Source organism: Nonomuraea sp. NPDC050786, from assembly GCF_040654115.1.
Classification (GTDB): Bacteria; Actinomycetota; Actinomycetes; order Streptosporangiales; family Streptosporangiaceae; genus Nonomuraea.
The window spans coordinates 115,344-171,210 of the sequence record NZ_JBFAHJ010000027.1 but is presented as its reverse complement, the minus strand read 5'-3'; the positions used below and the strand labels follow the sequence as shown (position 1 = coordinate 171,210).

The window sequence follows — 55,867 nt, the reverse complement described above, 5'->3', positions numbered from 1 at the left end:
GTTCTGGGCGTTGGCGGAGTTGCCCGCGTCCCCGGTGGCCACGTACAGGAGGCCGTCGGGGCCGAACGCGATGCGCCCGCCGTTGTGGATGGAGGAGCGCGGCACGCCGGAGAGCAGGACGGTCTGGGTCTGCGGGGCGCTCAGCCGCAGGCGCACGAGCCGGTTGTCGGTGCTGGTGCTGAAGTACGCGTACACCCACTGGTCCTGGGCGTACGTCGGCGACACGGCGATGCCGAGCAGCCCGCCCTCCCCCGAGGCGGAGACCCCGTTGACGGTGGCCACCTGCGTGGGCGCCTGTCCGGGGCGTACCTGCAGGATCCTGGCGGTGGTGCGCTCCGAGACCAGCGCGCTGCCGTCAGGCAGGAACGCCAGCCCCCACGGCACCTGCAGGCCGGTGGCGGCCACCTGCGCCCGGGAGTAGTCGAAGCCGCCGATGGCGGAGGCGGGGGGCGGGGCGACCAGGACGAACCCGGCGGCGGCTAAGAGGAGCATGATCACGGTACGTACGCGCATGGCTAGCTCCTTGACAAGGATTGTCGAGATCTATCAACGTACCCGTCATCCGCAGGTGTAGCCCGCCGCCCATCGCGTCACTTCGAAAAAGGGTGAAACTTTCAGGAGCGCTCGCGGGCGAACGGCGGCGGCGCCGACGGGTCCTGGAGCGGGCCGCTGAGCTGGATGTTGGCGATCAGCCAGCGGTCGTCCTGCCTGACGGCGACCAGCGTCACCCGGAACGAGTGGTTGGACTCGTGCCCCCTGACCGAGGTGCGCTGCTCCTGCACGCCGCTGACGATCGCGGTGTCACCGTGGAGGCGTGCCTGCGCATCGAGGATCGCGAAGTGGTGGTTCTTCAGGTCACCGCGGTGACGGCCGGCCCACTGCTCTTTGTCCAGCTTGAACCCTACGGGGCCGATGCCCGCGAAGTCGTCGCTGAGGAGGTCGCCGAAGGCGTCGGCGTCTCCGTCCCGCTCGGCCTGCGCCCAGCGGTCGACGAGGTCGAGGACCTGCTCCTGACTGCTCATGATCTTCTCCTTCATCCAGATAAGTGGGGATTGATTCCCCGGTTAACTGTCGCACGGGACAGTCGGCCGGCACAACACAAGTGGGGAAAATTCCCCCGGTTAGTGGTTAAGGTGGTCTCGTGAAGTCCAAGCCCATGCGGGCCGACGCCCGACGCAACCAGGAGCAGATCCTGCTCGCCGCGCGTGACCTGGTCGCCGAGCGCGGCCCCGACGTGCCGCTCGACGACATCGCCCGGCGCGCCGGGGTCGGGAGCGCCACGCTCTACCGCCGCTTCCCCGACCGGGAGGCCCTCTTTCACGCGCTCGTCATGGACGCACTGACCAGGACCGCCGCCGCGGCGGTGACAGCGGCCGAGGAGGAGCGCGACCCGTTCGAGGCGCTGGCGCGCTATCTGCGCGAGGCGCTCGAGCTGCGGGTCTCGGCCGTGCTCCCCGCCCTGCTCGACGTGGTGGATCCGGCCGCCGACCCGGAGCTGTCGCCGGTGCGCGAGAAGTCCGCCGACGCCGTGCGGCGGCTCATCGCCGACTGCCACGCGGCGGGCGCGCTGCCGCAGGACGTCACGTTCATGGACGTCGCGATGATGCTCGTACGCATCGCCCGCCCCCTTCCGGGGCCGCAGTCGGCGGAGGCCAAGCACGAGCTCGCCCGCCGCCACCTGGAGCTGTTCATCGGCGGACTGCGGGCGATGGGGGCGGCGTGAAACCGGCTCGTCGTCCTCCGGCGCCCGAAGAGCGGCGCCGGCGTGGGCGCCCGCCTCTGACCCGGCGAACTCCCTCTTTCCTGACAAGATCCGCCGATGTATCGTGCCGGAAGGAAAGTTTCACCAATGGAGGAGTCTTGGGCAAGAAGCTTCACCTACTGGCTTTACCGATCGCCGCCGCCGCTCTCGCGCTGACGGCGCTGCCGGCCCAGGCGGCCGTCGGCTATGACCGCTGCGCCGCCGGCTACTACTGCCTGTTCTCCGGGCTCGACGGCACGGGCGACATCGTCCAGATCAAGAGCGACACCCCGGATCTGGCCGCCTACGGCATCGCCGATCGCGCCAAGTCCGACTGGAACCGTACGGGCTCGTACATCCACCTGTTCTCCGAAGCCGGCTACGGCGGCTGCTCCGCCGTGACCAGCCCCGGCGGGAAGGGCAACTTCTACACGGCCTTCCGCGACTTCTTCGACTCCGTCCGCTTCGACGGCCCGAACGGCCCGTCGTGCTTCCCTCCCCCTGGGGAGGGGCTGACCGCCAAGGCGGCCCCGGCCGACTCGCACGGCTGATCGCCTCTGACAAGGGAAAACCCCCGGCCGGTGACCCCGGCCGGGGGTTTCTCTCAGACAGTGATCAGCCGGTGTAGCCGACGATCGAGTAGTCCGGGCTCTGGTAGCCACGCGCGCCCCAGTTGGCGAGCGTCTTCTTGGTCGCCCGGATGTCGGGCCGCTGGTACAGCGGGATGGTGTGCACCATGTCCCAGATGAGCTTGTCCGCGGCGTTGGCCTTCTCGATGGCCTTGGCCGGGTCCATCTCGCTCACCGCGTCGTCGATCGCGGCGTCCAGGGCCGGGTCGCTGCCCTTGGGGAAGTTGCTCTCGGAGCCGGTCTTGAAGGCCTGGTTCAGGAAGCCGATGGGGAGCGGCGTCCCGATCCACGAGAACGGCACCAGGTCGAAGTCGCCCTTGATGATGTAGTCGTTGAAGAACTTGTCAAGCGGGACGGGCTTGATGTTGACCTTGATCCCGGCCTCCTTGAGCATGGCCTGGGTGAGCTCGCCCTCCGTCTGCGACACCGGGGTGCCCGTCGGGATGACGAAGTTCAGGTCGAACTCCTTGCCGTCCTTCTTGCGGTACTCGCCCTCCTGCTTCCAGCCGGCCGCGTCGAGCAGCTGCTTGGCCTTCTCCAGGTTGTACTTGCCGAGGTCGCCGGAGTTGTCGACGTACCCCTTGTGGTTGTTCATGAAGATGTGGTTGCCGAGCGTCTGCAGCGGCCAGTCCATGTCCTTCAGGTCGGACTGCGTGATCACGTCACGGTTGATCGCGTACGCGACGGCGTGCCGGACGTTCTTGTCCTTCAGGAACTCGCTCTGGTTGTTGACCGTGATGTGCCGCCAGTTCGGGCTGAGCGCCTTGCGGATGTCCACGTTCGGGACTCCCTTGGCCCGCTTCAGCTCGGCCGGGGCGCCCGACGGAATCGTCACGGCGTCGAGCTCGCCGTTGGCGAAGGCGTTCACCTGCGCTTCCGGCGTCTCGATCGCCCTGAAGATGATCTTGTCGAGCTTGGCCTTCTTGCCCCACCACTTGTCGTCACGCACGAGCGTGAGCGTCTTGGTGCCCTCGTCGATCTTCTCGACCTTGAAGGGACCCGCGGTGGCCGGGATCTTCTGCAGGTACGACTTCTCGTACGCCTCGGGCGTCTCCATGTACTTGGCGGGGTAGAGGTTGGGAGACCGGGAGAACAGGCCCTGCCACTCCGGATACGGCTTGGCGAAGGTGATGACGGCGACCTTGTCCGTGTCGCCCTTCTTCACCGACTCGATCTTGTCCCAGCCATCGGTGGAGGCCGGCTTGAACTTCTTGTTCTCGCCGCTGTTGGACTTCCACGCGGCCTCGAAGTCCTTCCACGAGAACGGCGTGCCGTCCGACCACGTGGCCTTGTCGTTGAGCGTGTAGGTGACGACCTGCTTGCCCGACGACATGTCGTTCTTCACGTCGACCAGGTAGTCGGGGTTCGGGCTCCACTCGGCCTTGTCGTTGGAGACCATGAGCTGCGGCATGATCGGGTCGAGCATGTCGGCCGTGTCGGACTGGTTGCCGTCGACGTGGTTGCCGTTCCACTGGGTCGGCCACTGCCCGATCGCGAGCGTCAGCGTGCCGCCGTCCTTCACCTGCTCGTAGGGGACGGGGTTGATGCTGATCGCCGGGGTCTCCGACATCTGCTTCTGGGCCTGCTGCGACTGCTCGGCGCTCGGCTTCTTGGCTTCGCCGCCACCTCCGCCACAGGCCGCGACGGCCAGGGCCAGCACCGCGACACCCGCGGCCGCACGGTAACGAACCTTCACTTTTCCTCCTGATCGTCCGAGGCCGTGATGACCTCGATCTCCTCCGCGTAGTGGCAGGCGGCGCCGTGGTCCACGGCACGCGCCAGCCGAGCAACCGAGGGCTCTTCGTCCACACACCGCCGCCGTTCCGCCTCGCTGAGCGCGGCGAACTTGGGGCAGCGGGTACGGAACCGGCATCCCGACGGTGGGTCTGCCGGGCTGGGCAGGTCGCCTTCGAGCAGGATCCGCACGCGAGTGCGCTCCATCTCGGGGTCCGGCAGCGGGATCGCTGACAGCAGCGCCTGCGTGTAGGGGTGGGCTGGACGGTCGTAGACGTTCTCGACCGTGCCGATCTCGGCGATCCTGCCCAGGTACATGACCGCCACGCGGTCGGCCAGGTGTCTGACCACGGCCAGGTCGTGGGCCACGAACAGGTACGACAGCCCCAGCCGGTTCTTCAGCTCCTCCAGCAGGTTGATCACACCGGCCTGGATGGAGACGTCGAGTGCGGAGACCGGCTCGTCCAGCACCAGCAGCTTCGGCTCCAGCGCGAGCGCGCGGGCGATGCCGATGCGCTGGCGCTGGCCGCCGGAGAACTGGTTCGGATAGCGCTCGGCGTGCTCCGGGGAGAGCCCGACGAGCTGGAGCAGCTCCGCGACCTTCTCGGCCACGTTCTTCTTGCCGTGCGCGCGCAGCGGCTCGGCGATGATGTCGCCGACCGGCATGCGCGGGTCGAGCGCGGCCATCGGGTCCTGGAAGACGATCTGCAGGTCGCGGCGGAGGCTCCTGCGCGCCGCGCCGTCGAGCTTGGCGCTGTCCTTGCCGAGCACCACGACGCGCCCGCCCTGCGGCGGCTGGAGCTGCATGATCTGCTGGAGCGTGGTGGTCTTGCCGCAGCCGGACTCGCCCACCAGCGCCAGCGTCTCGCCCTCGGCGATGTCGAAGCTGATGCCGTCGACCGCGAACACGGTGCCGACGCGGCGCTTGAAGACCGCGCCCTTCATCAGCGGGTAGTGCCTGATCATGTCGTCGAGCTCGAGCACCGTGGGGCGCTCGGCGCGCGGCACCCGTACGACGTCGTTCGGCGGGATCACCGGCACGGGGAACACGTCGGCCCCGGTCAGGCCCTTGTGCTCGATCTCGTGCGAGCGGATGCACGCCACGTGGCGTCCGGCCCCGAAGGGGGTGAGCGGCGGCTCCTCGTCGTCGCACATGTCCACCTTCATCGGGCAGCGCGGTGCGAACGGGCAGCCGGGCGGTAGCGCCGACGGGGAGGGCGGGTTGCCCTCGATGGGCACGAGCGGCCCCTCCTCGCCGTCGATCCGGGGGATCGAGGCGAGCAGCCCCATCGTGTACGGCATGCGCGGCCGGTAGTAGATGTCGTCCACCGGACCCTGCTCGACCGGCCGGCCCGCGTACATGACCAGCACCCGGTCGGCCATGCCGGCGATGACGCCCAGGTCGTGGGTGATCATCACGATGCCGGCGCCCGTCTCCCGCTGCGCGGTCTTGAGCACCTCCAGCACCTGCGCCTGGATGGTCACGTCGAGCGCGGTGGTCGGCTCGTCGCAGATCAGCAGGTCGGGGTCGTTGGCGATGGCCATGGCGATCATCGCCCGCTGGCGCATGCCGCCGGAGAACTCGTGCGGGAACGCCTTGGCCCGCAGGTGCGGGTTCGGGATGCCGACCAGGTCGAGCAGCTCGACGGCCCGCTTGGCGGCCTTGTCCTTGCCCATTTTCTGGTGGATGCGGACGGCCTCGGCGATCTGGTCGCCGATCGTGTAGACGGGCGTGAACGCCGACAGCGGATCCTGGAAGATCATGCTGATCGTCTTGCCTCGGACCTTGATCTGCTCGTCCTCGTCCATGCCGAGCAGCTCACGGCCGTGCAGCTTGACCGAGCCGCTGACCACGGCGTTCGGCGGCAGCAGGCCCATGACGGCCAGCGAGGTCACCGACTTGCCCGAGCCGGACTCACCCACGATGCCGAGCACCTCGCCGGCCTCGACCTCGTAGCTGACGCCGCGCACGGCCTCGATGCCGCCGGGGAAGGTGACGGTGAGGTCCCTGACCTCCAAGATGCTCACGAGTTGCTCCCCGGGTCGAGTGCGTCACGGAGGCCGTCGCCGATCAGGTTCACGGCGAGCACCAGAAGCACCAGCAGGCCCGCGGGGAAGGCGAACAGCCATGGGTAACCGGTGGCGTTTCCGGAGCCGGACGCGATCAGCGTGCCGAGCGAGACGTCCGGCGGCTGGATGCCGAAGCCGAAGAAGGACAGCGCCGCCTCGCCGATGATCGCGCCGGAGACGTTGACCGTCGCGTCGATGATCAGCAACGAGGACATGTTGGGCACGATGTGCCGGAAAATGATCTTCCAGCGTGGAATGCCCATGTAGACAGCGGCCTGGACGTATTCGCGCTCCCGCAATGAGATCGTCATGCTGCGTACCACTCTGGAGGTGATCATCCAGGAGAAGGCGGCCAGCAGCACCACGAACCAGAGCCAGGAGGAGCCTGCCTTGAGCCGCGGCGAGATGATCGCGATGATCAGGAAGCTGGGCAGGACCAGCAGCAGGTCCACGCCCCACATGAGCACCCTGTCCACCCAGCCGCCGAAATATCCGGCGAACGCGCCCACGACCGCGGCCACGCCGGTCGAGATGAGCGCGACCAGGAGACCGATCACGATCGACTTCTGCATGCCGCGCAGCGTGATCGCGAACATGTCCTGGCCGATCGAGGTGGTGCCCCACCAGTGGTCGGCGTCGGGAGGCGACAGGAAGGCCATGAAGTCCTTCTCCTGCCAGTCGTACGAGCCGAAGTAGGGGCCGAGGTAGGCCAGCGCCACCAGCAGGATCAGGGCGGCGAAGCCGTAGCGTGCCTGCGTGTTCCGGAGCAGGCGCCGGAGAACGACTTTCGAACGCATGTCAGCTCACCCGCACCCGAGGATCGAGGGCCGCCACCAGCACGTCGGACAGGAAGGCGGCGAACAGGACACAGACGGCGGTGAAGAAGGTCACCGCGGCGACGGAGTTGACGTCGTTCGCGTTGATCGAGTCGACCAGCCAGGCGCCCATGCCGTGCCAGGCGAAGATCTTCTCGGTGAAGGTGGCTCCCGTGAACAGCGTCCCGAACGCGAAGGCGAAGTACGTCGCGACGGGGATCAGCGCGGTGCGCAGTGCGTGCTTGATGAGCGCCGTCCTGCGCCGCAGGCCCTTGGCCATCGCGGTGCGGACGAAGTCCTGGTTCAGCACGTCGAGCATCATGTTGCGCTGGATCCGGCTGTAGAAGGCGACCAGGCCGAGACTGAGCGAGATGGTCGGCAGGATCAGGTGGTTCAGCCGGTTGAGGAACTGGTCCCAGCCCGACAGGCGGGGGTTGTACTCGCCGGTGTACTCGATCAGCGTGAACCCGAGCCCTCTGTTCAGGTTGTACGTGGCGATCGCCAGCAGGGTCGCCAGAACGAGAACGGGGACCGCCATGATCACGAACGAGCCGACACCTATTAACCGGTCGCTGAGCTTGTACTGCTTCACCGCGGACCACGCACCCATGGCCACGCCGATGGCGAAGCCCACGATCGTGCCGATGAGCATCAACCGGAGGCTGACCATGATCCGGCGGCCCATCTCGGCATTGACCGAGCCGCCGTTCCAGGTCTTGCCGAAGTCGCCGACGACGACGCCCTTCGCCCACGTGGCGTACCGCAGGAGAACCGGGGTCTTGTCGTTCAGGTTGTAGGCGTCGAGGGTTCGGTCGATGACCTCCTCGGCGATCGGAGGCTGGCGCCCTTGGTATGCCGATCGCGGGTTCATCGTGCTGGCAGCGAGCATGTACGCCAGACTTGCCGCGATCACAACCAAGATCACATTTATAACCAACCTGCGGAGCAGGTACCTGCCCATTACTCTCCGTTCGCGCTGACCGGGGACACGTGCTTCCATCCGGAGAGGTGTCCCCGCAACGAAAACCCATCTCGTGCTGCAAAAACCACAAGCACCTCGAGATGGCGATCAACGCGCAGAATATAAGCAAAAATGTAACAGTCAGAAACCGTTGGACATAACGGTCAGGTCACTCGCAATAGCCGTACGGACCCGGTCGGCCACCTTACCAAACCCATCCTGACCTGCGCAAACGCCCATCATTTGGACATCATTTACCGCGCTCATCGCGAGCCAGTGTCACAGAATCCGGACATTAATTGACGATCACGGAAAGTGATCGACTTCACGCCGGTCTGATCGTCAAGTGAGTTCGGACAGCACCCTGATCACAGGCTCATACGTGTCCCGCACGCCGTCGCCGTCGCCCAGGCGGTGGCGCTCCAGCCGGACCGCCCCGAGGTGGCGCACCTCGTAGAGGAGGAAACGCCAGGTCGCGGCCGCGCCGCGGGCCGGCTCCCCGTACCCCTCCCAGAACGCCACGCGCTCGTCCCGCTTCTTCGCGACCATGCGCATGGTCCAGTCGGCGGCCGGGTCGCCCCACAGGGTCCGGTCCAGGTCGAGCACGCCGGTGATCGTCGGCTTGGGGGCCCCGGCGGCGATCATGGTGTTGACCGTCCACAGGTCGCCGGCGAGCAGGCGGGGCTCGGTGATCTCGTCGAGCACCGAACGGTTCTCCTCGGCCAGCGCGGCGGCCTTGCGGAGGTCGGCGGCGTCCAGCCCTGCCCCGTCGAGATCGGCCGCGATGCCCTCCAGCGAGGCGATCACGGCCTGGCTCCAGGTGGCGTGCCCGCCGCCCGCCACGGGCCCGAACGCCGGGCCGCGCACCTGGTGGATCTTCCTGGTCACCTCCCCCATCTGGCGGAAGAACGGCGCCCAGGCCGGTCGCGGGTAGGCCGGCAGCCCTTCCGGCGCCGGGACCCCGTCGAGGAGGGTCTGCACGAGGTAGTCGCGGCCGATCAGCTCGTGCGACCAGTCGGCCGCGATCACCCGCGGCATCAGCGGGGCGATGACGGTGAGGTACGGCACCGTGGCGTACTCGTTGCGCATCAACTCCCGCTCGGAGGCGAACTGCGCGCCCGGCTCCGGCGCGAACCGCACGACCACGGGCCGCGCCTCGCCATGGACGGTGACGCGATAGGTGCTGTTGTACGCCCCCAGCCCCAGCTCGACGGCGGAGCGGGCGTCCCGGCCGAAGACGCGGCGGCACACGGCCTGGATGTGGTCGGGGGTCACCGGCCGCTGGAACGCGTCATCGGCCCGCTCGATCGCCTTGAACTCCATCCGGCCATCTTCCTACGCCCGCCGGCCGCATTCGCCATGCTCACAGCGGATGCCTTTACCATGGGCACCGGTTTACTCACTCTGCGCCTTTACCGCGAGTCGATATGACGGCCCGGACGAGGGTTGTGTTCTGTCCCGATCTGAGAGACGATCTCTCTAGAGAGCTTGAGTCTGATTAGGCTGGACAGCCGGTTAGAGGGGCCTCTTGTCGGAAATCCTGGACCACGACCCCATTATCTCCCTCGCCTCTCCCGACCTCCTTCTCAATCCCTATCCCGCGTACGAGACCCTGCGCCGGGAAAGGCCCGCATTCTTTTATGAGCGCCTTGACTCATGGATTTTCAGCCGATACGACGATTGCGTCGCCGTGCTGAGGGACAGCACGAACTTCGCCGCCGACTGGCGCCGCGTCGGCGAGAAGATGCCGCCGCGGGCGATCAACATGCTGACCCTGGACCCGCCGGAGCACACCGTGGTGCGGCGGCTGTTCATGGAGGCGCTGCGCGCACAGGACCACACGGCCCTGGAGCCGATGATCGAGCAGCACACGACCGAACTGCTGGCCACGCTGGCCCGCCGTCCGTCGTTCGACTTCCTCACGGAGTTCGCCGAACCGCTCGCGCTCTCGACGACCTGCGCGTATCTGGGCGTGCCGATGCCGGATCCGGCCTGGGCCTGCCGGATCGCCCGTGACATCGTCGCGGGGATGGACGCCGGGCTCTGGCCCGAGCGGGCCCGACCCGTGCTGGCGGCGCAGGAGGAGCTGGCCGTGCTGGTCGAGGAGTGGCTCGCCCATCCGCCGCCCACCGGCGTCGTCGGCGTCATCGCGGCACGCGCGGCCGGCAGCGGCGTGGACCCGGCCGTCATCGCCAACACGGTACGCGGGCTGCTGTTCAGCGGCTACAGCTCCGGCAGCAAGCTGCTCGGGCTGGTGGCGATCGCCCTGCTGCACGAGCGGGTCGCCGAGCTGACACGGTTCCGTACGCGCGACACCGCGCGCGCCGTGGAGGAGATGGTCCGCCACGCCTCCCCGATCCAGGCGGTCGCCCGCGCGTGCGTGCGCGACACCGAGCTGGGCGGCGTCACGGTGCGCGCGGGTCAGGCGGTCACGCTCTTCCTGGGCGCGGCGAACCGGGACCCCGCACGGTTTCCCGACCCGGACACGGTACGGCTCGACCGGCATCCCAATCCGCATCTCGGCTTCGGCCGGGGCCCGAAGTCCTGCCTCGGCTCGCCCTTTACAGCCGTCTTCACCCGGGTGGCGCTCCGCGTGCTCGCCGAGCTGTATCCCGGCATCAGGGCGCTCGGCGCGCCGACGTATTTCCCGAACCTGACAGCGCGCAGCATTGAGCGTTTCGAGGTCGCCCTTCGGTAAAGGAGGATTACGTGCTGAAGGTCGTCGGAGCCTCATACGGGCGCACCGGGACCAGTTCCGTTCGATTGGCGTTGGAAATCCTCGGGTTCGGCCCCTGCCATTACATGAGGGAGCTTTTCACCAGCCCCGCGCATGCCGAGGAATGGCTGCGGGTCGCCGAAGGCGGTGCACCCGATTGGAAACGGCTGCTCGACGGTTTCGCATCGACGATCGCGTGGCCGGCGGCCTTCTGGTGGCGGGAGCTCGCCGCCGCCTTCCCTGAGGCCAGAGTGCTGCTGATCGTGCGGGATCCGGCCTCCTGGTACGCCAGCATGCGCCGCACGCTCTACCGCACCAGGCCCGCCGTGGCCGGGCCGGAGGCGAGCGTGCGGGACCAGGTCATCGAGAAGATCGTCTGGCAGGGGACGTTCTCCGGGAGATTCGAGGATCGCGACCACGCCATCGGCGTCTACCTGGCCCATCTGGACGAGGTCCGCGACGCCGTGCCGCCCGGCCGGCTCATCGAGGTCGAGCCGTCGCGTGGATGGGAGCCGCTCTGCGCGGCACTGGGGGTCGACGTGCCGGACGTGCCCTTTCCCGTGGCGAACACCACTGATGACTATCTGCGCCGCGCCGAGCAGGCCGGGGTCCTCCCGCCACGGTGAGAACGCAGTGCCGGCAGGAAAGGGGACAGGGAAGTGTCGCTCACCATCTCATCCACCACCGACCCGTACGCGGTGGCGGCGGCGTACTGGGACCGCCTGCACATCGGGCCGGGCTCGGCGGCGCTCGTCTCCTTCTTCGCCGGCCTGGCCCCGCCCGGCGGGCACGCGCTCGAGATCGGCCCGGGAACCGGCCGGGTGACCCTGGCGGTGGCCGGGCGCGTGGCGAGCCTGCACTGCCTCGAGCCCTCCCCCGCGATGCGCGCGGTGCTCATGACCAAGCTGGCCGCGGAGCCGGACCTGCGGGATCGGGTGACCGTGCTCGGCGACGCCGCGCCGGACTTCCGCTTCGACCGGCGCTTCGACTACATCTACCTGGCCGCCGTGTACGAGGACGTGCCGCCGGAGGCGCGCCGGCCGCTCCTCGCCGGCGTGGCCGGGTGCCTGGCGCCGGGTGGTGTGCTGGCCATGGACATGGTGACCGACGAGGTCGTCCCCGACCATCCCGAGCGCGAGGTCCGCAGCGCGCGCCAGGGAGAGTGCCGCTACACCCTGTCGTCGGCCGTCCGGCCGCTCGGCCCCGACCTGGCCGGAGTGCGGCGCGTGTACCGCACCTACCACCGCGACAGGCTGGTGGCCACCGAGACCATGGAATGCGACTACCACCTCCATCGGCCCGCCGACGTCCTCGCCGACCTGCGTGCGGCCGGCCTGACCGCCGTGGGCGGCTCGGCCGTCACCGACGCGGTGACCCCGCTCGACGACAAGGGAACGCTGATAGCCCGGCACGACAGCTGACCGCTCCGAGCTCGAGGCTTCCTGAACGGCCCACGGTGCCAGGTGCCGTTCCGGCCTCGAAACCCGTCCATCGGACCTCGATGGGCGCAGCGGCGAGTCGAGGAGGTGCGCCATGCGGTACTGGTACTGACCGATATCGACCGTGGCCTGATCCTGGGGCCTGATCCTGGGGCCTGATCCTGGGGCCTGATCCTGCGGGATCAGGCCACGGCCTGGCAGCCACACACCGGCACGAACGGGGGGTCAACTGATGCTCCAGTCCCACGAGACCGAGGTGCTGGTCGTCGGGGGCGGCCTCACCGGGCTGTCCTGCGCGCTGTTCCTCGCCCATCACGGCGTACGGTGCACGCTCGTGGAGCGCCACCCCGACCTGCTCAGCCACCCCAGGCAGCGCAGCCTGGTCCCACGCCTCATGGAGATCTACCGGCAGGTCGGACTGGAACCCCGGATCCACCAGAACCGGGTGGATTTCGCGACTTCCACCGAATACACGACCATCCGCGCGGAAACGCTGGCCAGTGCTCGGTACCTCCCCGTGGATCAGCAGGATGACGCCGCTCGGACCGCCGCCTTCAGCCCCTGCACCGGCACACCCATCGATCAGAACCGGGTGGAGGCTCTGCTGCGGACACGGGCGCGCGAGCTCGGCGTACGGATCCGGTTCGGCACCGAGTTGCTCGGCCTTGCCCGGCATGAGGGCGGGGTGGAGGCACGGCTACGCGATCTCGACGGCACCGCGCACCGGCTCGTGGCCCGGTACGCCGTCGCGGCCGACGGCGGGCGCAGCCCGGTCCGGCATGCGCTCGGCATACCGATGGAAGGGCCGGTCGACTTCTTCCGGCTGCTGACGCTGATGGTCGACGCCGACCTCCGGCCCGCGCTGGCCGGCCGTACCGTCCACATGGCCTTCCTCGACCGGCCCCGGCCGAGGACGTACCTGATGGCGCTGGACCGGACGGGTCGGCGCTGGGTCTTCGGCACCACGGACGGTCCCGGCGACGCCGCGCCGGACGAGGACGAATGCGTCGAACTGGTGCGTGCCGCGGCCGGCCTGCCGACGGTGCCGGTGGTGCTCCGGCCGCAGATACCCGGCACCGACAGGACCGTCCTGCGGTTCGAGGTCGGCGCGGCCGTGGCGGCCACGTACCGGAAGGGGCCGGTGTTCCTGATCGGCGACGCGGCGCATCTCATGCCGCCGACCGGCGGGTTCGGCGGTGTGGTGGGCGTGGAGGACGCGCACAACCTGGCCTGGAAGCTGGCCGCCGTCGTGCGGGGTCACGCCGGGGAGGGGCTGCTCGACACGTACGAGGACGAGCGCCGCCCGGTCGCGGCGTTCGCCCTGCGCCAGGCGCTCACGCGGTACCGGTCCCGCCTGGCTGCCGGGGCAGGCCCGGCAGAGCTTCCCATGGCCGACGAGGAGCCGGTGGACCGCTCGACCGTGATGATGGGACACCGGTACCGGTCGACCGCGGTGGCAGGCGGCGCGAGCGATGCGACCGGGGTGGCAAGCGGCGCGAGCGATGCGACCGCGCCGGCGGAGGTCTCCGGCCTGTGCGGAGACCCCGGCACCAGGGCCCCGCATCTCCCGCTCGCCGGCCCCGGCGGGCGGTCCACGATCGACCTGTACGGCGGGCGCTTCGTCCTGCTCGCCGGCCCCGACGGCCAGGACTGGGTGACGGCGGCGGGCAAGCTGCCGTTACCGGTGACCGCCCGGCGGTTCGGGAACGACCTTGCCGCGGCCGGCACGTCCGCGGCCGACGCGGCAGCCCGGCACGGCATCGGAGCAGGCGGTGCGGTGCTGGTGCGCCCGGACGGCTTCGTGGCCTGGCGGAGCACGGGACCGGCCACGGACCCCGCCGCGGAACTGCTCGCCGCGTTCACCGCCATCCTGTCCGCGACGGGGTGAGCCCACGGACCGGCGGAGGCACGCTGTCGCGGCGGGGAGAGCCCGCGGACAGGAGGGGCCGGGCTGTCACGGCATCCACTTGCCGCCTGCGACGTCGATCGTGAGCCCGGTGAGCCACGACGACGCCTCGGAGGAGAGGAAGGCCGTCACGTTCGCCACGTCGAGCGGCGTGCCGAGCCGCCCGAGCGGGTGCTCGGCCAGCAGCCGCTCCTTGAACTCCCACGGCATCCGCTCCTCCAGCCGCTCCGTCATGATCGTCGACGGGGCGACCGCGTTGACCCGGATGCCGGTGGGGCCGAGCTCGTAGGCCAGTTGCCGGGTCAGCGCGATGACTCCGGCCTTGGCCGCCGTGTACGCCACCGACGCGGCAGTCGGCGTACGGGCCGCCAGCGACGACATCGTGATGATCGATCCGCTCCGCCGCTCTCTCATGCGGGGCAGGAAGCTCCCGATGGTGAGGAAGGCCGAGGTGAGGTTGGCGTTCACGGTGGCGTGCCACTCCTCCACGCTCATCTGGTCGATGGGCCGGGGCATCCCGGTCCCGCCTCCCGCGAAGGCCGCCAGCACGTCCACGGGCCCGAGCCGCCGCTCGACCTCCTCACGCATCGCCTCGACGGCGGCGTAGTCGGTGGTGTCGGCGGCCACGCCGATCGCCGCGCCGCCGATCTCCTTCACGGCCGCCTCGACGGCCGCCGGGTCGCGCCCGTTGACCACGACCCGCATCCCCTGCTCGGCCAGCACCCGAGCGGTCTCCCGCCCGATCCCGGCGGAGCCGCCGGTCACCAGCGCCACCTTGCCCTGCAGGTCTGGGTACATCATGACTTCCACTCCCTCTGCGCTTCGCGGCCGTCCCTTGGGAGTACAGGTTGCCCTGTGCGGGTGACTCGGGGAATCAGGCGCGAGGGGCGTTTCCGGCTGCGCCCGCGGGCGTGCGCCCGGGTCGCCGCCCTACTCCTCAGGTCGTACGCGGGGGCATGCGCTGAGGCGGCACTGAGCACGTAATCGTCACAGAACCGGTGTGACGTCGGTGTGAACGAAATCGTCCAGGAGCCGGGAAGCGGCCGGATCTCATCCTCGGTTGCCATGCCTCCCGGAGCCGTGTCCCGGCCGGTTGACGCTAGAGGAGCCGTGCGATCTCGGTTGCGGCGCCGAGGACGAGCGGGGCGATCTCGTTCTCGTCCCTCACCCCGATGGTCACCACGCCGACGCTGGCACCGGCCGGGCGCCCCGCCGTGGTGATCGGGGCGGCGACACCCCATGCCCCGGGCTGCAGTTCGCCCCCGGTGACCGCGTATCCGGTGGCGCGAGCCTGGGTGATCGCCGGGCGCTCCCCGGGGACGGGCGGGCGGCCGGCCAGGATGGCGATCCCTGAGGCGCCGCGGTTCGCGGGATGCCGCGTGCCGGCGCGATAGCCGACGTGGATCTGCGAGACGCGCGGCTCGGCCACGGTGAGCACGACCGCCTGGCTCTCGTCGATGTCGAGCACCGTGATGAAGGCGGTGGCGTTGCAGGCGTCGGCCAGCACCTGGAGCGCGGCGGAGGCGGCGCTGCGGAGCCGGTGCTGCACGGCGGCGTTGAGCTCGACGATGCCGAGGCCGAGGGTGTAGCGGGTGCCGATCCGGACGGCCAGCCGGTGGTTGCCGAGTGCGGCCAGATGGCGGGAGACGGCGTTGCGATGGATCCCGGCCCGCTGGGCGAGCTCGGTGATGGTCAACCCGTCCGGATGCTCCTTGAGGATCTCCAGGAGCCGCAGGCCGGTGTCGATCGTCTTGGAGCCCGCCGTGCTCTGCTGATCAGCGGTCATTCGACGCCCAGGGGAGGCACGGGGGTGTAGCGCAGCGGCAGGTGCTTGACGCCGCCGATGAAGTTCGACACCAGCCGGACGGGTGGTCCGGCGAGTTGCACGTCCGGCAGCCGCCAGAGCAGTTCCCGGTAGAGCACGCGGAGTTGCAGCCGGGCGAAACGGGCGCCGAGGCACACGTGCGGGCCGTCCCCGAACGAGACGTGGTCATTGGGGTCGCGGGCGATGTCGAAACGCGTCGGGTCGGGGAAGCGGCGCTCGTCGAAGTTGGCGGCACCGTGGAAGACGACGACCTTGTCGCCTGCGGCGATGCGCCGCCCGGCCAGGAGCGTGTCGTGTACGGCGGTACGGCGGAAGCTGAGCACGGGGGGATGCCAGCGCAGCATCTCCTCGATGGCCGAGCCGAGGAGTTCGGGCCGGTCGAGCAGGCGACGATGCTGGTCGGGATGGTCCAGCAGGGCGAGCATCCCGCCGGGCAGGGCCGAACGCACGGTGTCGTTGCCCGCGATGACCAGGAGGAAGAAGAACATCGACAGTTCGGGATCGGTGAGACGCTGCCCGTCCACCTCGGCCGTGGCGAGCGCGGTCATGATGTCGTCCGCCGGGTTGCGGCGTTTGTAGGCGGCGAGCGAGTGAGCGTACTCGAACATGTCGGCGAGCATGGCTGGGGATCGCGGGTTGACCGGCCTGCCGTCCGGGCCGCGGACGACGGTGGCGTGGTCGGGGTCCTGGTAGCCGATCACGCGGTTGGTCCACTCCAGGATCTGGCCGCGATCGGCGGGCGGTATGCCGAGGAGATCCGCGAGGTTGTGGATCGGGTAGTCGTCGGTCACGTCCGCCGGCAGGTCGCACTCGCCTCGCTCGGCGATCCCGTCGACGAGCAGCCGGGCCCGTGCCGCGACCCCGGCGGTGAAGCGCTCGATGCGCCTGGCGGTGAACACGCCGGAGACGATCCGCCGGAGCCGGCCGTGCTCCGGCGGATCGAGGTTGAGCATCATCCGCCGGATGAACGACAGGTCGGCGGGGTCGGGGTCGCGGATCTGGGTGGCGCCGAGCCAGGAGCTGAACTCGGCCGGCGTGCGCAGCACGCGTACGACGTCCGCGTGGCGGGTCACCGCCCAGAACCCGGGCCCCGCGGGCCAGTCACCGACCTCGTGCTCCTCCTGCCAGCGCACCGGGTCGTGGTCGCGCAGCCAGCGGTACATCTCGTGCGGGATGCCCTGCGCGTAGATGCGCGGGTCGAACACGTTGGCCGTCGTACTCATGTCGATCACGGGCAACCCTTCAAGTGACCGTCAGGCGGCCAGGAAACGTTCGACGGCGGAGACCAGGGCCAACGGCGTCTCGTCCATCGCGTAGTGGCCGGCGTCCGCGAACGTCAGCAGTTCGGCGTTCGGGTACCACTGCAGCCAGGTGCCCCGCATGACGTCGGCGGAGAGCGCGGGGTCGTGCTCGCCGGCGATGACGAGCACCGGCGTGGTGCTGCCGGCCACCTCGGTGTGGAAGTCGGTGCGGGCCCAGGCGTCCAGGTAGGCCCGGTAGGCGGTCACCGTGGAGTTGCGCAGCGAGTTGTCGACCATCTCATCGAGCCACGGGCCGGGAAGCCGGTTGCCGGTGGTGAGATCGATGATCGCGCGGCGGCCGGCGGGCTCGTCGGCGGAGCCGGAGAACAGTGCCCAGCCCTGGTCGTCGAACGGCACGCCGGAGGCCGGCACCGGGGAGATGCCGACGAGCTTGCGGACCCGGCCGGGCGCGTCCAGCAGCACGCGCTGCATCGCCGTCCCGCCCATCGAGTGACCGACCAGCGAGAAGGTCTCCCACCCCAGCTTGTCGGCGAGCGCGATCACATCGGCGGCGATCTCAGCGAGGGTGTACTCACCGGTGACGTCGCGTGCCTCGCCGTACCCCCGGTAGTCGGGGAAGGCGTAGGTGAAGGCCTCGCCGTTCAGGTAGGGCTGGATCTTCCTGAAGGCGCCGCGGTCCCCGAACCAGCCGTGCAGCGCGATTACGCGATGCGGCCCGGAGCCGACGACGTCATGGGGAAGGGCGACGGAGGACATGGCGGAGTCTCCTTAGCGTTCGTGGCGTCGGTGCCGTCGAGGCATTCCAGGCTGAACCAAACGTACTTGCCGTTCTCGTGCGGGACAGCGCCCCACTGGTCCGCCTGCGCGTCGACCAGGAACAACCCGCGCCCGCTCTCGGCGAGGAAGTCGGGCGCCCGCCGCGTGGGAAGGGCCGGATCGTGGTCGCAGACCGCCAGCCAGATCGTGGCGCCCCCTACTCGCACGTTGATCCTGATGTCGGAGGATCCGCAGGCGGGCGGGACCGCGTGCTGGACCGCGTTCGTGACCAGTTCGCTGGTCAGCTCGACGATCGTCGCCTCATGATCCGGGGAGAGAGACAGATCCCAGGAGGCGAGCATCGCCGACACCCAGCGGCGCGCGACGGACGAGGCGATCGGCGAGCGGGGCAGATCGCACCAGCGGGAGAGCAGCCGGCTCTCAAGGCCGGTGGCGACGTTCACGGCGCGCCCGCCGCGATCGGCGGTAACACGCCGCTCTCCATGGGGCGCCTGGAAACGGCTGCGGCGCGTCCGAACTCGGGTTTCAGGCGATGAATCGCGAACACGGCGTGGACTTCTCCCAGATGCCCAAATATTGGGCGCGATGGTCAAAAAATGGGCGTGCAGCGAGGAAAGCATCCGGCCGGAACAGAGCTGTTGTCAACGCGAATGGCAGAAAATGTGGATCTTCCGTGGCGATGGCGCTCCCGTGGTTCCCCGCGCCGAAGGGGTTGCATCTTGCGCGTCACCACGTAACGTCCCGAGCAGTGACCTTCGCGCGGGAGGAGAGATCCGCATGTCCGACGATGAGGCGCGGCGCGTCTTCCAGGTGGTCGACTCGTTCGAGCCCGACAGGTTCGTGGAGCTGCTGGCGGAGGACGCCAGGATGGTGTTCGGCAATGCCGAGCCCCTGGTGGGACGCGACGCCATCGCCGAGGGGCTGCGGACGTTCTTCGCCACCATCGCCGGCCTGGCGCACAGGCTCGTCAGAACGTGGCAGGTCGACGCCGACACCATTGCCGAGACCGAGGTGACATACCGGCGGCTCGACGGCAAGGACGTCAGCGTCGTGGCCGTGTCGATCTGGCGCACCCGCGACGACGGCCTGATCTCGGACTACCGCATCTTCGTCGACCTGGCGCCCGTCTATGCGATGTAGAGCCACGTCTGCCGCCGCGACCAGGCGAGGGCCGCCAAGCCCTATTTTCGCCAGCCGTTGACGGTCAGGTCCGGGTCGGTGGCCGCGTTCAGCAGCCGCCGCCCCCAACCGTAGATCATCGGCAGCCAGTTGAAGTCGTGATCCGGTCCGACGAGGTCGGCCAGCTCGATCAGCTTCATCAGCTCCACCACCGCGGCGAGCGGCTTGGCCACGCGCCATGCGCTCCGCATCCGCCCCGGAGAGACGGTGTCGGCCCACGCGGCGAAGCAGGTGTCGAGGTAGCCCGCGGCGTCCGGCTCGGACGCGTCGAGCAGCCAGGAGGCCAGATCGAACAGCGGGTTCGTGACGGTGGCGAAGCTCCAGTCGTGCAACAGGATCTCGCCGTCGCGCACGACCACGTTGCCCGGGTGGAAATCGCGGTGGACGACCGTCGCCGGGATGGCCGCCCCGTCCAGGCGTTCGACGCACTCGACCAGATACGGCGCCAGCGCCTGCAGCCGGTCGGCCTCCTCGTCGGTCAGCGCCCGGTCCAGGTTCTTCGGCAGCTTGGGCGCCCGCCAGATGTCCTCGCGGGCCAGGGTCGACCGCACGCCGTCGGCCAGCGAGGCCGAGGTGAGCGGGACGCACCCCGCGGCGATCAACTCGTCCCCGCGATCGATGGTCTCCTTCTGCACCGTGACCAGCTGCGCCAGGCATGCGCGACGCCGCTCTTCGGGCACCGCCCAGCCGTCCACACCGCCGAAGTCCTCGGCGAGCCACCAGCGGTCACCGGGTGACATCGCGGTGATGGTGGCGAACGGCGCGACGCGCAGTGACGCCAGATACCGAGTGATCTCCGGTTCGCGCGCCAGCCTCGGCAGGACCGCCTTCAGGTACAGGTCACCCCGGTCAGTCGGCGTGCGGAGCACGGCGGACATGCTCCAGTGCTTGATCTGGCGGCTCGAACCGAGCCGCACGCGGCCGGCAGCCTTGATCTCCCCGTCGATGTAGGACTCGGCCCGCTCGAACCAGCCGGGCCTGAACCAGTCGGAGGCGGGCGGCCGGGATCGCGCCGCCCTGCCGTCGAGTACCGGGCTCTGCCCCCTCACCGCATCATGACCGTGCCACGCCAGCCCGTCGGCGCAGACCGGCCGCGCCCCGCCCGCCGCCAGCAGCACCACTGTCGTGAAGTCCAACGGCTCCAGGATCACCGTGGTCAGCCCGAACTCGTGACGAACGCGATCGGTCAGCTCGCTGTCCATCGGCGGCCACCTGCCGTCGAACCGCATCCGCGGCAGCGCCGGATCGCCGCCGGCCATGTCGCAGAGCACGGCACCGTCCCGGTCGACTATGGCCAGCACGGCTTCCACGGACTCGGACGACATGACCAACCCTCCAAGGGATCGCCGGACTTCGCGGGACAGGCGTCGTTCAAGCCTTGCGCATCCGACGAATACTGCCATCTGCCGTACGCGTCGTGGTCTCCGCTGCGCGGTTCCGAGGGGCGCAAAGCCCCCATATCGCCGTCGATCTTCATTAGGGTGCGGTCAGGAGGGCGCTCAGGCCTGTCGGCCCACACGGATCTTGGACGCCCTTTGCCCGCTCCGGAGGCCAATCCGCAGAGCCGCGTGTGTCGTTGCGCTCGGCAGGACTGCGTGGCCCTTGCAGAATTGAGGTCGGCACCCAGGTGGAAGCCGCAGTGAAGTGTCCTGACATGTCGCGCGGTGCGCGTCTGACCGCCCATAGTGCCGTCTCCACGTCCCTGGCCTTGTGCAGTGATCGAGCCCTGCGCGAGCTCGTGGACACGGCCGTGCCGCTCGGATCCGGCATCGGCGGGAAGTCGTCCCTGCTGGAGGTCGCCGGAACCCCGGTCTTCGTGAAGCGCGTACCTCTGACCGATCTGGAGAGGCAACCCGAGCACGTCCGGTCCACGGCGAATCTGTGTGATCTGCCCGATTTCTGCCACTACGGCGTCGGCATCATCGGCACACCCGGCTTCGGGATCTGGAGGGAACTCGCCGTACACACCATGACGACGAACTGGGTGCTTTCGGCGGAGCACGAGGGCTTCCCCCTGATGTATCACTGGCGGGTGCTGCCGGACTCGACGCCCCTGCCCGAAGAACTGGCCGACGTCGAACGAGCCGTTGCTTACTGGGGCGGCGGACCGCAGGTGCGCCGCCGGATCGAGGCTCGCCGGCAGTCCTCGGCGAGCGTCGCGCTGTTCCTGGAGTACATCCCGCAGAACCTGCACCAGTGGTTGGGCGTGCAGGTCGAGGCGGGAGACCAAGCAGCCAACCGAGCGTGCGCCATGGTGGAGCGGGAACTGGCGGCCGGCATCTCTTTCATGAACAGCCGCGGGCTCCTGCACTTCGACGCGCACTTCGAGAACATCCTGACCGACGGCCGACATCTCTACTTCGCGGACTACGGCCTCTCCATCTCCTCCCGGTTCGAGCTGTCCCCGGACGAGGCCGGCTTCTTCGACCGTCACCAGACCTACGACCGCTGCTATTCCGCCGCGTATCGGGTGAACTGGCTGGTCACCGCTCTGTACGGACTCCGGAGGGAGGACCGGGAGGGCCGCTACAAGCGGGTGCGTGCCTACGCGGAGGGCGAGCGCCCCACAGGGATCCCGGAGGAGGCCGCGGCGATCATCGCCCGGCACGCGCCGATCGCCGCAGTGATGTCCGACTTCTACCGCGCGTTCCAGCGCCAGAGCAGGCAGGCCCCCTACCCGCTGGAGGCGATCCGTCAGCTGGACGGACTGCACGGCTCCTCCTTGTGCTGACGGACGCGAGGAGGGCCGGGGCGGCAGCGGCTCGGTGATGAGCCGCCGTCCGTAGGGGATCCGCAGGGGATCGTAACGCCGCAGTTCCAGGGTGAGGTCAACCGTCCGGCGTCCGCCGGTGTTCTCTCACTGCTGCCTCGCTCACCTCCCCTGGAGTCCCGTGATCGCCCTGCCTGTCGTGCTCGTCGCCGTCTACATGACCACGCTCGACTTCTTCGTCGCCAACCTGGCCGTGCCGTCGATCCGGGCCGATCTGGGCGCGGGCGACGCCGCCGTGCAGTTCGTGATCGCCGGGTACGGTCTCGCGTACGCCGCGAGCCTCATCGTCGCCGGCCGGCTCGGTGACCTGTACGGGCACCGGCGCGTGTTCGCGGCCGGGCTGGCGCTGTTCACCGTGGCGTCGGCGGCGTGCGGATTCGCTCCCGACGCGGGGTCGCTGGTGGCGGCCAGGGTCGTCCAGGGTGTCGCGGCCGCGCTCCTCGCTCCGCAGGTGCTCGCGCTGCTCGGCGTCATGTACGAGGGCGCCGCCCTGGCCAGGGCCTTCACCTGGTACGGCGGCGCCGTCGGCCTGGCGGGCGTGAGCGGCCAGGCGCTCGGCGGCCTGATGGTGGCGGCCGACCCCGCGGGCCTGGGCTGGCGGGCCTGCTTCCTGGTCAACGTGCCGATCGGCGCGGTGGCGCTGTCGCTGACCCGGCGACTGCTTCCCCGTACCGAGGGCTCCGCCAGGGATCTCGATCTGGCCGGGGCGGCGCTGGTCGGGGCCGGGCTGGTGGCCGTGGTGCTGCCGCTGGTGGAGGGGCGCGAGCAGGGCTGGCCGCCATGGACGTGGCTGTGCCTGGGAGGGGCGGGGCCGATCCTGGCCGCGTTCGTACGGCGGCAGCGCCGGCTGGCGGCCGCGGGGCGGGCGCCGCTGCTCGATCTGGCGGTGTTCGGGGAGCGCGGGTTCGCGGGTGGGCTGGTGGCGGTGGCGTTGCTGTTCGGCACGTCGGCGGGGCTGTCGTTCGTGCTCGCCCTGTACTTGCAGGAAGGGCTCCGGCTGGGTCCGCTGGCGGCCGGAGCCGTGTGCACCGCGTTGAACGCCGGCTTCTTCCTCGGCTCCCTGCGCGCCGGCCGGGTGCCGCCGATCGTGGCCGCGTCGGTGTTGCTGCTGGGCCTGGCGCTGCTGGGTCACCTGATGGGCGCGGCGCCGTACCAGGTGGCTCTGGCGCTGCTCGTGACGGGCGCCGGGATGGGGCTGCTGATGTCGCCGCTGATCTCCTCCGTCCTGTCAGGGGTGCGGCCGGAGCGCGCCGGCGCGGCGGCCGGGGTGCTCGGGACCGTGCAGGAGGCCGGAGGAGTGCTCGGCAGCACGGTCACGGGGACCGCGTTCTTCGACGCGCTGGACGGCGGATGGGAGGCCGCGACGCTGGCCGGGATCGCGGTGCTGGTCACGGGCGCGCTCGGCGTGCTGGCCCACTGCGTGCTGACGGCCGGCCGTACCGGCCGCGCGAGGGCAGCCGCACGGCGGCGGCGAGGTCACCGGCGAGCAGCGCAATGTCGTCAGGTCGCAGAGGGGAGGCGGTGAGGCGGCGTGGTGCGCGCGCCCGCTCGGACGCCTCCAAGGCCCGCTCTGACGCCTCCGCGCCCCCTCTGGCGCCTCAACCGCGCAGCAGCTCCTCCCGCCTGGTCAGCAGCCGCGCTCGTTCTCTGGACAGTTCGGCCTCGCGGTGCCGCAGGTGCGTCCCCACGTCCTTGACCCATCGGGCCGTCCGCTCGACCTCGGCGCGGGTGCTCTCGATGCGCTGATGCTTCATCACATCGGTGATGATGTTGTCGAAGAACGTGTCGACGAACCACCGCGTGTCCACTTCGGGCAGGCGGACACGGGCGGAGACGCCGACGTCGGCGAGTTCGCGGGAGAAGACGTCCAGGGCCCGCTGGGCGTGCCAGGCGGCCTCGTCGGCGGAGCGCAGCCGGTTGTGCTCGATGGCGTCGGCGATCAGACCGCCGCCCAAGACATCCCAGGTGGAGGCGCCCTTGGCCGAGGCGAGGTAGCCGAGCACCTGGGCCAGCGCGTGGAGTGCGGCCTGCCCGGCCTGGTACGCCTCCGTGTGTTCGCGCTGCTTCGCCGAGATGCGGTCGAGGGCGGCGCCGAGCTCCGTCAGCTCACCGGCGCGGGCATCACCGTGGGCGAGCAGCTGCCGTTCCTTCTCGGCCAGCAGCTTCTCGTACTCCTCCCGGGCCGTCGCGAGTCCCGCCAGCTCGGCCTCGATCGCCCGCGCGTCCGCCTCGATCTGGGCCAGCCGGGCCCGGTGGCCGTCGAGCCGCTGCCTGGCGGCGGCGGCCTCGGCACGCTCGCGGTCCAGCAGCTCCTCACGCTGGCCCACCAGGCGGGCCAGGAAAGCGGTCAGCCCGCCTTCCAGACGGGTGACGTCGGCCTCCTCCTTGGACAGGTCCTTCTCCAGGCCGGCCAGGGTGTGGCGGGCCTGCTGGATCTGCTCTGCGGTGGCCGCGTGCCGGCGCCGCAGGTGGTCGGCCCGATGCGTTCGGGCGGCCGCCGCGTGCAGCCGCTCGTCGAGATCTGAAGAGCTCGTCACACTTCGGATGACGAACGGACCATCCCAGACGTTCCAGCCAAACGGCTTAGCGATTTCGAAAAATCCTGCCCACGACGAACCTTTGATCCTGATCAAGGGTCGAACCTGGCATGACTACAAGGGGGCAAGAAAGCAGCAGGAATCGCACCCGCACCCAGCGAGTGCGGCGTTCGGCGACAGTGGGCGCGCTCGCCGCAAGCGTCGCACTGACCGGCCTCGCGACCGCGAACCCGGCCACCGCCAGTTCACCCGCCAGTTCACCCGCCTCGAACACGGCCGTCGCTCACCGGAGCGAGACCCTGGGGCCGTTCGGCTATGGCGGTGTGCGGCTGGGGATGAGCGCCAAGGAGGCCAGGGCAACGGGGAGGATCGTCCGGAAGCAGGGTGCCAGCCTCTGCTCGGGCTGGGACCTGAAAGCGCATCCGACAGGCCGCGACTTCGTGGGCCTCTACATCTCCAAGAAGCTCGGCGTGGCCCTGATCAGTGCGCCGAAGGGCGTGGGAACCCCTGAGGGTATCGGGATCGGCTCCACCAGGAAGCAACTGCGCAAGGCGTACCCGAAGCTGCAGACAACCGCCAGCGGGAGCAAGGACCACCTCTACGTCCAGGTCCCTGGCAATCCCAAGGCGGATTACCGCTTCCTGCTCGACCACAACAAGATCTATGAGGTCAGCCTGGAACTCAAGAATCAGGACTGCACCAATTAGGCCCGAAGCCCAGAACAGGGGTGAGCCATGAGATCGGCAACTGCGGCCGGAATGCCTCGGTGCGGCCTCGAGCCGCACTCCCGGTAAAGCAATTCATTCAGTGGCCCGGCTACCGGGACGCCCGCGACGAAAAATGGCGCCGTTGATGTGAAGCGGTGGTTGTTGAGCGCGGAGAGAATGTCAGTGGCTGCGCGGGGCCGCCCTGGGCGGGCGCGGTGGGGAGGGCGGGCGCGGCGGGGTCGGTCAGGCCCAGCAGGCTGGTGCTGGCCCGCCGTCGCAGCTGGTCGTCGCGGGTGCGCGCCGAGGTCTGTGCCGGGTGCGCGGTGCACAGGCGCCGGCCATCCAGGTAGACCCCGACGAAGCGGGCGTCGTGCGGGTCCGGACGCGGATCGCCGACCCCCTGCTCCTGGCCGGCAGCGCCGTCGTGGTCGGCGGCGAGCGCCATGAGCTTCAACTACGTCGTCCGCAGCGTCTGGTACTTCCGTGGCATTCGTCACATATGTCCCACCGGGATGATGTGCCATCATGAGTATCGTCACTTCGACGATAAGGGGTGTGCCGTGACCGCGCAGCGCCATCGGCGGCCTGATCCTCGCCGCGGGCACCGGCCCCGGCCACCTCTTCCCCGACGACAGCGCCTGCACCACCGCGGCGCTGGTCGGCATCGGCGCCATGGCGATCACGACGCTGACAAGCCTCGCTCTCGCCCGCCGACGCTCGTCCGAGACCAACCCGTAAGTCAGATGCACTCATCCCAACACTGGAGGTTCCATGCCCAAGGGCTACTGGGTCAGCGTCTACCGCACCATTTCAGACCCTGAGAAGCTGGCTGCCTACAACGAGCTGGCCCGTCCGGCCGTCCAAGCCGGGGGCGGTCGGACCTTCGTCCGTGGCGGTCGGGTCGTGGCGCATGACGCCGGACTCGCCGAGCGCGTCGTCCTGATCGAGTTCGACAGCTTCGAGCAGGCCGTCGCGGCGCACGAGAGTGCGGCCTACCAGGAGGCGCTGGTCGTCCTCTCCGACGGCGTCGAGCGCGACTTCCGCATCGTCGAAGGCATCGACTGACCGAGGTCCAGCCGGATCTTCACTGAAGATCCACCATCTTGGTTTTCGCTGGTGTGGCGGGGTTCATGGGTGCTCGTGCTGGTCGTGGGCGGCTGTCCTCGGCTGGTGGCGTGGGCGGGGCTCCTGCGGAGTTTGGTGAGGATGCGCCAGGTCTTCAGGTGCGCGAAGCCGTGCTCGACGGGGCGCGGCCGGCGGCTCTCAGGTGCTCGACGATGTGGTCGTGGCGGGCGGCGGTGATGTCGTGGGTGCGCCCGGGCCTCGCGGCGGAAATCCAGATCAGGCGTCCGCGTCCGTCGGTGAGCGCGAGGAAGTGCAGGCCGTGGCGATTGTGCTTCCTCGAATAGTTCTTGCGGTTGTCCTTGCCGGTGCGGCGGCGGGTGGGGAGGACGGCAGCATGATCTGGCTCGGCCCGCAGTAGCCGCGGACCTACCGCACGACGTTCCGCGTCTCTTGACGCAGCCGGTAGGCGCGGCGGGCCGTACCGGCGAAGACCTCGGCCCGCTCGCCCTCCGACAGCCCCGCGCACAGCTCGTCCGCGGCCTGCGCCACCTGCTCGTACCCGGCCGCGAGCAGGCAGACCGGCCAGTCGGAGCCGAACATCACCCGCTCGGGCCCGAACGCCTCCAGCACGGTCTCGGCGTACGGCCGCAGGTCGGCCACCTGCCAGGACGCCCAGTCGGCCTCGGTGACCATGCCGGAGAGCTTGCAGTAGACGTTCGGGTACGCGGCCAGCTCCCGGATCCGGCTCCGCCACGGCTCCAGCTCGCCGGAGGCGATCGGCGGCTTGGACAGGTGGTCGAGCACGAACGTCAGCTCGGGCAGCGCGCCCACGGTGTCGATGGCGGCGGGCAGCTGGTGCGCCAGCGTGAGCAGGTCGTACGTGAGCCCGGCGGCGGACACCGCGGCGAGCCCGCGCCGCACGTCGGGCCGGGTCAGCCAGTCGGGGTCCGGCTCGGACTGCACGCCGTGGCGGACGCCCACCAGCCCGTCCGGCAGCCCGGCCAGGGTGTCGGCGGCGTCGGGCGCGGTGAGGTCGATCCAGCCGACCACGCCCGCGACCAGCTCGGACCCGGCGGCCAGGGCCAGGAACTCCCGGGTCTCCGCCAGGTCGTGCAGCACCTGCACCAGCACGGTCGCGGTGACCCCTGCCGCCGCCGCGGGCCCGGCGAGGTCGTCAAGGGTGAACGTGCGGCGGACAGGGGCCATCGGCTCGCCGTCGAGCCAGCCGTGCGGGCGGGCGGCGAGGTCCCAGACGTGGTGGTGGGCGTCAATGCGGGTCATAGGTCAATCCAACTCACGGCCGAGCTTCTCCATGATCGGCAAACTAGCAGCCCTCCCATCTTTCTGCTAGATCGAGGGGAGGTATGGCCATCAGATGACCTGGTGACGGATAGATACATCCTACGTTCACCGCGCCTGTGGCGTCCCTGTGAGCGGCTTCCATGCCGGACAGGACGAGGCGTACTCAAGACCGGTTGACGCCTTTTACACCTACGGCGTGCACAGGCCGGACGTGACGGTCCGGCCCCCGCACTCCCCCTGGAGCGCACCGTGAACGACCTCACGCGCCCCTGCCGCGTGATCGTCAACGGCCGTCGCGCTCGTCATGGCTCCTCCAGCGCGTAGGCGACCGCCCGGGCGAGCCCGAGCCGCGTGCCGTCCCGGAAGGCCGCCGTGTACGCCCGGGCCCCCAGCGCGTGCCGAGCCCGCTCGGCGCACTCCTGGTGCGACCTCGCCTGGTACTGCAGCCGCAACGGAGAGGAGGCGACCGCCTCCCACAGCAGGTGGGCGGCGCCCTGCAGCCGGGCGGCTCGCTCGTGCCGGCCGCGCGCCCCGGCCGTCCAGGCCAGCACCTCCAGGCACTGGGGCAGGCCCCACCGGTCGTCGGCGGCGCTCCAGAAGGCGGTGACCTCCCGCATCTTGGCCTCGGTCTGCCGCCAGTCGCCCTGCTCCCAGCGGGCCATGCCGACCGCGTACAGCGCGTACGCGCGGAAGAGCGGCGCGTGGCGATCCTCGCACAGGGCCACGAGTTCCTCGCCGTACGCGGCGGCCCGGTCCGGGCTCATGGAGGCGGCGAAGAGAGCGGCGAGGTACAGGGTGACCCCTACGGCGTGGACGTCCCCTCTCGCCCAGTGGCGGGTGCGGGCGTCGTTCAGGAGCGCAAGCCCGCCCTCGGCGTCGCCCCCGCACAGCGCCGCGACGCCGGAGAGCTGGACCGCGAACGCGAGCGCCGTCTCGTCCTTCAGCCGCCACGCGAGCTCCGAGCACTCCCGCGCGTCGGCAGCCGCGGCCGGATCGCCCTGGTAGTGGCCGAGCAGCCCCTTGGCCCACAGGCCCATGGTCCTGGCGACGCTCGATCCGGGGACGAGCCCGAGGCCGCGTCCCAGCCAGTACCGGCCCTCGCTGGGAGCACCGGCGACGAGCCAGTTGGCCCACAGCGCGGAGGCGATCTCCAAGCCGGCGGGGGCGTCGCCGGGCAGGTGGAAGCAGAGGTCCAGAGCGACTCGCACGTTGGGCAGCTCCAGCTTCAGCGCCCGGACGTTGTCGATCTGGCCGGGCGCCACCCGGTCCACCCGCAGCCGCTCCGCCAGCCGGCGATAGTGAGCGATGTAGCGCTCGCGGAGCGCCTTCTCGTCCGCGGCGGGCAGCCGTTCGCGGCCATACGCGCGGATGGTCTCCAGCATGCGGTAACGGACCGCGGTGCCGTACTGCTCGGCGCTGGACAGGATGGACTTGTCCACGAGGCCGCCCATCAGATCCAGCACGTCGTCGCGGGCCAGCCCCTGCCCGGGGCAGACGGCTTCGGCGGTCTCCAGATCCACGCCTCCCGGGAACATCGCCAGCCGCTCCCACAGCAGCCGCTCGCCGGGCGAGCAGAGCCCGAAGGTCCAGTCCATGGTCGCCCGCAGCGTCTGGTGGCGGGCCACCGTGCCGGGGGCGACCTCGGCCGGCACCTCCAGGTGCTGGTCGAGCTCGTTCACGAGTCCTTCCACCGAGGTCGTACGGAGCCGTACCGCCGCCAGCTCGATGGCCAGCGGAATCCCGTCCAGGCGCCGGGTCAGCCGGGCGACCGCCCGGGCGTTGGCCGCGTCGACGAGGAAGCCCGGCCGGATCGTCGCCGCTCGCTCCGCGAAGAGCCGCACGGCGTCGCGCCGGGCGATGTCGCGGGTGCTGTCACCGGGCTGCGGGATCGACAGTGACGGCACCGGCAGCACCCGCTCGCCGTACACCCCGAGCGACTGACGGCTGGTGGCCAGGATCTGCAGCCGCGAGGTGTCGCGCAGCAGCCGCTGCGCCAGCCGGGCGCACGCGCCGAGCAGATGCTCGCAGTTGTCCAGCACCAGCAGCAGGTGTTTGTCCGCCAGATGCTCCGCCAGCAGGCCCACCAGGTCCGGTGTGGTGTCACGGATCCCCAGCGCGGCGGCCACGGCCGGGACCAGCAGGTCCTCGTCCTCGATGGCGGTCAGCTCCACCAGCCGGACCCCGTCCCGGTACCTGTGCGGCAGGATCTCGCTGACCCGTCGCGCCAGCCTGGTCTTGCCGACCCCGCCCGCACCGGTCAGGGTCAGCAGCCGGGTCTTGGCCAGGATCCGCCTGACCTGGGAGATCTCGTGCCGTCGCCCGATGAAGGCGGGCGCGTCGGTCTGCTGCCGGCCGGCCGCCGGGACGTTCCGGATCGTGTCCTGCACGGGCATGCTCACTCGCCCCCGCGAGGCCCCTCGCCGGTGAGGCGGGCCTGCTCCGCCACCCAGCCGACGACCTGGGTCCTGGAGGTGAAGCCGAGTTTGTGCAGGATGTGCTCGGCGTGGCCTTCGACGGTGCGCTGAGCGATCACCAGCGCCGCCGCGATCTCCTTGTTCCGCATCCCCCGTGCGATGAGCCGGGCGATCTCCATCTCCCGTGGGGTCAGCGGCGAGGACCGGCCCGCCTCACCGGTTCGGGCGGGGGCGGGGGCCTCCTCCATCAGGGCGTACGCGAGTGCCTCGTCAGGAGAGCGCCTGGCGCCTCGCTTGACGGCCGTCTGGAAACGCTGGTCGCCCAGGACCCGGCGCGTACGGTCCTCGCATTCGTCGTGATACCGGGTGAGGTGGCCGAACCCCAGCAGCGGCGCGCCGATCGCCTCCCACACGTTGCGCAGGATGCCCAGCAGCTCGCCGGCCCGCGCGTACTCACCTTGTGAGGCGGCGATCCAGGCCAGCACCTCGACGGTGAGCCCGACGCCGACCGAGTCGTCCAGCGCGTGGAAGACGCGCAGGCTCTCCTGCGCCAGGGCGGTCGCGCGCCGCGCGTCGCCCTGGCGCCAGAGCTCGATGCCGAGCGCCGTCGCCGTGTACGCCCGGTGCCAGCTCTCGCCGTGGGCGTCGCAGATGGCGATGCCCTCCTCGGCGGCGGCGACGGCGCGCCCGGAGTCGCCGAGGAACGAGTGCGCGAGGGCGAGCCAGGTCAGCGCCTGTACCTCGCCCGCGGGGTCCCCACTGGCGCGATGGTGGCTCACCGCCTCCTCGAGGGATCCGATGGCCGACGCGGTGTCTCCCTCATGCATGGCGACCATGCCGGAGTAGAGCGCGACGTAGCCGAGCACCGGCTCCAGCCCGAGCCGCTCGCCGAGCACCCTGCTCTGGGCCAGCAGCCCGATGGCCGAGACCCGATCGCCCTGGATGATGGCGAGCCAGCCGCAGGCCCAGAACGCCCGCGCCCGCACCTCGGACTGGCCTGCGGTGTCCGCGAGGCCCTGTTCGAGCCAGTCGCGGCCTTCACCCAGGTGGCTGCTGGTGATCCAGTGGTACAGGAGGTCGCTCGCCATGTCGATGCAGAGCCCGGCGTGGTCGGCGTGGCAGTACTCCAGCGCGGTGCGCAGGTTCGGATGCTCGACGCGCAGCCGGGTCAGCAGCTTGATCTGCGCCGGGCCGAACAGCTGCGCCTGCGCCTCGTGCGAGAGCCGCCGATAGTAGTCGCGGTACCGGCGTTTCAGCTCCTCCTCCTGCCCGGAGTCGACCAGCCGCTCGCGCCCGTACTGCCGGATCGTGTCCAGCAGCCGGTATCGCACCCCGTTCGGATGGTCCTCCCTGATCAGGACGGACTTCTCCACCAGCCCGATCACCAGGTCGACGATCTCGTCGGGGGCGATGCCGTCCCCGGCGCAGACCGCTTCGGCCGCCTCCAGGTCCAGGCTGCCGGTGAACACCGAAAGGCGGGCCCACAGCAGGCGCTCCTGCTCGGTGCAGAGCCCGTGACTCCAGTCGATCAGGGCGCGGAGCGTACGGTGGCGGGCCACGGTGGTGTGCGATCCCGCCCTGAGCAGCCGGAAGAGGTCGTCCAGCCGCTCGAGCAGCTGGTGGGCCGAGAGCGCGCGCAGCCGCACGGCGGCGAGCTCGATGCCGAGCGGCAGGCCGTCCAGGCGGCGGCAGATCCGCTCGACGACGTCCAGGTTCTCGTCCGTGACGGTGAAGCCGGGGCTGACGGCCGCGGCCCGCTCGGCGAAGAGCCGCACCGCGTCGGCCATGGGGGACGACGTGTCGTGCGGAGATCCGCGGCCCGGCAGCGGCAGCGTCGGCACCGTGAACATCTGCTCGCTGAGGATCCCCAGCGGCTGCCGGCTGGTGGCGAGGATCCGCAGCTCAGGGGCGGAGCACAGCAGCGTCTGGGCCACCGTGGCGGACTCGTCGAGCACGTGCTCGCAATTGTCCAGGACGACGAGCGTGCGCTGCTCGCGCAGGTGCTCGGTGAGCACCTGCATGGGCGGCCGGGCGGAGTGGTTCTGGATCCTCAGGTCGGCGACCATGGTCTGCGGCAGCAGTACGGGGTTGTCCAGTTCGGCGAGTTCGACCAGCCAGACCCCGTCGGGGAAGGCCCGGCGCAGGTCGGCGGCGACGCGCAGGGCCAGCCGGGTCTTGCCGACGCCGCCCGGCCCGGTCAGGGTCACCATGCGGGCGTCGGCCAGCAGGCGCTTGACTGCCGCTACTTCGTGCCGACGCCCGATGAAGCTGGTCACCTCAGCAGGCAGCCCGCCGGCGTACGTCTGTGTGCGCGATGTGGCAGTGGTCATCGATGCCTCGCATCGGCTCCCGCGAGTAGGCCACTATGAACCGACAAGAGCCGATATCACTAACATATGCCCATAGAAGCTTCTGGTATCCGGGACAATATGCCTGGTCATCCCGTGTGCAGCGGGATCGCATGCCGAATCGTGGGCAACATCGTGCTCGTACGTGAGACAGATTTTGCCGTGGGTCGAGCTACGCGGCGGCGTTCGCGATGCGGCGGACGATCTCCTGCGCCACCGGCTCCGTGAGAGCCGACGTGGTGACCCGCGTACGGCCTGTCGCCTCCTCGAACGTGCTGGACCCGTCCGCCCCGATGACCACGCGCCCCTCGGGGCTGAACGCGAACAACTCCGGCACCAGCATGGTCAGCGCCGCGATCGGGTCGTGCGGGCAGTTCCACTGCGCGTTCCGCGACCGCCACCACTGCTCGATCTCCGCCTTCAGGGCCTCCCCCAGCGCTCCGGCGGCCGCGATGGCGGCCACGTCCGTGGCGTCCATCCGGACCGTGGTGGTGATCTCCAGCCCCGTGACCGTGATCGGCGCTCCGGAGCCGAAGACGATGGCCGCCGCCTCCGGGTCGCTCTTCAGGTTGTGCTCGGGCTCGGGGCCGTCGAAGCGGCCCCCCATGATCCAGAGGTGCCGTACGTCCCGGGCGAAGGACGGGGAGGCCGTGATGGCGTTGGCGATGTTGGTCAGCGGCCCGACCGCCACCACGTCCACCTGGCCGGGCGCGCGGGTCACCTCGTCCACCAGGTACGCCGCCGCCTCCCCTTCGTCCACCCGCTCGGTGTCCAGGTCGGTGAAGAGCGCGCCTTCGTGCCCCGCCCACCACACGGGCCGGTCGGCTAGGGTCCTGACGGCTCCGGGCACGACGGCCGGGGACCGGCCCGCGAGGCCCGCCAGGCGCTTGGCGAGGCGCGCCCGCAGCAGCGTGTCACCGTAGACGGTCGTGCAGCCGGCCAGCTCGACCTCCGGCGAGCCGAGCAGGACGGCGAGCGCCAGCGCGTCGTCCACGTCGCTGCCGATGTCGGTGTCGAAGATGACGCGCATGACCGGAGTATTTCCCTTGATCGGCCCGAGCTCACCTCCGTCCGGCTCTGCCAGGCGAGCCCAGAGCCCAGCCTGATGGGCATCCATGCGCCTGGGGGCAAGGACAGCCGGTCGTGCTCATCCACGGCTTCCCGCTCGACGGCCACTCCTGGGAGCGGCAGGCGGCCGTGCTGCTCGACGCCGGTTACCGCGTCATCACCTACGATCGCCCCTCATCTTCACACTTCAGCGCAGAGGCACCGCGGTAAAGGAGCAGGATGGGAGGGAGTGCCTGATAGGGCCAGGCGACTTCTCCATCTCTGATGCGTCCCGCTTGTTCCGGAAGAAAGTGCCGAGCGACTTCTCGTTCATCTCCTTCCATTTCCCTCGCAAGGATCTTCACGTGCGGGACGAGGACCTCCGGGCGCTGACCGCGACAGCATTCTCGAGCCGGGAGGGCAGTGCCGCGCTGGTGGCGACGTATTTCGCGCGCATGGCGCGCGAAGCAGCCGGCTTCGACGATTTCATCGGCCGTCAGTTCGTCTGCACCGGGCTGGACCTGCTGGCGCTGTTGATCAACGAGCGGCGCGACCGCTTCACTCCTCAGGCTCCAGAGATCGCCGCGGCGACGGGCAGGCCGCGCGCGCCCGGAGATCATATGTCAGCGATGCATAGGTGCCCAGACCGTCGTCGGGCCGACTCCGCGCCCCGGGCGTTCTCCCTGATCGGCAACCCGGCCAACCCCATCAGGGGCGTACGGGTGGCAACGGCCGGCGCGCGACCGCCACCTGACCCGGCCGGGGCGGATCAGGGGTAAGTCAGGGGCGATCACCGATGAGTGCCTCCCTCCCGGGAGGGCATCGTGGTCACCATGAACCGCCTCACCCAGATCTCCTTCACCGCCGCGCCCGCCGCGCTGCTCGGCGGGTGGCTCCTCATGCGTCCCACGGGCTCCGACGTCGCAGGCGGCTTCTGGTGGACGGCCGCGCACGTGGCGTGCCTGGCCGGGTTCCTCATGTTCGGCGTCATGACGCTGGGGCTGCGCGGCATGGCCGGCCCGGTGACGGGCGGGCGCCGGGTGGCGCTGGAGGCGGCGACGGGCGTCGCGCTGCTGGGCCTGACCGCCGCCGTCGTGCGGCTCGTGATGGGGCTGTACGCCGGTTTCGCCGGCGAGCAGGCGGCCGGGTTCGAGACGATCGTGTACGGGACCGAGGCGCAGGTGTTCTTCGGCGCCCTGGTCGCGCTGGCGGTCACCCTGGCCGCGCTGCGGCAGGTCACGGCCGTGAGCGCGGGCGTGACGACCCTCGGCATGGTGGTGCTGGCCGTCGGGATGTACCAGACGGGCAGGGAGTCGGCCCTGGCCGCCGTGGGGATGGCGCTGATCTGGCTGGGCACGCTGCTGCTGGGCAGGGGGACGTCCGGGCAGGTGCCGCGGGTGGGGCCGGGCGTCGGCTCCCCCGAGGTCGGAGCCGGCCGCTGAGAGCACGGTCGGCGCGGGCCTGAGGTGGGTACGTTGACCACGACCCCTCCCGGACCCTGCGACGCAAAGGAAGTGGTTCCCCGTGCTCTACCTCTTCGGTTTCGAGCGCATCGGCGTGGCTGTGAGCGACATCTACTTCGTCGACCCCAACCCGATCGGGGGCCAGGAGGGGGCCGAGCGGGGCGTGCGCCTGGAGCTGCGGAGGCTGGAGCCGGGCGAGCTGAAGGGGTCGATCTACTCGGCGCGGCCCATCACCGTCGACCGGCCCCTGTGGCGGGTGGACCTGCTGGAGTCGGTCACCGGCACGCCGGGGAGCTTCGACCGCACCCACCACCACCCCGCGCTGCGGGGCTGGGAGCCGGGCAAGCGGGTGTTCGACGAGCAGCTCTCCGCCGAGCCGCTGAAGTGGCTGGCGGAGCGGCTGGCCGACCTCGAAGGGGTGCTCGACGAGGCCGGGCTGGGCCGCGACGAGATCAGCCCGGCCGACGTGGCGGCCCTGCGCGAGCGCGCCCCGGAGATCGTCGACACCGTCAGCCGCCTGCTCGACGGCGTCCGCTCCGGCGCCCTCGCCACCCCGCCGGGCGACGCGCCGGGCAGCTCCAGCGTCCGGGCCAGCTGGCTCTAGCCCCGGCTGGGGCGGGGCGACCTCGTCGCCGCCCCGCTCCGAGCTTTCAGCCGCCCATCCCGTACGAGCCGACCAGCATCCCCTCCACCCGCACCGGAGGGCCGACCACCCGTTCGCCGAGCCCGCGCTGGAACTCGGCGAACGCGCTCGACTTCGACAGCGGCGAGAGGTCGCCGTCGCTGATCACCACATGGACGAAGGTCACCCCGTCGGCCAGCCGGAGCGACATGTAGCGCACCCCGCCGGGGTCCTCGGCGTTCAGCTCGGCGAAGACCTGCTCGACAATCCGCTGGTTCTCGTCGGCCGCCTCCGGCCGCGTCTCGTACCTGATCATCGCCATCGTGCTCATCGGTCCTCCTGACCCGGTGCTCCAGTGCCATTCACCTCATATGAATCCGCGTGCCCGCCGAAATTCATCGGTCAGAGTAACGCGAAGGCGGCATGGGTGGATGTTCTCGGTGATTGGCGCGGACTTCCAGACGGGCGGTTTGGAACGTGACAGTTCCTCCTGTTGAGCCGAAGAAGGACCACCGGGTCCAGATCATCGTCGCGATCATCGGCGCCTGCGCCGCGGTCGTCACCGCGCTGATCCCGGTCGTGCTCATCGCCAACAAGCCCGACGACAAGCCCACCCCCAGCCCGGGGCCCACGACTACCACGCCGGCCCCGACCACGTCGTCGGGAGGCGGCGGCTCCGGGACGGCCGAGCCGGACGGATCGGTCTCCGTGCCGGAGGACTACCAGGGCACCTGGAGCGGCCGGATCGACTGGATGGTCGCCGGCTGGGGCTCGTACAACACCACGTTGACGATCACGTCGGGCTCGCTGACGGCCATGGTGGGCCAGTTCACCACGAACGGCGGCCAGTGCCGGGGCCTGCTCTACCTGGAGTCCGGCGGCGGCCCGGTGGTGCTGCGGCTGTCGACGACGTACAACGTGGGCTCCTGCTCGGTCCTGGCGGACGTGAAGCTGACGCTGCGTGGGGACGACGAGCTGGACTACGAGCTCGTCGGCGCGCAGTTCGCCAACATGATCGTCAATCAGCCCTCGCCCCCGGCGCAGGGGACGCTGCGGCGCGGATGACCGCTCACGCCTGGGGAGCGGCCGGGCGGCGGTGCAGGAGGCCGAAGCGGGTCCACATGGACTCCGCCGCCTCGATCGAGGCCCCCGTACGGGCCGGGTCCACGGCGGCGAGCTGGGTGACCAGGGCCTGGGCGACCGCCATGCCGGCCGTCAGCGACGGGAAGAACGCCTCGCCCTCCGCCGGCACGATCACCACCTCCTCCGCCGCGTCGGCGAGCGCGGGGCTGGCCGCGTCCGTCAGGGCGAACACCCGTGCCCCGCGCGAGCGGGCCAGGTGGGCGGCCAGGACCGTGCTCTCGTACAGCCGCCAGAAGCTGATCGCCACCAGCACGTCCCCCGCGCCGATGGCGGCCATGATGTTGGCCAGCTCCGCGTCGCCGTTGGTCACGGCCGTGACGGGGTAGCCCGCCAGGCGGGCGTTGTGCGCGAGGGCGAGCCCGACGGCCGCGTAGCTGCCGTCGGCGACGATCACCGTGCGGCGGGCCGCGGCGACGGCCTCGGCGATCCGCACCAGCACCCCTTCGTCTTCGTCCAGGCGCCGGTTCAGCAGCGCCAGGCTGTCCAGGTCGCGGCGGAGCGAACGGGAGCTGGGCGAGCCGCTGCCCCGGTGCTCGGCGGCGACCTGGCCGGCGCTCAGCGAGGACAGGTAGCGGGCGCGCAGCTCCTGCTGGAGCGCCGGCCACCCCGCGAACCCGAGCGCCTGGGCCGTGCGCGTCACCGTCGCCACGTTGACCCCCGCGAGCTGCGCCAGCTCCCCGGCCGACCCGAACGAGGCCCGGCGCGGCTGCGAGAGCAGCACCTCGAGCACGGCGGCGGCCTTGCCGCGCAGGCCACGCGCGGGCACGCGGGCGCGCAGCCAGCCCTCGAAGCCGTCCCTGGCGTGCTCTGTCACGTGTCCCTCTCCAAGCGTCCCGGCGGAACATGCTACGCGGTCATGACGCCGTCAACATGCAAAGACCATTGCATTTCGTCCATTTCGCACTATATGTTGCTGCGCAATTGCTTTGAAGGGCCACGACCTGGGGAAAGGTGTTGTTCGATGACCTTGTTGGCCCGTCTGGACCGGCTCCCGCTGAGCCGTCCCCACTACCTGCTCCTCCTCATCGGCGGTCTCGGCTACACCTTCGACGGCATGGACTCGGCCGTGGTCGCGTTCCTGCTCCCGAGCGCGAAGGACGCCTGGAGCCTGTCCGACGGCCAGCTCGGCTTCATCGGGTCCGCGACCCCGTTCGGCTTCCTCTTCGGCGCGACCGTCGCGGGCCTGCTGGGCGACCGCATCGGCCGCAAGAAGGTGATGATGTATGCGCTCGCCTTCTACGCCGCCTTCTCCGTGGTCGCCGCGTTCGCCCCGAACTACGAGGTGTTCCTGGCGGCCAGGGTGCTCGCCGGGGCGGGCGCGGGCGCGGAGAGCGCGATCATCGCGCCGTTCCTGTCGGAGTTCGTCCCGGCCAAGCGGCGCGGCTGGTTCATCGGCGCGCTGGCCGGTTTCTTCTCGTTCGGTTTCGTGGCGGCCGCGCTGATCGGGCGGTTCGTGGTGCCGACGATGGACGACGGCTGGCGGATCGCGCAGGTGGTCACCGCGCTGCCGATCGTGATGCTGCTGTGGTGGCGCCGCTCGCTGCCCGAATCGCCGCGCTACCTGCTGCAGAACGGCCGCGTGGACGAGGCCGAGTCGGTGGTCGCCGACCTCGAACGCCGAGTCGAGCGGGCCACCGGCCGGCCGCTCCCGCCGGTGCCCGACTCCGCGGTCGCGCCCTCCACGGGCACGACCAAGGTCAACCTGCTCAGCGCCCTCCGCTTCCTGTGGAGCCCGGTCATGGCCAGGCGCACGGCGGTCACGTGGCTGGTCTGGTTCGTGATCACGTTCTCGTACTACGGGTTCTTCTCGTGGATCCCCACCCTGCTCGTGCAGCGCGGCATCACGGTGACCAAGAGCTTCGAGTTCTCGATCATCATCTACCTGGCGCAGGTGCCCGGTTACTTCTCGGCCGCCTGGCTGTCGGAGCGGCTCGACCGCAAGAACATCATCGCGATCTACCTGGCCGGCTCGGCGGTCAGCGCGTTCTGGCTGTCGCAGATGGACACGCCCGCCACGATCACGCTCGCGGGCGCGGTGCTGTCGTTCTTCCTGAACGGCACGTACGCGGGCGTCTACTCCTACACCCCCGAGGTCTTCCCCACCTGGATCCGCGCCACCGGCACCGGCCTGTCGAGCGCGTTCGGGCGGGTCGGCAGCATCCTGGCGCCCACGATCATCGGGCTGTCGGCGGCGAAGCTCGGCTTCGGCGGCGTGTTCGGCCTGACGACGGCGGTGCTCGCGGCCGGGGTGGTGTGCGTGGTCGTGTTCGGCCTGGCCACGGCCGGGCGATCGCTGGAGGAGCTGACGGAACCCGCCAAGGAGGCGACCCGATGACCGTACTGACCGAGCTGGAGGAGAAGGTGCGCCGGGAGGTTGGAGCGCGGCTGTTCACCGTCCTGGCCTGGGTGCCGGAACGGCGCGCGCTGCGACGGATCCACAGCAGCCATCCCGAGCACTATCCGGTGGGCGGGGAGAAGACCGTGGAGGTCGCGCGGGGCTGGCTGGCGCGGTGCATCGAGGGGCGCGAGCCGTACTTCGGCAAGGACCGGGCCGCCGTGCGGGAGATCTTCGCCGACCACGAGCTGATCGAGAGCCTGGGCTGCGGGTCGATCATCAACATTCCGGTGGTTCATCAAGGGGAGGTGCTCGGCGTGCTGAACATCCTCGACGCCGAGGGAAGCTATGACGACGACTCCGTGGCGGCGGCCAGGACGCTGGCCCCGCTCGCCGTACCGGCGCTGCGCGGAGGTGACGCGTGAGCGGCCTGCTGCTGCGTGACGCCCTGGTTCTCGACGTGGCGAGCGGCGAGTACGCCGAAGGCGACCTGCGCTGCGAGGACGGCCGCGTCGTCGAGGCGGGGCCCCGGCTGAGCGCTCCTGAGGGCACTCGGGTGATCGACGTCGCGGGCGCCCACGTGGTGCCCGGGCTGATCGACGCGCACGTGCACGTCACCGCCTCCACCGCGAACCTCGGCTCGCTCGGGACCATGTCCCCCTCGTACGTGACCGCCCACAGCGCCCGGATCATGAGCGACATGCTCGACCGCGGCTTCACTACGGTCCGCGACGCGTCCGGCGCCGACTTCGGGCTGGCCGACGCCCAGGCGGAGGGGCTGATCCGGGGCCCGCGGCTGCTGTTCTGCGGCAAGGGGCTGAGCCAGACGGGCGGCCACGCCGACTTCCGCGGCCGGGGCGAGCACCTGCGCGACGACCACCCGTGCTGCGCGGGCGTCGGCCGCGTGGCCGACGGCGTCGACGCGGTACGCGCCGCGGCCCGCGACGAGCTGCGCAAGGGCGCGCACCACATCAAGGTCATGGCCTCCGGCGGCGTGGCCTCCCCGACCGACCGCATCGACTCGACCCAGTACTCCATGGACGAGCTGCGCGCGGCCGTCGAGGAGGCCGAGGCCGCCAACCGGTACGTCGCCGCCCACGCCTACACCGCCAGGGCCGTCAACCGGGCGCTCGAAGCGGGCGTGCGCTCCATCGAGCACGGGAACCTGATCGACGACACGAGCGTCGAGCTCTTCCTGCGGCACGACGCGTTCCTGGTGCCGACGCTGGTGACGTACTGGGCGCTCAAGCAGGAGGGGCGCGACTTCGGGCTGCCCGAGCGGAGCTGGCGCAAGGTCGACGAGGTGCTGGAGGCCGGCCTGGCCGCGCTGGAGCGCGCCGCCCGGGGCGGGGTGCGGCTGGCGTACGGGACGGACCTGCTCGGGGGCATGCACCGGCACCAGAACCACGAGTTCCGGCTGCGGCGGGAGGTGCAGCAGCCGATCGACGTGCTGCGGGCCGCCACGGTGGGGGCGGCGGAGCTGGTGGGGATGGCGGGCGAGCTCGGCACGCTGGCCGTGGGCGCGCACGCCGACCTGCTGGTGCTCGACGGCGACCCGCTGTCCGACATCGACGTCCTCGCCGACCCCGCCCACGTCCGCCACGTCGTCCAAGGGGGCATATTGACAGGGTGACGACGCTGACGCGCGCCGCTCTCGTGGTCGCCGCGGTGCTGCTCCTGCTGCTCGCCCTCCTGTGGGTGTGCCAGCGGCGGCTCATCTACCTGCCCGATCCGACCCCGGTGCCGCCCGCCGGGGAGGTCGTCCCGGGCGCGCGCGACGTCTCGTTCACGACCTCCGACGGGCTCCGGCTCGCTGCCTGGTACGTGCCCGGCACGCGCGACGTCACCGTCCTGATCGCCGGCGGGAACGCGGGCAACAGACGGGACCGCGCCCCGCTGGCCCGCGCCCTGTCGGAGCGCGGGCTGGCGGTGCTCCTGATGGACTACCGCGGCTACGGCGGCAACCCGGGCGCGCCGACGGAGGAGGGCCTCCACCGCGACGCCCTGGCCGCCCGCGACCTCGTCCAGAGCTCTCGCGTCATCTACTTCGGCGAGAGCCTGGGCGCGGGCGTGGTCACGAGGCTGGCCCTGGAGCGCCCCGCCGACGGCCTCGTGCTGCGCTCCCCGTTCACCGACCTGGCCGCCGCCGGACAGGCCAACTACCCGTTCCTCCCGGTCAGGCCGCTGCTGCGGGACCGCTTCCCGGTCGCGGAGAACGTCGCGCGGGTCACGGCCCCGGTCGTGGTCGTGTACGGCACCGGGGACACGATCGTGCCCCCGCGGCTCAGCAGAGCGGTCGCCCAGGCGGCGGCCGGCCAGGTCACAACCGTCGAGGTGGCGGGAGCGGGCCACAACGACCTGGCCATGCTGACCGGCCCCGACGTCGTGGCCGCCGTGGTAGGGCTGGCCGAGCGGATCGACCGCCGATAGAACGGGTCATAATGGGCAGCCCGTCTGATCCGCCGCTCTCCGAGGGGACCGCATGAAGCGATTACACGTCGGCGTGAGCGTCCTCGGGGCGAGCGCGCTGCTGGCCGCCGGGTTCCTGCTGCTGCGGGACGGCGACGAGAGCGTCCCGGCGCGTGACCGTCTCGCCGTCGCCGCCACGGTGATCCGGCCCAACGTGCTGACGGACGCGCAGGGCACCGTCATGGAGGAGCTGGCCGGAGACTGCGGTGTCAGCCGCTATCCGTACCTGTGCCGGCGGGTGAAGAGCGAGCTCGGCGAGCAGCTGCTCGCCCGCGGCGGCCTGACCATCAGGACGGCGATCGACCCGCGCATGCAGCAGGCCGCCCAGCAGGCCATCGACCAGTTCGTCAGCCGCGACGACCAGCCGATCGCCGCCCAGGTCATGATCGTCCCGGGCACCGGCGAGATCAGGGCCATGGCCACCAGCAAGGCCCCCACCGGCGTGCTCGCCTTGCAGCAGGGCAGCACGGCGATGACGTACACGCTGACCGCGGCGCTCGAAGGCGGCATGCGCTTCGACGACGGCTTCCCCTACACCGCCGGGTACAAGCCACCGAGCTACACGGCGTTCAAGAACTGCAACGGCGAGGCGGCCGGCGAGCCGTCGTTCGTCATCACCAACGCGAGGCAGCGCCACAGCGAGTTCACGACGCTGGAGACCGGCACCCGGGCCGCCGAGAACACGTTCTTCATGAAGCTGACGGAGAAGGTGGGCCTCTGCGAGAGCGTGCAGGTGGCCAAGCGCCTGGGCCTCAAGCGGGGCGACGGGATGCCGCTGCAGGAGTACGAGACGTTCGCGCTCGGCATCAACGAGGTGGACCCGGTCTCGGTCACCGACACCTACGCGACCCTGGCGGCCCGGGGCAGGCACTGCGAGCCCAGGGCGGTCACGGAGGTGCGTGACGGGGCGTTCGTCCGCTCCTTCCCCGCGCAGTGCCGGCAGGTGCTGGAGCCGCCGGTCGCCGACGCGGTGTCGTGGGTGCTGGCCAGGAGTTTCCGCGGGGGCCTCGGCCCGGATGTGGCGGGCATGGAGGGCACCGCCGACGCCTCCACCACCGCCTGGTACGCCGGCTACACCGCCGAACTGGCCTCCGCCGTCGCCCTCGGCGATCCCCGGGTCCCCCAGTACCAGCACCGCCTGACCGACATCACCATCGGCGGCCGGCACTACGACCAGGTGTACGGCCTGTCGATCCCCGGCCCCATCTGGAAGGCCTCGATGAGGGCGCTCTTCCTCGGCCGCCCGAGGCCGGCGTTCGTCAAGCCCGACACCGGCCGGTTCGGCGGCTGCCGCGACCACTGCGCCCCCTCATGAGTGGCCGGCGAGGAGGAACTCCAGCTCGGCGACCGCCCGATCGCGATGGACGTTGAGCGCCGTCACGCCTCGTCGGCGGCGCGGCGGAGGAGGGTCCTGGCGATGTACGCCATCTGGAGGTACGGCAGCGAGGAGCAGATGATCAGAACGTCTGCCAGGTCGCCTCGGTGACCCGGCACGGCCCGCCCTGGTGCACCCGCAGCCGCGCGGCGGGCAGGTCCAGCGCGATCGTCGCGACGGTCTCCCACCGCTGGTTGATCGGCTGCGTCAGGTCCGGGTGGGCGCAGACGGGCGCGTCGCGGCCGTGGCTGAGCATGGCCAGCGCCCGCGTGGTGTGGTCGTCGCTCCTCAGGCCCTCGGTGCTGTCCCGCAGGTGCTGGAGCCTGGCGTACGTGCTGGGCCGGTCGGTGGCGTGCCGCTCCCGTGCCGCCAGGTCGGGGTCGAGGAAGTGGTTGCAGTGCTGCAGCACGCCGTCCGGCTCCGGCGGGATGACGGCGACGCCGGCCGGGGAGATCTCGATCGAGGCCGCGTCCGACGAGGTCACCGCCGTGATGACGGTCGAGGCGGACACCGCGGCGGAGCGCGCGATGTCGGCGGCCTCCTGCACCGTGGTCGCGTCGTCCAGGATCCTGCGGGCGATCAGGTGCACGGGCACGCCGAGGTCGGCGGTGTCGGAATCGTGGCGCAGGATGTTGAAGTGGATGCCGAGCCCGGCCGTGTTCACGCCGATCTTGGCGAGCGCCCCGGCCTCGGTGAACGTGCGCACGACATGCCCGGGGCGCGGCTCCAGCTCCCAGAGCATGGGCGCGTTGCGCAGGTGGTCGTGCCAGTCCCAGGTCTGCACCGTACGCGGCGGCAGGCCGTTGCCCGGCAGCACGACGGAGGTGGAGCACTCCCCCTCGCCGGTCGCGTCGATGGCGGCCAGGATCTCGGTGCGCGCGTTGACGACGGCGACCTGCCAGGGTTTCAGTCCGGCGCCGGCCGCGATCCCGGCGATCTCCTCCGCCAGGTGCGGCGCCCAGTCCGCGGTGCGCTCGACGGCCTGCTCGCCCCACGCGCGGACCTGCCCCGCGGTGGCGCCGGCGACGGCGAACAGGTCAGAGTAGCCGGCGAGGTTGGCGATGATCGCCTTGCGCCGGTGCGTGCCGAGCTCCTTGCCACGCGCTCGGGGATCGATTTCTGTCGACGTGAAGGTGGGAAAGGTCATGAACCATCCATCAGGTCGGCGAGCCGGGGGTCTCGGTGGCGAACGAGGCGCGGACGCGCGTGTACCGTTCGGCGTCGATGTCCTGGCTCAGCTTGAACATGCTCTTCTCGGTATGCACATGCACCCGAAAAGCCACTACCCCCGGCAACAGCGCGGCGAACCTCTCCCTGGACGCGCGGGGTCGCCTCCCACGCGTCGCGGGAGGGCGACGGACCTCCGCACAGGAAGCGGGGGCGAGCCGCGCGGAGCCGCTGTCCGGGTCCGCGCCTCGACCCGCCCCCCGCCCGTGGCGGCTCAGCCGAAGTTGACGTCGCTGCAGAAATAGAACGACTGATCCATGTGCGAGGCCTGCCAGATCGTGTAGATCACGTGACGGCCGGTGCGCGAGCCCTTGCTGATGTTGTTGATCATGTATACGTCACTGGGTGCGTACTTGGGGGTCGTGCGCACCAGTTCCAGGTTGTTCCAGCCCAGGGGCGTGGTCAGCGCGTTGTAGCCCTGGCGGGTGATGTAGACCCTGATGTAGTCCGCGCCGTGCCTGGCCTGGTCGTTCAGGCGGATGTTGAACGTGCTGCCGAGATTCGCCATCGTCCACGGTCCCGGCTTGTCCATGGAGCGGTAGCGGCCGCCTTCGGTCAGGCCGGCGCTGCACAGCTGGCCGTTGGGGATGACCGCCTCATGGTTGCCGCCGACCCCGTTGCGATACAGGCCGTTCCAGTTCCACATGGCGTTGGTGTTGTCCTGCCACGCCTGCCAGCACATGGGGTCCTGCTGCTGCATGGCGGGGTTCTGGAAGTCGTTGCCCCAGCGCAGCCAGCAGCCGTAGTTGCGGGACGCGGGGTCGACGACCGAGCCGTGCGCCGACGCGGAGCCGGCCAGGGGGATGGCGAAGATCATCGCCGTGGAGAGCAGCAGAGCCAGGGCGCGCCGCGCCCAGCGGTGGGGTCCTTTGGGCATAGTGCGATCTCCGTGTTCCGGTCGGGGGATTCCGGTGATGGGGAGCGCTCCGCGGGGCGACGGTATCTGACGGCGTCAGTCCCTACAAATGACGGATCTTGTCAAGGCGTCCGGCCGGTGCCGAGTCGCAGGCCGATGTCCCGGATGAGCAGCGGAAAGGGCTTTCCCGCGGACCTCCACACGGGTGAAACTTTCACCGAAGCCCGATTTCTGCAGCGCCTCATCACCCAGAGCGGAACGAGTCGGGGGCGCGGGCGGCCCGCGACGTGTAGACCGTCACCTCGTCCGGCTGGACCAGGCCGTCCTGGATGGCGCAGATGAGCAGCTTCTCCTTGGTCGGCGCGGGGCGCCCCGCGGCGGCGTACTTGACCCTCGCCCGGTCGATGTACTGGCGTACGGTGCGCTCCTTGATGCCCATCCTGGCCGCCACAGACGCCTTCGACATCGACTGGAACCAGAAGAGCAGGGCCGCGCGCTCCTTGTCCGACAGCTGCGGCCGGTGCGGGCCCTCGTCCGTGGCGATCGCCTGGGCCATGGGCAGGGTGACGCTCGGCCGGTCGGCCGCCACCTCCAGGATGGTCTCCAGGCAGGACTCCCGCGTGGCCCGTCCCTTGCCGATGAAGGCGGAGGCGCCCGCGTCCAGCACCGTTCGTACCGTCTCCGGCTCCTCGTGCTCCGAGAAGACGATGACCCGCTGGCCGCCCGCGCACAGCTCGGCGACCCGGTCCACGACCATGGTGCCGTTGAGGTTGAGGTCGAGCAGGAGCACGTCGGCCGCCACGCCGCGGACCGACTCGATGGTCGGCCCCTGCGCGACCAGCTCGACCGGGCCCGGCCGGCCGAACCACGACCTGACGCCGTCCACCACCACCTGATGGTCCTCCACCAGGGCGACCGTCACCCGCCCCGCCGCACTCTGGTCGCCGCCCCGGTCCGCGCCCGGCGCCGTCTCCCGTCCCATCCGCTCCGCCCTCTAGCCGATCTTGCCCGTCCCCAGTTCCGTCGCTTGTCCGAGCGCATCTGTTACGGGTTCGCGCGCCGGCCCCCCTCCGGTCGGCGCGCTCCCCGCCCCACCCCTCATTGGCCCTGCCAGATGCTGTTGACCCACACGTCGCCGCCCTGCCGCTGGTAGGTGACGACGACCCCGCTCGGCTCGCGTACCGGGGTGGCGCTGACGGGCAGGTCGTCGGTGTCCGCCACGACGGCCACGCTCACCATGGTCGACATCGCCGACACGGTCACCCTGGCCCGCGACCGCGCAGCATCCAGCGCCCGGACGGGCGCCCTGAGCAGGTCCTCCCGTACGCCCTGCGGCAGCACCGGCATCCGCTGCCCGAACGGCGGCGCCGTCACCAGCACCTGCCGCCGCTCGGCCGCGTCGATGCGCTCGCGCAGCACGGACACCAGCTCGTCGGGTACGTCCTCCCGTTCCGTGATGAGCCTGCGCAGCCGCATGGCCCCGGCCGTGCAGTCCTCGCGTACGCGCGGATCCCCCGGGTCGGCCCCGTCGGCGAGCTGCTCGAGCAGCGACTCCGCCACTTCGCGGATCGCGGCGTAGCGGCGGAGCCGGTCGGCGTGGATCCGGTGGGCGGACTCCCGCCAGGCGTCGTCGGCGGCCAGCCGGCGGGCCAGCAGCGCGGCGTCCTCGGCCCTGACGCGGAGCGTGTGGCAGCCCGCCGCGTACCCGAGCTGGAGCGTGGCGCTCCCGACCATGACCATGAGGTATCTGGCGATGGAGATCCGGTCGACCGTCCCCGTCACGATCATGGCGGTCAGCATGATGCCGGCGTTGGCGGAGAGGAACGCGATCAGCTCGACCCGCCACCGGGGCCGGTTCCACAGGAGCATGACGCCGAGCCAGCCGACCGAGCCCCAGCCCCAGTCGGCCGCGCCGAGCAGGTCCTCCGCGCGGCAGGACACGATCACCGCGACATCCACGGCCAGCGCGGCGGCGACCAGCGGGCCCACCCTGTCCGGGCCGCCGAACGTCCTCGCCAGCGCCCGCGCGGCGACCGCCCCGATCGCCGCGTAACCGATCCACGCCGCCGCGGCCAGCGCCGGCCAGCGGAAGGACGGCCAGCCCGTGACGGTGACGGTGAGGTCGTAGCCGAGGTGCCAGGCCGCGGCGATCACCACGGCGCCGAGCGCGGTGTAGCGGGCGTACCGCTGGGCGACCTCCTCGATGTCGTCGATCACGGCCGCCACCACAGGCTTACGCGGGTGCCCTGGTCTCCGGAGCGGATGTCGGCGCCGGCGTTCGGCAGCGAGCGCATCGTGTCGAGGATCGATCCGCGGACGCCGAACCGGTCGGGCGGCACCCGCGCGAGGTCGAAGCCGCCACCCGCGTCCGCGACCTCCACCCGGATCTCCCCGTCGCGACTGCAGGAGACCAGCTCGGCCTCGCCCACCCCGGCGTGCAGCGCCACGTTGGCCAGCGCCTCGGTGACCGCGCGGGCGAAGCGCTCGGCGACCTCCCCCGGCACCGTCTCCGGCGTCAGCCGCCTGCGTACGGCCAGCCCCGTCGCCCGTCCCGCCACCTCGTCGAGCAGGGCGTCCAGGGCGATGGGCGCGGAGCGGGCGCGCGGTCCGTCGCGCAGCTGCTCCAGCGCCGCCAGATCGGCCGCCGCCTGCCGGCGCAGGGTGGGCGAGTGCCGCTCGTACGTGCCCAGCCCGACCATCGTCAGCGTGTGCAGCGACGTCTCGTGCACGCTGCCGACCTGGCGCAGCTCGTCCTCGCGCCGCAGCCGCTCGACGATGAGCGCGATCTCGGCGCGGGCGCTGTCGCGCAGGAACGCGTCCGCCGAGGCGGCGGAGCGGCGCAGCAGCGTCATCAGCACCGCGATCGCGAGGATCTGCACGAGGTGGATCAGCAGCGTCCCGGCCACATCCTGGTACGGGTCGGCCAGCCGCATCCCGGCCAGGTACGCCGCCGCCACGAGCAGCCCGGCGGGCACCGCCGCCCACGGCCGCCACGTGACCCCCGAGACGACGATGGTCATCGTGACCAGCCCCGCGATCCAGCTCGATCCCCCGTCGAGCGCCGCGCCCGCGACGAGATGGCGCTGCGTGAGACAGAGCGTGACCGTGATGGCCGCGTCACCCGCCACCAACCAGGCGGGAGTCCGTGCCCTGCGCCGGGCCACGCGCAGGAACAGCCCGGTCCACACGAGGTCGATCGCCAGCGCGGGCGCCAGCCACGCCGCGGACACCGGCGGCACCGCGCCGAGGAGCGCGGCCACGACCGCCACGAGGCCCACCACTCCCCGCGCCCCGGCGCAGGTGCGGGCGATCGTCCGCTCCATGTGCCTGGCCGCCGAGTCGTATCGGGTGGAACCGGAGTGAGACATGGGCCGCCTGCTCGAAATGAGAGCACAAGACGGGTTTTACGATAACGCATCCGGTATGCGTGAGCACGCTGTGAATACAGCAATTTTGTGGTGGCTGGTGGAGACAGGGGGCACATGATGGTTTCCTCGGTCCGGCTCTTCTCGCACCGTCGCCCACCGGGCCGCCGGCGGCATGACGGCTGATCGGCCGTCATCCGCTACGACGGCCGATCAGCCGTCAGTCGCGTCTCCTCCACAAGAGCGTGTACTGGCTGCGGGTCGCGAACGATGCGACGAGAGGGGACCTCATGACCTTCCTGGTGATCTCTATCCTGGTCGGCTGCCTGTCGGTGATGACGGCCCGCGGCCGGCAGGGGAACTGGCCGTCCGGCATGCCGGTGACGCGGCCGCGGCTGGTGGCGGCCGGCGGCACGTACGCGGGCCGGCGCGGACGGCCGACGGACGCATACGTCATCCAGGAGCGGCTGGTCGCGGTGGCCCACGGCGCGAACGGCGAGCCGGCCTGCACGGCCGCGGCCCTGGCGCTGGGCGCGGTGGTCGCCGCCAGGCCGCAGTACCAGCAGGACCTCGACGAGTGCGCGCAGCTCGCGCACCGTGCCGTGCGCACCGCGGCCCTGCGCGACGCCTCGGCGCACCGTGCCGCGGGCACCGCGGGCGTGCGCGACGCCTCGGCGCCCGAGCTGGTCAGCACCCTGGACGTGGTCGTCCTCGAGCCCGGCGAGCGCCCGCGCCTGCGCTTCGTCCACGTCGGCGACGGCGCGATCTGGCACTGCCCGAAGGGCGGGGCGCCGCAGCCGCTCACGACGCCGCACTCCTTCGCCGAGGCCGGGCAGGAGGGCCGGCTGCTGCGCGGGCTCGGCCTGCCGTCGGCGCTCAACCCCGAGGCCGGCTCCGTCCCGCTCCGCCCGGGCGACCGCGTCGTCATCGTCTCGGACGGCGTGGTGAGGGCGCTCGGCGCGGCACGCATGAAGGAGCTGTTCACCGACGGCGCGTCGCCCGGTGCCTGCCTGGACCGGCTGTACGACGAGATGGCCGCCGCCGAGCCGGAGGACGACGCGACGGTGATCATCGCCGATTACGTCACGGCTTGAGTACGGGTGTACTCAGGCGGTTCCACCGCTGCTCAGTGACGATCGGAGGGAATCTCCCACTGGACACCGGAGGGCTCGCCATGAGCGCCATATTCGGAGAGACGCTGAGCTTCACCCAGGCGGAGGGCGAGGAGGTGCGGCTCGTCGTGTTCGGGGACGAGCACTACGCCCGCTACGAGACTCCGGACGGCTACACCGCCGTCTACGACACCTCCGCCGGCGCCTACTGCTACGCCGACCTCAAGGACGGGCGGTTCCAGTCCACGGGAGTCAGGGTCGACTCCTACGACGCGCCCGGCGGCGTGCCGCGCCACCTGCGCGAGTCGGGTCCGGTCATGGCCGAGGCGCACCGGCGCCGCCGGCCGGGCACGCTCTCGGCCGAGGCGGCGGAGGACTCCGCGCTGACGTTCGGGCCGAAGGGCGGGCTGCTGGAGGGCCGCAGGCTCAGCGTCGGCACGGTGCGCGGCCTGACCATCCTCGTCGACTTCCCCGACCAGGCCACGACGGTCACCCCGGCGCAGGTGGACGCGCTGCTCAACGCCCCCGGCTATCACGAGAACGGCAACGCGTGCTCGGTCAACGAGTACTACAAGACCATGTCGAGCGGCCTGCTGGACTTCACCAATGACGTCGTGGGCCCGTTCAGGATGAGCCACGACATCACCTTCTACGCCGACCCCGCCAATTTCGACGTGCTGGTCCCGGAGGCGCTGCGGGCGGCGGTCGACTCGGGCGTCGACCTCACCCGGTACGACTCGCTCGGCCAGCAGGTCGTGGACGCCCTGATCATCATGTACGCCGGCAAGACGCAGTACATCAAGGACAGCGTGCTGTGGCCGCACAACAGCGTCGTCGAGCTGGAGTTCGGCGCGATGCGCACGCACTTCTACCTGGTGACGAGCATGGGCGAGGGCCCCGAGCAGCTCACGATCGGCACGTTCTGCCACGAGAGCGGGCACCTGCTCTGCCGCTTCCCCGACCTGTACGACTACGGCCGCCGCGACGGCGACGACTTCACCAGCGCCGGCCTCGGCCTGTACTGCCTGATGAGCGCCGGCAACCACCTGGACGGCGGCAAGACGCCCGCGCCCGTCAGCGCCTACTTGCGCGACCTGGCCGGCTGGTGCCCCGACAGAGTGGACCTCAACGGGGGCGGCGTGTTCCAGGCGGAGCACGGCGACTACCGCAGGGTGTTCCGCTACTCGACCGGGACGGACGAGGAGTACTTCCTGGTGGAGAACCGCTCCAAGCTCGGCTTCGACCTCCGCTCCCCGGCCGGCGGCCTGGCCGTGTACCACTGCGACACCCGCGGCTCCAACGAGCTGCAGGACGGGACGCCGCTGCACCACTACCAGATCGCGCTGCTGCAGGCCGACGGCCATCTCGACCTGGAGAACAACCTCAACTCGGGTGACAGCCGCGACCTGTACGGCCGGGTGGACGGCACGGCTCTGTCGCACTCGACCGTCCCCGCCAGCCTGGTGTGGAGCGGGGCCGAGTCGGGGCTGACCCTGTCGGCGATCAGCGACCCCGGCCAGACCATCCGCTTCAGGGCGGGTCCGGTGGGGGTGAACGGCGCCGCGTTCAGCTCGGTGTCGCGCCCGGCGCTGCGCATCCCCGACAGCGATCCGCACGGCGTGGCCGACACGATCACGATCGAGGCCGAGGGCACCGTGCGGACCCTGAAGATCCTCATCGACCTCAACCACAACCACCCCGAGGACCTGCGGATCGTGCTCCACTCGCCGACCGGCCGGCGCATCGTCCTGGCGCACCGGGAGGCCACGCTGGACACCTCGAAGCTGCTGGAGTACGCGACCGAGCCGCCGTCGGCCGTCACTCCGCTGGTGGGCCAGCCGGCAGGGGGCGGGTGGACGCTCCTGGTGAGCGACCTCGCCCCCTCGCACGCCACCGCCGGGGTCCTGAGCGCCTGGCGGCTGGACATCGTCACGGGCACCTGACCGGGTACAGGACGACCTGAAATCGCACGGGCCGGCGCCGGATCAGAGCGATCGCCGGGCGCCGAGCGCGACGGTCTCGCCGGTGAGGCGGATGTCGGCGCGCAGCGGCCGCTCCTGCGCCGACGGCCCGGCGGCGAGCACGATCGCGCCCGGCTCGACGATGCGGCGCAGGTCGGGGCCGGTGTAGGAGAACGTGTGCGCGGGCACGTCGAACGCCACCACGCGCTCCTCCCCCGGCTCCAGCGCCACCCTGGCGAAGGCGATGAGCTGGACGACGGGCCTGGCGACCTGCGCGACCGGGTCGGAGGCGTAGAGCTGCACCACCTCCTCGGCCGGCCTGGACCCGGCGTTGCGGACCGTCACGCGGGCCTCGATCGAGCCGGTGGTGGGGCACTCGGCCCGGTCCGTGGTCAGGGCCACGTACTCGACGGCGGAGTACGACAGGCCGTGCCCGAACGCGTACGCCGGGGTGGGATCGACCGACGTGATGCCCTCGGTCCTGCCGCCGAGCGGCGGCTGCAGGTAGGTGGACGGGTTGACGAAGGGCGTTTCGGGGATCTGCACGGGCAGGCGGCCCGACGGGTTCACCCGGCCGCTCAGCACGCCGGCCACGGCGGCCCCGCCCTCCACGCCGGGGAAGAACGCCTGGACCGCGGCGGCGACCCGGTCCTTGTACGCGCCGAGCGCGTACGGCCTGCCGGAGACGACGACCAGGACCGTGGGCGTGCCGGTCGCCAGCACCGCCTCCACCAGGTCCGGCTGGAGGCCGGGCAGCCCCAGGTGGGGCGCGTCGCACCCCTCGCCCGACGTGCCGCCGCCGAACAGCCCCGCCAGGTCGCCCACGAACAGGAGCGCGAGATCCGCCTCGGCCGCGGCCGCGGCGGCCCCGGCGATGCCGGACCGGTCGTCGCCCGACACGTCGGCCCCCTTCTCGTACCGCACGTCGGCGTAGGGGAACTCGGCCTCGAGGCACTCCCTGATGGACGCGACGGTCAGCCCCATGCCGTGCTCCGGGTAACGGTCGAGCACGTGGTTGGGGAAGGCGTAGCAGCCCATCAGGGTACGCGGGTCGTCGGCGCACGGGCCGATGACCGCCAGTCGGGCGGTCGTGCCGGGGCCGATGGGCAGCAGGTTGTCGGGGTTGCTCAGGAGCACGACAGAGCGTTCCGCGATCTCGGCGGCTATCCCGCGGTTGCGCGGGCTGTCCAGATCGACGCCCTCGGCCCCCTCCGGGACCGGCGGGCCGCCGTCCAGCAGGCCGAGCTCGATCTTCTGGCGCAGGATCCGGCGTACGGACTCGTCGACCGCCGACTCGGCCACCCGGCCGGCGCGGACGTTCGCGACCAGGTGGGCGCCGTACGAGATCGTCTCGGGCAGCTCCACGTCCTGGCCCGCGGCCAGCGCGACGACGCCGGCCTCCGCTGCGCCCTCGGCCACCTGGTGCATGGAGGCCAGGAACGGGATGGACCAGTAGTCGGAGACCACGGTCCCCTCGAACCCCCACTCCTCGCGCAGCAGCCGCCGCAGCAGGTCGGCGCTGGCCCCGGCGGGCACGCCGTCGAGGTCGGTGTAGGAGACCATGACCGAGCGGGCGCCGCCCTCGCGCAGCGCGCTCTCGAACGGCGGCAGGATCACGTCGGCCAGCTCGCGCGGCCCGATGCTGACCGGGGCGTGGTTGCGGGCCGCGCGGGAGGCCCCGTATCCGGCGAAGTGCTTCAACGTGGCGATGACCCCGGCGCCCTCCAGGCCGCGCACGTAGGCGCTGCCCAGCCGGGCCACCAGGTGCGGATCCTCGCCGAGACTCTCCTCGACCCGCCCCCACCGGTAGTCGCGCACCACGTCCAGGACCGGCGACAACCCCTGGTGCACGCCCGCCGCCCGCAGGTCCGCGCCGATCGCCGCGGCCATCCGCTCGACCAGGTCGGGGTCGAACGTCGCCGCCCACGCCAGCGGCGTCGGATACGCCGTCGCCCCGAACGTGGCGAACCCCGTCAGGCACTCCTCGTGCGCGATCGCCGGAATGCCCAGGCGGTTGGAGGCCACCACTCGTTCCTGAAGCTCCCGCAGCCGGGCCGCGCCCTCGGCGACGGACAGCGGCGCGGTGCCGTAGACGCGGGTGAGGTGGCCCAGCCCGTGGCTCAGCTGCTCGTCCAGCGTCTCCACGGCCTGGAACCGGTCCTGCAGGGGGGCCACGTTGCCGTCCCCGCCGGTCTGCAGCCAGATGGACCCGAGCTGCGCGACCTTCTCCTCCAGCGTCATCTCCGCCAGGAGGGCCTCCACGCGTTCGCCGACCGTGCGTGCGCTGTCCCGCCAGGGCGCGAGGCCGGGGGCGTTCACTGATGTCATGGCAGCCCTTCTGGAACTTCCGAAAGCTCAATCCGATCACTGATTCCGGACTCTAGATGCCGCTCTCAAAAGCCGTCAAGAATATTTCGGAGAGCTTCCGAAACTTTCGGATTCGCGCGGGCCGCCTCGCTCATGCGGAGGCGCCCGCTCCACTGCGCTGAGAGCGGGCGCCTTTCGTGCAGCGGAGAAGGTCAGGCCACGTGCTCCTCGGCCTCCCGGTGGAGCGCCTCAAGGTCGAACGCGCCCGCCTTGACCGCTGCGGTGAACGCCACCCAGTCGCGGCGCGGGACCTCCAGCACCAGGTCCGGGTTGTCCTCGTGGATGATCTCCACGTGATCGTTGATCCGCTTGGCCGCGACGCGGCCGGCGTCTTGAGTCATGCCGCACTCCCTTCCAGTGCACTGCGGGGTTTCCCGCCTCTGTCGCCTTCGCAGGACGACCGGGGCGGTTGCGGGCAGCCTTCCATCCCGACCGGGGCCTCGGCCACTGGAGGGGGCGGGAGCGCGGAGGGAAAAACCCACTCGCGGGGGGCGATCTCTTGACCTCGGATGCAAGATTGACGCCCCCGCGCACCCGGCGGACGGCCTCGTGCCGTCTCGGACGTCAGGCGCGTACGTGCTGGGCGATCAGGGCGAAGCGGTGGGCGGTCGCGCGCAGCGGGCGGCCGCTCGCCATCTCCGCGTGCAGCGCGCGGAGCCGGTCCTCGTACGCCTCGACGGTGAAGCCGGGGATCTGCCACGAGATGACGCGGAGGTAGAGGACGAGCGCGCCCACGTCGTGGATCGTGACGCGATGGCGCGACTCCCGGCGCCAGGTGACGTCCAGCCCGGCCTCGGTGAGGGCGGCGGTGGCGGTCGCGAGGTCCCAGCCGTGCTTCTCGTGCGGCGGGGCGTCCAAAGCCTGGTTGATCTCTTCCAGGTCGCGCCCTCCCACCTGCTGGGTGACGTACGTGCCGCCGGGGGCGAGGAGGCGGCGGATCTCGCGCGGTTCATACGCCTCGTGCCGGTTGACGATCAGCTCGAACGAGCCGTCCGGAAACGCGGAGCTCGACTCGGCCACCTCGACGCCCAGAGGCTCCAGGCGGCGCCGGGCTGTCGGGACGTTGGGCGCGTACCGTTCGGTGGCGGCGGTGCGGGGCGGGAGCGGCGCCAGGGACGACAGCAGCTCGCCGCCCCCGGTGCCAAGGTCGAGCAGGGACGCCGCCTCCGGCAGCCGCGCGCGCACCAGCTCCTCGTACTCCCACGGAAGGTCGTCGGCGGTGGTCATCCGGCCGCGGAGGACGGCCCAGTCCCAGCCCTGGAACGGCGTGGTCAGCGCCTCGCGGATCAGCTCCTCGTAGCCCATGCCGCGATCATGCTTCGCGGCGGGGCCGTCCCGCACGCCCTTTTCCGTCTCACTGGGTGTGGACGATGGGGTTGGCCACGTCGTGCGCGCGCAGGTGGCCGCACATGCCCCACCGGTCGTGCGCCGGGCTCTCCATCAGGGCGGACCGGCGCAGGTGCGTGCCGTCGCCCAGCTCCAGGGCGTCGAGGATCTCCGCCGTGCGGCGGGCCTGCTCGGCGACGGTCGCCTCCCAGATGGCCCGCCAGCCCGCCGCCTTGGGGCGGACGAGTGCGATGGCGTGGTCGTAGAAGCGGTGGAGCGGGGCGAGGTCGCCCTTGGCCGCGGCGTCGGCGAGTCGGAGGAACCCCTCGACGGCCAGCTCCCGCCGCCTCCGCACGGCCTCCTCCTCCCCCTGGTCGGGCAGGGTGGCGGCCGCGCGGTAGCGGTCCGGGTCGGCGACGATCTCCGGCGGGAACGTCATGACCGCGTCGCCGGCCTCGGGGAGACCGGCGTTCGACATCACGACCACCACCTCGAGGTCCCCGCGGTTGACGGCGCGGTGGATGGTGCCGGGGGTGAACCACACGGTCGTCCCCGAGCCCAGCTCCGTCTCGCGCAGCCCGTTCACGTCGAGCGTCTGCAGCGTGCCGCGCCCGCCGACGACCACGTACGCCTCCGTGGAGGCCGTGTGCAGGTGCGGCGTGCCGCCCTCCAGCCCGTCCGCGCACGGGCTGCCGGAGTAGACCGACAGCCGGCTGACCGAGGTGCCTCCGGGGAAGGTCATGCCAGCACCGCCCGGCCCTGCTTGGCCAGCAGTTCGGTCCCTTCCTCGCCCCGGTCGCCGTCGGCGATCACGACCGCGTACCGGAAGCGCAGCGACTCCCCGTCCGGCAGCTCCACCTCCTCGCTGAAGAACGGCGCCGGGCACAGGCACGCGAAGTCCTCGCTCCGCGCGAACCACTGCGGCGGGTGCCGGGGGTTGGAGGCGGCGTCGACCACGACGATCGTGGAGGAGTCGCCTGTCTCGTCGTGCCGGCCGCGGAA

General features: G+C 71.0%; 54 protein-coding genes and 1 pseudogene (2 of these 55 only partly in view). 23 read left to right on the top strand and 32 right to left on the bottom strand.

What is annotated here, in order from left to right; all coding sequences use genetic code 11:
• Both AB0H84_RS38325 and AB0H84_RS38320 read right to left on the bottom strand, forming a co-directional pair.
• Positions 1 to 513: the start of a PQQ-dependent sugar dehydrogenase gene (locus AB0H84_RS38325; RefSeq protein WP_357615840.1), read on the bottom strand. It extends 546 nt beyond the left edge of the window; only the first 513 of its 1,059 coding nucleotides appear in the window; its start codon is at positions 511 to 513; the stop codon falls past the left edge of the window.
• Between the two features lie 101 nt (positions 514 to 614).
• Complete coding sequence (locus tag AB0H84_RS38320) at positions 615 to 1,022, bottom strand: nuclear transport factor 2 family protein (RefSeq protein ID WP_357615837.1); 408 nt, start codon at positions 1,020 to 1,022, stop codon at positions 615 to 617.
• Between the two features lie 119 nt (positions 1,023 to 1,141).
• On the opposite strand from AB0H84_RS38320, the gene AB0H84_RS38315 reads away from it, so the two are divergent.
• Positions 1,142 to 1,723 (top strand): helix-turn-helix domain-containing protein, encoded by a 582-nt coding sequence (locus AB0H84_RS38315; protein ID WP_357615834.1) that lies wholly within the window; start codon positions 1,142 to 1,144, stop codon positions 1,721 to 1,723.
• 137 nt (positions 1,724 to 1,860) lie between these two features.
• Entirely contained in the window at positions 1,861 to 2,292 is a 432-nt protein-coding gene (locus AB0H84_RS38310) for a peptidase inhibitor family I36 protein (RefSeq protein ID WP_357615831.1), read from the top strand.
• A 64-nt stretch (positions 2,293 to 2,356) separates the two neighbouring features.
• Here AB0H84_RS38310 and AB0H84_RS38305 read toward each other — a convergent pair whose 3' ends face one another.
• The 5 genes from AB0H84_RS38305 to AB0H84_RS38285 form a co-directional block, all read right to left on the bottom strand.
• Entirely contained in the window at positions 2,357 to 4,066 is a 1,710-nt protein-coding gene (locus tag AB0H84_RS38305) for an ABC transporter family substrate-binding protein (RefSeq protein WP_357615828.1), read from the bottom strand.
• Complete coding sequence (locus AB0H84_RS38300) at positions 4,063 to 6,132, bottom strand: ABC transporter ATP-binding protein (RefSeq protein ID WP_357615825.1); 2,070 nt, start codon at positions 6,130 to 6,132, stop codon at positions 4,063 to 4,065. The genes AB0H84_RS38305 and AB0H84_RS38300 overlap by 4 nt, the downstream gene beginning before the upstream one ends.
• Complete coding sequence (locus AB0H84_RS38295) at positions 6,129 to 6,971, bottom strand: ABC transporter permease (protein ID WP_357615822.1); 843 nt, start codon at positions 6,969 to 6,971, stop codon at positions 6,129 to 6,131. Before AB0H84_RS38295 ends, AB0H84_RS38300 begins: the two co-directional genes overlap by 4 nt.
• Before the next feature lies 1 nt (position 6,972).
• Complete coding sequence (locus AB0H84_RS38290; protein ID WP_357615819.1) at positions 6,973 to 7,950, bottom strand: ABC transporter permease; 978 nt, start codon at positions 7,948 to 7,950, stop codon at positions 6,973 to 6,975.
• Positions 7,951 to 8,292: 342 nt separating this feature from the next.
• The gene (locus tag AB0H84_RS38285) at positions 8,293 to 9,273 is read right to left on the bottom strand and encodes an aminoglycoside phosphotransferase family protein (protein ID WP_357615816.1); all 981 of its coding nucleotides are present in this window, start codon (positions 9,271 to 9,273) and stop codon (positions 8,293 to 8,295) included.
• Between the two features lie 367 nt (positions 9,274 to 9,640).
• Between AB0H84_RS38285 and AB0H84_RS38280 the strand changes: the two genes are divergently transcribed.
• The 4 genes from AB0H84_RS38280 (at position 9,641) to AB0H84_RS38265 (ending at position 13,993) form a co-directional block, all read left to right on the top strand.
• Positions 9,641 to 10,648, top strand: a complete 1,008-nt coding sequence (locus AB0H84_RS38280; protein WP_357615813.1) for a cytochrome P450 — start codon at positions 9,641 to 9,643, stop codon at positions 10,646 to 10,648.
• An 11-nt stretch (positions 10,649 to 10,659) separates the two neighbouring features.
• Positions 10,660 to 11,292 (top strand): sulfotransferase family protein, encoded by a 633-nt coding sequence (locus tag AB0H84_RS38275; protein ID WP_357615810.1) that lies wholly within the window; start codon positions 10,660 to 10,662, stop codon positions 11,290 to 11,292.
• 33 nt (positions 11,293 to 11,325) lie between these two features.
• Positions 11,326 to 12,087, top strand: coding sequence for a class I SAM-dependent methyltransferase (locus AB0H84_RS38270; protein WP_357615807.1), 762 nt, complete (start codon positions 11,326 to 11,328; stop codon positions 12,085 to 12,087).
• 250 nt (positions 12,088 to 12,337) lie between these two features.
• Positions 12,338 to 13,993, top strand: coding sequence for an FAD-dependent oxidoreductase (locus tag AB0H84_RS38265; protein WP_357615805.1), 1,656 nt, complete (start codon positions 12,338 to 12,340; stop codon positions 13,991 to 13,993).
• A gap of 66 nt (positions 13,994 to 14,059) precedes the next feature.
• Here AB0H84_RS38265 and AB0H84_RS38260 read toward each other — a convergent pair whose 3' ends face one another.
• From AB0H84_RS38260 to AB0H84_RS38240, 5 genes are all read right to left on the bottom strand, one after another.
• Entirely contained in the window at positions 14,060 to 14,812 is a 753-nt protein-coding gene (locus AB0H84_RS38260; RefSeq protein ID WP_357615802.1) for an SDR family NAD(P)-dependent oxidoreductase, read from the bottom strand.
• A 298-nt stretch (positions 14,813 to 15,110) separates the two neighbouring features.
• Complete coding sequence (locus tag AB0H84_RS38255; RefSeq protein ID WP_357615799.1) at positions 15,111 to 15,797, bottom strand: helix-turn-helix domain-containing protein; 687 nt, start codon at positions 15,795 to 15,797, stop codon at positions 15,111 to 15,113.
• The gene (locus AB0H84_RS38250; RefSeq protein WP_357615851.1) at positions 15,794 to 17,059 is read right to left on the bottom strand and encodes a cytochrome P450; all 1,266 of its coding nucleotides are present in this window, start codon (positions 17,057 to 17,059) and stop codon (positions 15,794 to 15,796) included. The genes AB0H84_RS38255 and AB0H84_RS38250 overlap by 4 nt, the downstream gene beginning before the upstream one ends.
• A 30-nt stretch (positions 17,060 to 17,089) precedes the next feature.
• The gene (locus AB0H84_RS38245) at positions 17,090 to 17,854 is read right to left on the bottom strand and encodes an alpha/beta hydrolase (RefSeq protein ID WP_357615796.1); all 765 of its coding nucleotides are present in this window, start codon (positions 17,852 to 17,854) and stop codon (positions 17,090 to 17,092) included.
• Complete coding sequence (locus tag AB0H84_RS38240; protein WP_357615793.1) at positions 17,800 to 18,318, bottom strand: ATP-binding protein; 519 nt, start codon at positions 18,316 to 18,318, stop codon at positions 17,800 to 17,802. The genes AB0H84_RS38245 and AB0H84_RS38240 overlap by 55 nt, the downstream gene beginning before the upstream one ends.
• Positions 18,319 to 18,652: 334 nt before the next feature.
• Between AB0H84_RS38240 and AB0H84_RS38235 the strand changes: the two genes are divergently transcribed.
• Positions 18,653 to 19,015, top strand: coding sequence for a nuclear transport factor 2 family protein (locus AB0H84_RS38235; RefSeq protein WP_357615790.1), 363 nt, complete (start codon positions 18,653 to 18,655; stop codon positions 19,013 to 19,015).
• Between the two features lie 41 nt (positions 19,016 to 19,056).
• Here AB0H84_RS38235 and AB0H84_RS38230 read toward each other — a convergent pair whose 3' ends face one another.
• Positions 19,057 to 20,379, bottom strand: a complete 1,323-nt coding sequence (locus tag AB0H84_RS38230) for an aminoglycoside phosphotransferase family protein (RefSeq protein ID WP_357615787.1) — start codon at positions 20,377 to 20,379, stop codon at positions 19,057 to 19,059.
• A gap of 329 nt (positions 20,380 to 20,708) precedes the next feature.
• Between AB0H84_RS38230 and AB0H84_RS38225 the strand changes: the two genes are divergently transcribed.
• A complete protein-coding gene (locus AB0H84_RS38225) occupies positions 20,709 to 21,785 on the top strand; it encodes a protein kinase family protein (RefSeq protein ID WP_357615784.1) in 1,077 nt (358 codons plus the stop codon).
• Between the two features lie 160 nt (positions 21,786 to 21,945).
• Entirely contained in the window at positions 21,946 to 23,349 is a 1,404-nt protein-coding gene (locus tag AB0H84_RS38220; RefSeq protein WP_357615781.1) for an MFS transporter, read from the top strand.
• A gap of 73 nt (positions 23,350 to 23,422) precedes the next feature.
• Here the strand turns inward: AB0H84_RS38220 and AB0H84_RS38215 are convergent, their stop codons facing one another.
• The gene (locus AB0H84_RS38215; RefSeq protein ID WP_357615778.1) at positions 23,423 to 24,361 is read right to left on the bottom strand and encodes a hypothetical protein; all 939 of its coding nucleotides are present in this window, start codon (positions 24,359 to 24,361) and stop codon (positions 23,423 to 23,425) included.
• 179 nt (positions 24,362 to 24,540) lie between these two features.
• Between AB0H84_RS38215 and AB0H84_RS38210 the strand changes: the two genes are divergently transcribed.
• On the top strand, positions 24,541 to 25,068 hold the full coding sequence (locus tag AB0H84_RS38210) for a hypothetical protein (RefSeq protein WP_357615775.1): 528 nt from the start codon (positions 24,541 to 24,543) through the stop codon (positions 25,066 to 25,068).
• Positions 25,069 to 25,177: 109 nt separating this feature from the next.
• On the opposite strand, the gene AB0H84_RS38205 is transcribed toward AB0H84_RS38210, so the two are convergent.
• Positions 25,178 to 25,522 (bottom strand): hypothetical protein, encoded by a 345-nt coding sequence (locus tag AB0H84_RS38205; protein WP_357615772.1) that lies wholly within the window; start codon positions 25,520 to 25,522, stop codon positions 25,178 to 25,180.
• Positions 25,523 to 25,839: 317 nt separating this feature from the next.
• Here AB0H84_RS38205 and AB0H84_RS38200 point away from each other — a divergent pair, with 317 nt between their 5' ends.
• Positions 25,840 to 26,133: a DUF1330 domain-containing protein gene (locus tag AB0H84_RS38200; RefSeq protein WP_357615770.1), complete on the top strand. Its 294-nt coding sequence runs from the start codon at positions 25,840 to 25,842 to the stop codon at positions 26,131 to 26,133.
• Between the two features lie 154 nt (positions 26,134 to 26,287).
• On the opposite strand, the gene AB0H84_RS38195 is transcribed toward AB0H84_RS38200, so the two are convergent.
• The 5 genes from AB0H84_RS38195 to AB0H84_RS38175 all read right to left on the bottom strand — a co-directional run bounded on the left by AB0H84_RS38195 (position 26,288) and on the right by AB0H84_RS38175 (position 33,227).
• Positions 26,288 to 26,659, bottom strand: coding sequence for a transposase family protein (locus AB0H84_RS38195; protein ID WP_357615768.1), 372 nt, complete (start codon positions 26,657 to 26,659; stop codon positions 26,288 to 26,290).
• Entirely contained in the window at positions 26,560 to 27,414 is an 855-nt protein-coding gene (locus AB0H84_RS38190) for an amidohydrolase family protein (protein ID WP_357615765.1), read from the bottom strand. Before AB0H84_RS38190 ends, AB0H84_RS38195 begins: the two co-directional genes overlap by 100 nt.
• A 323-nt stretch (positions 27,415 to 27,737) precedes the next feature.
• Positions 27,738 to 29,828 carry an AAA family ATPase gene (locus AB0H84_RS38185; RefSeq protein WP_357615762.1) on the bottom strand — a complete coding sequence of 697 codons (2,091 nt, stop codon included), beginning with the start codon at positions 29,826 to 29,828 and terminating at the stop codon, positions 27,738 to 27,740.
• 2 nt (positions 29,829 to 29,830) lie between these two features.
• The gene (locus tag AB0H84_RS38180) at positions 29,831 to 32,179 is read right to left on the bottom strand and encodes a LuxR C-terminal-related transcriptional regulator (protein WP_357615759.1); all 2,349 of its coding nucleotides are present in this window, start codon (positions 32,177 to 32,179) and stop codon (positions 29,831 to 29,833) included.
• Between the two features lie 190 nt (positions 32,180 to 32,369).
• Positions 32,370 to 33,227, bottom strand: a complete 858-nt coding sequence (locus AB0H84_RS38175; RefSeq protein ID WP_357615756.1) for a nucleoside hydrolase — start codon at positions 33,225 to 33,227, stop codon at positions 32,370 to 32,372.
• Between the two features lie 95 nt (positions 33,228 to 33,322).
• Between AB0H84_RS38175 and AB0H84_RS38170 the strand changes: the two are divergent.
• The 4 genes and pseudogenes from AB0H84_RS38170 to AB0H84_RS38155 form a co-directional block, all read left to right on the top strand.
• Positions 33,323 to 33,436 (top strand): annotated as a pseudogene (locus AB0H84_RS38170) (alpha/beta fold hydrolase); the annotation flags it as partial.
• A 5-nt stretch (positions 33,437 to 33,441) separates the two neighbouring features.
• Positions 33,442 to 34,023 (top strand): hypothetical protein, encoded by a 582-nt coding sequence (locus AB0H84_RS38165; RefSeq protein ID WP_357615848.1) that lies wholly within the window; start codon positions 33,442 to 33,444, stop codon positions 34,021 to 34,023.
• A 54-nt stretch (positions 34,024 to 34,077) separates the two neighbouring features.
• Positions 34,078 to 34,686 carry a hypothetical protein gene (locus AB0H84_RS38160; protein WP_357615753.1) on the top strand — a complete coding sequence of 203 codons (609 nt, stop codon included), beginning with the start codon at positions 34,078 to 34,080 and terminating at the stop codon, positions 34,684 to 34,686.
• Positions 34,687 to 34,768: 82 nt separating this feature from the next.
• On the top strand, positions 34,769 to 35,311 hold the full coding sequence (locus tag AB0H84_RS38155) for a hypothetical protein (RefSeq protein WP_357615750.1): 543 nt from the start codon (positions 34,769 to 34,771) through the stop codon (positions 35,309 to 35,311).
• Positions 35,312 to 35,357: 46 nt separating this feature from the next.
• Here the strand turns inward: AB0H84_RS38155 and AB0H84_RS38150 are convergent, their stop codons facing one another.
• Positions 35,358 to 35,660 carry a hypothetical protein gene (locus AB0H84_RS38150; protein ID WP_357615747.1) on the bottom strand — a complete coding sequence of 101 codons (303 nt, stop codon included), beginning with the start codon at positions 35,658 to 35,660 and terminating at the stop codon, positions 35,358 to 35,360.
• Positions 35,661 to 35,806: 146 nt separating this feature from the next.
• Here AB0H84_RS38150 and AB0H84_RS38145 point away from each other — a divergent pair, with 146 nt between their 5' ends.
• Positions 35,807 to 36,394, top strand: coding sequence for a hypothetical protein (locus AB0H84_RS38145; protein WP_357615744.1), 588 nt, complete (start codon positions 35,807 to 35,809; stop codon positions 36,392 to 36,394).
• A 4-nt stretch (positions 36,395 to 36,398) separates the two neighbouring features.
• Here AB0H84_RS38145 and AB0H84_RS38140 read toward each other — a convergent pair whose 3' ends face one another.
• A complete protein-coding gene (locus tag AB0H84_RS38140; protein ID WP_357615742.1) occupies positions 36,399 to 37,286 on the bottom strand; it encodes a MurR/RpiR family transcriptional regulator in 888 nt (295 codons plus the stop codon).
• Between the two features lie 147 nt (positions 37,287 to 37,433).
• Between AB0H84_RS38140 and AB0H84_RS38135 the strand changes: the two genes are divergently transcribed.
• From AB0H84_RS38135 to AB0H84_RS38115, 5 genes are read left to right on the top strand one after another with little or no spacing between them, the layout of a single operon-like run.
• A complete protein-coding gene (locus tag AB0H84_RS38135) occupies positions 37,434 to 38,807 on the top strand; it encodes an MFS transporter (RefSeq protein WP_357615739.1) in 1,374 nt (457 codons plus the stop codon).
• Positions 38,804 to 39,232, top strand: a complete 429-nt coding sequence (locus tag AB0H84_RS38130; protein WP_357615736.1) for a GAF domain-containing protein — start codon at positions 38,804 to 38,806, stop codon at positions 39,230 to 39,232. The genes AB0H84_RS38135 and AB0H84_RS38130 overlap by 4 nt, the downstream gene beginning before the upstream one ends.
• A complete protein-coding gene (locus AB0H84_RS38125; protein WP_357615733.1) occupies positions 39,229 to 40,440 on the top strand; it encodes an amidohydrolase family protein in 1,212 nt (403 codons plus the stop codon). Before AB0H84_RS38130 ends, AB0H84_RS38125 begins: the two co-directional genes overlap by 4 nt.
• Complete coding sequence (locus AB0H84_RS38120; protein WP_357615731.1) at positions 40,437 to 41,237, top strand: alpha/beta fold hydrolase; 801 nt, start codon at positions 40,437 to 40,439, stop codon at positions 41,235 to 41,237. The genes AB0H84_RS38125 and AB0H84_RS38120 overlap by 4 nt, the downstream gene beginning before the upstream one ends.
• Before the next feature lie 52 nt (positions 41,238 to 41,289).
• The gene (locus AB0H84_RS38115; protein ID WP_357615728.1) at positions 41,290 to 42,591 is read left to right on the top strand and encodes a hypothetical protein; all 1,302 of its coding nucleotides are present in this window, start codon (positions 41,290 to 41,292) and stop codon (positions 42,589 to 42,591) included.
• A 142-nt stretch (positions 42,592 to 42,733) separates the two neighbouring features.
• On the opposite strand, the gene AB0H84_RS38110 is transcribed toward AB0H84_RS38115, so the two are convergent.
• From AB0H84_RS38110 to AB0H84_RS38090, 5 genes are all read right to left on the bottom strand, one after another.
• A complete protein-coding gene (locus AB0H84_RS38110) occupies positions 42,734 to 43,798 on the bottom strand; it encodes a C45 family peptidase (protein ID WP_357615725.1) in 1,065 nt (354 codons plus the stop codon).
• A 294-nt stretch (positions 43,799 to 44,092) separates the two neighbouring features.
• The gene (locus AB0H84_RS38105) at positions 44,093 to 44,755 is read right to left on the bottom strand and encodes a lytic polysaccharide monooxygenase auxiliary activity family 9 protein (RefSeq protein ID WP_357615722.1); all 663 of its coding nucleotides are present in this window, start codon (positions 44,753 to 44,755) and stop codon (positions 44,093 to 44,095) included.
• Positions 44,756 to 44,978: 223 nt separating this feature from the next.
• Positions 44,979 to 45,716 (bottom strand): response regulator, encoded by a 738-nt coding sequence (locus AB0H84_RS38100; RefSeq protein WP_357615719.1) that lies wholly within the window; start codon positions 45,714 to 45,716, stop codon positions 44,979 to 44,981.
• Between the two features lie 116 nt (positions 45,717 to 45,832).
• Positions 45,833 to 46,951, bottom strand: coding sequence for a hypothetical protein (locus AB0H84_RS38095; RefSeq protein ID WP_357615716.1), 1,119 nt, complete (start codon positions 46,949 to 46,951; stop codon positions 45,833 to 45,835).
• On the bottom strand, positions 46,948 to 48,102 hold the full coding sequence (locus AB0H84_RS38090) for a hypothetical protein (protein WP_357615714.1): 1,155 nt from the start codon (positions 48,100 to 48,102) through the stop codon (positions 46,948 to 46,950). Before AB0H84_RS38090 ends, AB0H84_RS38095 begins: the two co-directional genes overlap by 4 nt.
• Before the next feature lie 287 nt (positions 48,103 to 48,389).
• On the opposite strand from AB0H84_RS38090, the gene AB0H84_RS38085 reads away from it, so the two are divergent.
• On the top strand, positions 48,390 to 49,193 hold the full coding sequence (locus tag AB0H84_RS38085) for a protein phosphatase 2C domain-containing protein (RefSeq protein WP_357615711.1): 804 nt from the start codon (positions 48,390 to 48,392) through the stop codon (positions 49,191 to 49,193).
• Positions 49,194 to 49,273: 80 nt separating this feature from the next.
• Positions 49,274 to 51,154, top strand: a complete 1,881-nt coding sequence (locus tag AB0H84_RS38080; RefSeq protein WP_357615709.1) for a M6 family metalloprotease domain-containing protein — start codon at positions 49,274 to 49,276, stop codon at positions 51,152 to 51,154.
• Positions 51,155 to 51,196: 42 nt separating this feature from the next.
• On the opposite strand, the gene AB0H84_RS38075 is transcribed toward AB0H84_RS38080, so the two are convergent.
• The 5 genes from AB0H84_RS38075 to AB0H84_RS38055 form a co-directional block, all read right to left on the bottom strand.
• A complete protein-coding gene (locus AB0H84_RS38075) occupies positions 51,197 to 53,500 on the bottom strand; it encodes a glycoside hydrolase family 3 N-terminal domain-containing protein (protein ID WP_357615706.1) in 2,304 nt (767 codons plus the stop codon).
• 191 nt (positions 53,501 to 53,691) lie between these two features.
• Entirely contained in the window at positions 53,692 to 53,880 is a 189-nt protein-coding gene (locus AB0H84_RS38070) for a hypothetical protein (protein ID WP_357615703.1), read from the bottom strand.
• Between the two features lie 223 nt (positions 53,881 to 54,103).
• The gene (locus AB0H84_RS38065) at positions 54,104 to 54,880 is read right to left on the bottom strand and encodes a class I SAM-dependent methyltransferase (RefSeq protein ID WP_357615700.1); all 777 of its coding nucleotides are present in this window, start codon (positions 54,878 to 54,880) and stop codon (positions 54,104 to 54,106) included.
• A gap of 13 nt (positions 54,881 to 54,893) precedes the next feature.
• Positions 54,894 to 55,607, bottom strand: a complete 714-nt coding sequence (locus tag AB0H84_RS38060; RefSeq protein ID WP_357615698.1) for a cupin domain-containing protein — start codon at positions 55,605 to 55,607, stop codon at positions 54,894 to 54,896.
• Positions 55,604 to 55,867, bottom strand: partial view of a PmoA family protein gene (locus tag AB0H84_RS38055; RefSeq protein ID WP_357615695.1) — the 3' end only. The gene runs 642 nt beyond the window's last position; the window shows 264 of its 906 coding nt (coding positions 643-906); its start codon lies off the right edge, out of view; it ends in the stop codon at positions 55,604 to 55,606. Before AB0H84_RS38055 ends, AB0H84_RS38060 begins: the two co-directional genes overlap by 4 nt.

Excerpts from the sequence above, each read along its gene's own strand:
- AB0H84_RS38290 (WP_357615819.1), bottom strand. The coding sequence starts at position 7,950 with ATGGGCAGGTACCTGCTCCGCAGGTTGGTTATAAATGTGATCTTGGTT.
- AB0H84_RS38160 (WP_357615753.1), top strand. The coding sequence starts at position 34,078 with ATGAACCGCCTCACCCAGATCTCCTTCACCGCCGCGCCCGCCGCGCTG.
- AB0H84_RS38255 (WP_357615799.1), bottom strand. The coding sequence starts at position 15,797 with ATGACCGCTGATCAGCAGAGCACGGCGGGCTCCAAGACGATCGACACC.
- AB0H84_RS38135 (WP_357615739.1), top strand. The coding sequence starts at position 37,434 with ATGACCTTGTTGGCCCGTCTGGACCGGCTCCCGCTGAGCCGTCCCCAC.
- AB0H84_RS38070 (WP_357615703.1), bottom strand. The coding sequence starts at position 53,880 with ATGACTCAAGACGCCGGCCGCGTCGCGGCCAAGCGGATCAACGATCAC.
- AB0H84_RS38235 (WP_357615790.1), top strand. The coding sequence starts at position 18,653 with ATGTCCGACGATGAGGCGCGGCGCGTCTTCCAGGTGGTCGACTCGTTC.
- AB0H84_RS38175 (WP_357615756.1), bottom strand. The coding sequence starts at position 33,227 with ATGCGCGTCATCTTCGACACCGACATCGGCAGCGACGTGGACGACGCG.
- AB0H84_RS38060 (WP_357615698.1), bottom strand. The coding sequence starts at position 55,607 with ATGACCTTCCCCGGAGGCACCTCGGTCAGCCGGCTGTCGGTCTACTCC.
- AB0H84_RS38090 (WP_357615714.1), bottom strand. The coding sequence starts at position 48,102 with ATGTCTCACTCCGGTTCCACCCGATACGACTCGGCGGCCAGGCACATG.
- AB0H84_RS38150 (WP_357615747.1), bottom strand. The coding sequence starts at position 35,660 with ATGAGCACGATGGCGATGATCAGGTACGAGACGCGGCCGGAGGCGGCC.
- AB0H84_RS38190 (WP_357615765.1), bottom strand. The coding sequence starts at position 27,414 with ATGACCCGCATTGACGCCCACCACCACGTCTGGGACCTCGCCGCCCGC.
- AB0H84_RS38320 (WP_357615837.1), bottom strand. The coding sequence starts at position 1,022 with ATGAGCAGTCAGGAGCAGGTCCTCGACCTCGTCGACCGCTGGGCGCAG.
- AB0H84_RS38075 (WP_357615706.1), bottom strand. The coding sequence starts at position 53,500 with ATGACATCAGTGAACGCCCCCGGCCTCGCGCCCTGGCGGGACAGCGCA.
- AB0H84_RS38225 (WP_357615784.1), top strand. The coding sequence starts at position 20,709 with ATGTCGCGCGGTGCGCGTCTGACCGCCCATAGTGCCGTCTCCACGTCC.
- AB0H84_RS38115 (WP_357615728.1), top strand. The coding sequence starts at position 41,290 with ATGAAGCGATTACACGTCGGCGTGAGCGTCCTCGGGGCGAGCGCGCTG.
- AB0H84_RS38180 (WP_357615759.1), bottom strand. The coding sequence starts at position 32,179 with ATGACCACTGCCACATCGCGCACACAGACGTACGCCGGCGGGCTGCCT.
- AB0H84_RS38260 (WP_357615802.1), bottom strand. The coding sequence starts at position 14,812 with ATGATGTACCCAGACCTGCAGGGCAAGGTGGCGCTGGTGACCGGCGGC.
- AB0H84_RS38110 (WP_357615725.1), bottom strand. The coding sequence starts at position 43,798 with ATGACCTTTCCCACCTTCACGTCGACAGAAATCGATCCCCGAGCGCGT.
- AB0H84_RS38100 (WP_357615719.1), bottom strand. The coding sequence starts at position 45,716 with ATGGGACGGGAGACGGCGCCGGGCGCGGACCGGGGCGGCGACCAGAGT.
- AB0H84_RS38285 (WP_357615816.1), bottom strand. The coding sequence starts at position 9,273 with ATGGAGTTCAAGGCGATCGAGCGGGCCGATGACGCGTTCCAGCGGCCG.
- AB0H84_RS38245 (WP_357615796.1), bottom strand. The coding sequence starts at position 17,854 with ATGTCCTCCGTCGCCCTTCCCCATGACGTCGTCGGCTCCGGGCCGCAT.
- AB0H84_RS38295 (WP_357615822.1), bottom strand. The coding sequence starts at position 6,971 with ATGCGTTCGAAAGTCGTTCTCCGGCGCCTGCTCCGGAACACGCAGGCA.
- AB0H84_RS38250 (WP_357615851.1), bottom strand. The coding sequence starts at position 17,059 with ATGAGTACGACGGCCAACGTGTTCGACCCGCGCATCTACGCGCAGGGC.
- AB0H84_RS38185 (WP_357615762.1), bottom strand. The coding sequence starts at position 29,828 with ATGCCCGTGCAGGACACGATCCGGAACGTCCCGGCGGCCGGCCGGCAG.
- AB0H84_RS38080 (WP_357615709.1), top strand. The coding sequence starts at position 49,274 with ATGAGCGCCATATTCGGAGAGACGCTGAGCTTCACCCAGGCGGAGGGC.
- AB0H84_RS38265 (WP_357615805.1), top strand. The coding sequence starts at position 12,338 with ATGCTCCAGTCCCACGAGACCGAGGTGCTGGTCGTCGGGGGCGGCCTC.
- AB0H84_RS38230 (WP_357615787.1), bottom strand. The coding sequence starts at position 20,379 with ATGTCGTCCGAGTCCGTGGAAGCCGTGCTGGCCATAGTCGACCGGGAC.
- AB0H84_RS38105 (WP_357615722.1), bottom strand. The coding sequence starts at position 44,755 with ATGCCCAAAGGACCCCACCGCTGGGCGCGGCGCGCCCTGGCTCTGCTG.
- AB0H84_RS38130 (WP_357615736.1), top strand. The coding sequence starts at position 38,804 with ATGACCGTACTGACCGAGCTGGAGGAGAAGGTGCGCCGGGAGGTTGGA.
- AB0H84_RS38085 (WP_357615711.1), top strand. The coding sequence starts at position 48,390 with ATGACCTTCCTGGTGATCTCTATCCTGGTCGGCTGCCTGTCGGTGATG.
- AB0H84_RS38200 (WP_357615770.1), top strand. The coding sequence starts at position 25,840 with ATGCCCAAGGGCTACTGGGTCAGCGTCTACCGCACCATTTCAGACCCT.